General features: G+C 26.9%; 52 protein-coding genes, 1 tRNA gene and 2 pseudogenes (1 of these 55 running past the window's edge). 31 read left to right on the forward strand and 24 right to left on the reverse strand.

Annotated features, from left to right (window positions below):
• The first annotated feature begins 85 nt into the window (after positions 1 to 85).
• A complete protein-coding gene (locus tag R4K56_RS02840) occupies positions 86 to 907 on the forward strand; it encodes a gamma-glutamyl-gamma-aminobutyrate hydrolase family protein (protein WP_335772991.1) in 822 nt (273 codons plus the stop codon).
• 87 nt (positions 908 to 994) lie between these two features.
• On the opposite strand, the gene gatB is transcribed toward R4K56_RS02840, so the two are convergent.
• Positions 995 to 2,446 carry an Asp-tRNA(Asn)/Glu-tRNA(Gln) amidotransferase subunit GatB gene (gene gatB, locus R4K56_RS02845; protein WP_335772990.1) on the reverse strand — a complete coding sequence of 484 codons (1,452 nt, stop codon included), beginning with the start codon at positions 2,444 to 2,446 and terminating at the stop codon, positions 995 to 997.
• Between the two features lie 569 nt (positions 2,447 to 3,015).
• Between gatB and hisF the strand changes: the two genes are divergently transcribed.
• A complete protein-coding gene (hisF, locus tag R4K56_RS02850; protein WP_335758011.1) occupies positions 3,016 to 3,771 on the forward strand; it encodes an imidazole glycerol phosphate synthase subunit HisF in 756 nt (251 codons plus the stop codon).
• A 27-nt stretch (positions 3,772 to 3,798) separates the two neighbouring features.
• Entirely contained in the window at positions 3,799 to 4,680 is an 882-nt protein-coding gene (locus R4K56_RS02855) for a VIT1/CCC1 transporter family protein (protein ID WP_335758012.1), read from the forward strand.
• 7 nt (positions 4,681 to 4,687) lie between these two features.
• On the opposite strand, the gene R4K56_RS02860 is transcribed toward R4K56_RS02855, so the two are convergent.
• Complete coding sequence (locus R4K56_RS02860) at positions 4,688 to 5,113, reverse strand: hypothetical protein (protein ID WP_335760029.1); 426 nt, start codon at positions 5,111 to 5,113, stop codon at positions 4,688 to 4,690.
• A 7-nt stretch (positions 5,114 to 5,120) separates the two neighbouring features.
• Entirely contained in the window at positions 5,121 to 5,663 is a 543-nt protein-coding gene (locus tag R4K56_RS02865; protein WP_335772989.1) for a hypothetical protein, read from the reverse strand.
• A gap of 184 nt (positions 5,664 to 5,847) precedes the next feature.
• On the opposite strand from R4K56_RS02865, the pseudogene R4K56_RS02870 reads away from it, so the two are divergent.
• The 4 genes and pseudogenes from R4K56_RS02870 to R4K56_RS02885 all read left to right on the forward strand — a co-directional run bounded on the left by R4K56_RS02870 (position 5,848) and on the right by R4K56_RS02885 (position 7,809).
• Positions 5,848 to 6,282: pseudogene (locus R4K56_RS02870) on the forward strand (EamA family transporter).
• Between the two features lie 25 nt (positions 6,283 to 6,307).
• Complete coding sequence (locus tag R4K56_RS02875) at positions 6,308 to 6,763, forward strand: tetratricopeptide repeat protein (RefSeq protein WP_335772988.1); 456 nt, start codon at positions 6,308 to 6,310, stop codon at positions 6,761 to 6,763.
• A gap of 76 nt (positions 6,764 to 6,839) precedes the next feature.
• The gene (locus R4K56_RS02880; protein WP_335772987.1) at positions 6,840 to 7,280 is read left to right on the forward strand and encodes a tetratricopeptide repeat protein; all 441 of its coding nucleotides are present in this window, start codon (positions 6,840 to 6,842) and stop codon (positions 7,278 to 7,280) included.
• A 455-nt stretch (positions 7,281 to 7,735) separates the two neighbouring features.
• A tRNA-Ile gene (locus R4K56_RS02885) sits at positions 7,736 to 7,809 on the forward strand.
• A 129-nt stretch (positions 7,810 to 7,938) separates the two neighbouring features.
• Here the strand turns inward: R4K56_RS02885 and R4K56_RS02890 are convergent.
• Positions 7,939 to 8,256: a hypothetical protein gene (locus R4K56_RS02890; RefSeq protein WP_335758018.1), complete on the reverse strand. Its 318-nt coding sequence runs from the start codon at positions 8,254 to 8,256 to the stop codon at positions 7,939 to 7,941.
• Positions 8,257 to 8,444: 188 nt separating this feature from the next.
• Positions 8,445 to 10,058, reverse strand: coding sequence for a peptide ABC transporter substrate-binding protein (locus R4K56_RS02895; RefSeq protein WP_335758019.1), 1,614 nt, complete (start codon positions 10,056 to 10,058; stop codon positions 8,445 to 8,447).
• Between the two features lie 229 nt (positions 10,059 to 10,287).
• On the opposite strand from R4K56_RS02895, the gene R4K56_RS02900 reads away from it, so the two are divergent.
• A complete protein-coding gene (locus R4K56_RS02900) occupies positions 10,288 to 10,707 on the forward strand; it encodes a hypothetical protein (protein ID WP_335772986.1) in 420 nt (139 codons plus the stop codon).
• 552 nt (positions 10,708 to 11,259) lie between these two features.
• Here R4K56_RS02900 and R4K56_RS02905 read toward each other — a convergent pair.
• Complete coding sequence (locus R4K56_RS02905) at positions 11,260 to 11,838, reverse strand: chromate transporter (RefSeq protein ID WP_335773015.1); 579 nt, start codon at positions 11,836 to 11,838, stop codon at positions 11,260 to 11,262.
• Positions 11,839 to 11,851: 13 nt separating this feature from the next.
• Positions 11,852 to 12,451 (reverse strand): chromate transporter, encoded by a 600-nt coding sequence (locus tag R4K56_RS02910; RefSeq protein WP_335769448.1) that lies wholly within the window; start codon positions 12,449 to 12,451, stop codon positions 11,852 to 11,854.
• A gap of 163 nt (positions 12,452 to 12,614) precedes the next feature.
• On the opposite strand from R4K56_RS02910, the gene R4K56_RS02915 reads away from it, so the two are divergent.
• From R4K56_RS02915 to R4K56_RS02930, 4 genes are read left to right on the forward strand one after another with little or no spacing between them, the layout of a single operon-like run.
• Entirely contained in the window at positions 12,615 to 12,854 is a 240-nt protein-coding gene (locus R4K56_RS02915; protein ID WP_297296729.1) for a (2Fe-2S)-binding protein, read from the forward strand.
• 25 nt (positions 12,855 to 12,879) lie between these two features.
• Positions 12,880 to 13,338: a YbaK/EbsC family protein gene (locus R4K56_RS02920; protein ID WP_335758028.1), complete on the forward strand. Its 459-nt coding sequence runs from the start codon at positions 12,880 to 12,882 to the stop codon at positions 13,336 to 13,338.
• 16 nt (positions 13,339 to 13,354) lie between these two features.
• On the forward strand, positions 13,355 to 14,509 hold the full coding sequence (locus R4K56_RS02925) for an ATP-binding protein (RefSeq protein WP_335773014.1): 1,155 nt from the start codon (positions 13,355 to 13,357) through the stop codon (positions 14,507 to 14,509).
• 12 nt (positions 14,510 to 14,521) lie between these two features.
• Positions 14,522 to 15,088 carry a DNA-binding protein gene (locus R4K56_RS02930; RefSeq protein ID WP_335773013.1) on the forward strand — a complete coding sequence of 189 codons (567 nt, stop codon included), beginning with the start codon at positions 14,522 to 14,524 and terminating at the stop codon, positions 15,086 to 15,088.
• 91 nt (positions 15,089 to 15,179) lie between these two features.
• Here R4K56_RS02930 and R4K56_RS02935 read toward each other — a convergent pair whose 3' ends face one another.
• From R4K56_RS02935 to R4K56_RS02945, 3 genes are all read right to left on the reverse strand, one after another.
• Positions 15,180 to 16,352: a peptidase M30, hyicolysin gene (locus tag R4K56_RS02935; protein WP_335758025.1), complete on the reverse strand. Its 1,173-nt coding sequence runs from the start codon at positions 16,350 to 16,352 to the stop codon at positions 15,180 to 15,182.
• A gap of 167 nt (positions 16,353 to 16,519) precedes the next feature.
• Entirely contained in the window at positions 16,520 to 16,918 is a 399-nt protein-coding gene (locus R4K56_RS02940; protein ID WP_335773012.1) for a DUF4234 domain-containing protein, read from the reverse strand.
• 219 nt (positions 16,919 to 17,137) lie between these two features.
• Positions 17,138 to 18,499 carry an aspartate kinase gene (locus tag R4K56_RS02945; RefSeq protein WP_335760021.1) on the reverse strand — a complete coding sequence of 454 codons (1,362 nt, stop codon included), beginning with the start codon at positions 18,497 to 18,499 and terminating at the stop codon, positions 17,138 to 17,140.
• Positions 18,500 to 18,828: 329 nt separating this feature from the next.
• Here R4K56_RS02945 and R4K56_RS02950 point away from each other — a divergent pair, with 329 nt between their 5' ends.
• The 3 genes from R4K56_RS02950 (at position 18,829) to R4K56_RS02960 (ending at position 22,430) form a co-directional block, all read left to right on the forward strand.
• On the forward strand, positions 18,829 to 19,851 hold the full coding sequence (locus tag R4K56_RS02950) for a GGDEF domain-containing response regulator (RefSeq protein WP_297296719.1): 1,023 nt from the start codon (positions 18,829 to 18,831) through the stop codon (positions 19,849 to 19,851).
• 4 nt (positions 19,852 to 19,855) lie between these two features.
• Positions 19,856 to 20,452: an L-threonylcarbamoyladenylate synthase gene (locus R4K56_RS02955; RefSeq protein WP_335773011.1), complete on the forward strand. Its 597-nt coding sequence runs from the start codon at positions 19,856 to 19,858 to the stop codon at positions 20,450 to 20,452.
• Positions 20,453 to 21,428: 976 nt separating this feature from the next.
• The gene (locus R4K56_RS02960) at positions 21,429 to 22,430 is read left to right on the forward strand and encodes a CobW family GTP-binding protein (RefSeq protein WP_335757548.1); all 1,002 of its coding nucleotides are present in this window, start codon (positions 21,429 to 21,431) and stop codon (positions 22,428 to 22,430) included.
• Between the two features lie 84 nt (positions 22,431 to 22,514).
• Here the strand turns inward: R4K56_RS02960 and R4K56_RS02965 are convergent, their stop codons facing one another.
• Entirely contained in the window at positions 22,515 to 22,910 is a 396-nt protein-coding gene (locus tag R4K56_RS02965; protein WP_335772029.1) for a hypothetical protein, read from the reverse strand.
• Between the two features lie 266 nt (positions 22,911 to 23,176).
• On the opposite strand from R4K56_RS02965, the gene R4K56_RS02970 reads away from it, so the two are divergent.
• The 10 genes and pseudogenes from R4K56_RS02970 to R4K56_RS03015 all read left to right on the forward strand — a co-directional run bounded on the left by R4K56_RS02970 (position 23,177) and on the right by R4K56_RS03015 (position 34,364).
• A complete protein-coding gene (locus R4K56_RS02970; RefSeq protein ID WP_335772030.1) occupies positions 23,177 to 25,453 on the forward strand; it encodes a heavy metal translocating P-type ATPase in 2,277 nt (758 codons plus the stop codon).
• Between the two features lie 413 nt (positions 25,454 to 25,866).
• Positions 25,867 to 27,621 (forward strand): tetratricopeptide repeat protein, encoded by a 1,755-nt coding sequence (locus R4K56_RS02975; protein WP_335772031.1) that lies wholly within the window; start codon positions 25,867 to 25,869, stop codon positions 27,619 to 27,621.
• Between the two features lie 2 nt (positions 27,622 to 27,623).
• Positions 27,624 to 28,679, forward strand: a complete 1,056-nt coding sequence (locus tag R4K56_RS02980) for a patatin-like phospholipase family protein (protein WP_335772032.1) — start codon at positions 27,624 to 27,626, stop codon at positions 28,677 to 28,679.
• 427 nt (positions 28,680 to 29,106) lie between these two features.
• Positions 29,107 to 29,765 (forward strand): annotated as a pseudogene (locus R4K56_RS02985) (DUF4405 domain-containing protein).
• A gap of 521 nt (positions 29,766 to 30,286) precedes the next feature.
• Positions 30,287 to 31,363 carry a hypothetical protein gene (locus R4K56_RS02990; protein WP_335772033.1) on the forward strand — a complete coding sequence of 359 codons (1,077 nt, stop codon included), beginning with the start codon at positions 30,287 to 30,289 and terminating at the stop codon, positions 31,361 to 31,363.
• The gene (locus R4K56_RS02995) at positions 31,356 to 31,622 is read left to right on the forward strand and encodes an EscU/YscU/HrcU family type III secretion system export apparatus switch protein (RefSeq protein ID WP_297296702.1); all 267 of its coding nucleotides are present in this window, start codon (positions 31,356 to 31,358) and stop codon (positions 31,620 to 31,622) included. Before R4K56_RS02990 ends, R4K56_RS02995 begins: the two co-directional genes overlap by 8 nt.
• 4 nt (positions 31,623 to 31,626) lie before the next feature.
• On the forward strand, positions 31,627 to 32,862 hold the full coding sequence (locus R4K56_RS03000) for an HD-GYP domain-containing protein (protein WP_335757542.1): 1,236 nt from the start codon (positions 31,627 to 31,629) through the stop codon (positions 32,860 to 32,862).
• Positions 32,863 to 32,870: 8 nt separating this feature from the next.
• Entirely contained in the window at positions 32,871 to 33,236 is a 366-nt protein-coding gene (locus R4K56_RS03005; protein ID WP_335772034.1) for a YraN family protein, read from the forward strand.
• Positions 33,237 to 33,245: 9 nt separating this feature from the next.
• Entirely contained in the window at positions 33,246 to 33,374 is a 129-nt protein-coding gene (locus R4K56_RS03010) for a hypothetical protein (RefSeq protein ID WP_297296696.1), read from the forward strand.
• 24 nt (positions 33,375 to 33,398) lie between these two features.
• Positions 33,399 to 34,364, forward strand: a complete 966-nt coding sequence (locus R4K56_RS03015) for a KpsF/GutQ family sugar-phosphate isomerase (RefSeq protein ID WP_335772035.1) — start codon at positions 33,399 to 33,401, stop codon at positions 34,362 to 34,364.
• A 390-nt stretch (positions 34,365 to 34,754) separates the two neighbouring features.
• Here R4K56_RS03015 and R4K56_RS03020 read toward each other — a convergent pair whose 3' ends face one another.
• From R4K56_RS03020 to R4K56_RS03030, 3 genes are all read right to left on the reverse strand, one after another.
• Positions 34,755 to 35,816: an NAD(P)-dependent alcohol dehydrogenase gene (locus R4K56_RS03020; protein ID WP_297296692.1), complete on the reverse strand. Its 1,062-nt coding sequence runs from the start codon at positions 35,814 to 35,816 to the stop codon at positions 34,755 to 34,757.
• A gap of 176 nt (positions 35,817 to 35,992) precedes the next feature.
• Positions 35,993 to 36,892 carry a nicotinamidase gene (locus R4K56_RS03025; protein WP_335757539.1) on the reverse strand — a complete coding sequence of 300 codons (900 nt, stop codon included), beginning with the start codon at positions 36,890 to 36,892 and terminating at the stop codon, positions 35,993 to 35,995.
• A gap of 27 nt (positions 36,893 to 36,919) precedes the next feature.
• Positions 36,920 to 38,494, reverse strand: coding sequence for an aryl-sulfate sulfotransferase (locus R4K56_RS03030; RefSeq protein WP_335772036.1), 1,575 nt, complete (start codon positions 38,492 to 38,494; stop codon positions 36,920 to 36,922).
• 608 nt (positions 38,495 to 39,102) lie between these two features.
• Between R4K56_RS03030 and R4K56_RS03035 the strand changes: the two genes are divergently transcribed.
• A complete protein-coding gene (locus R4K56_RS03035; RefSeq protein WP_335772037.1) occupies positions 39,103 to 39,930 on the forward strand; it encodes an EFR1 family ferrodoxin in 828 nt (275 codons plus the stop codon).
• Between the two features lie 97 nt (positions 39,931 to 40,027).
• On the opposite strand, the gene R4K56_RS03040 is transcribed toward R4K56_RS03035, so the two are convergent.
• The 4 genes from R4K56_RS03040 to ruvB form a co-directional block, all read right to left on the reverse strand.
• The gene (locus tag R4K56_RS03040; protein WP_335772038.1) at positions 40,028 to 40,681 is read right to left on the reverse strand and encodes an Fpg/Nei family DNA glycosylase; all 654 of its coding nucleotides are present in this window, start codon (positions 40,679 to 40,681) and stop codon (positions 40,028 to 40,030) included.
• A 136-nt stretch (positions 40,682 to 40,817) separates the two neighbouring features.
• Positions 40,818 to 41,756 (reverse strand): UDP-glucuronic acid decarboxylase family protein, encoded by a 939-nt coding sequence (locus R4K56_RS03045; RefSeq protein WP_335772039.1) that lies wholly within the window; start codon positions 41,754 to 41,756, stop codon positions 40,818 to 40,820.
• 54 nt (positions 41,757 to 41,810) lie between these two features.
• Positions 41,811 to 42,923: a M23 family metallopeptidase gene (locus tag R4K56_RS03050; protein WP_335772040.1), complete on the reverse strand. Its 1,113-nt coding sequence runs from the start codon at positions 42,921 to 42,923 to the stop codon at positions 41,811 to 41,813.
• A 59-nt stretch (positions 42,924 to 42,982) separates the two neighbouring features.
• A complete protein-coding gene (gene ruvB / locus R4K56_RS03055) occupies positions 42,983 to 44,029 on the reverse strand; it encodes a Holliday junction branch migration DNA helicase RuvB (RefSeq protein ID WP_335757148.1) in 1,047 nt (348 codons plus the stop codon).
• Between the two features lie 254 nt (positions 44,030 to 44,283).
• Here ruvB and R4K56_RS03060 point away from each other — a divergent pair, with 254 nt between their 5' ends.
• From R4K56_RS03060 to fsa, 3 genes are all read left to right on the forward strand, one after another.
• Entirely contained in the window at positions 44,284 to 46,239 is a 1,956-nt protein-coding gene (locus R4K56_RS03060) for a methyl-accepting chemotaxis protein (RefSeq protein ID WP_335772041.1), read from the forward strand.
• 516 nt (positions 46,240 to 46,755) lie between these two features.
• Entirely contained in the window at positions 46,756 to 49,155 is a 2,400-nt protein-coding gene (locus tag R4K56_RS03065; RefSeq protein ID WP_335772042.1) for an alkaline phosphatase family protein, read from the forward strand.
• Between the two features lie 114 nt (positions 49,156 to 49,269).
• Positions 49,270 to 49,923, forward strand: coding sequence for a fructose-6-phosphate aldolase (gene fsa, locus R4K56_RS03070; RefSeq protein ID WP_297296671.1), 654 nt, complete (start codon positions 49,270 to 49,272; stop codon positions 49,921 to 49,923).
• A 232-nt stretch (positions 49,924 to 50,155) separates the two neighbouring features.
• Here fsa and R4K56_RS03075 read toward each other — a convergent pair whose 3' ends face one another.
• Positions 50,156 to 50,290, reverse strand: a complete 135-nt coding sequence (locus R4K56_RS03075; protein WP_335757144.1) for a hypothetical protein — start codon at positions 50,288 to 50,290, stop codon at positions 50,156 to 50,158.
• A gap of 295 nt (positions 50,291 to 50,585) precedes the next feature.
• On the opposite strand from R4K56_RS03075, the gene R4K56_RS03080 reads away from it, so the two are divergent.
• The gene (locus tag R4K56_RS03080) at positions 50,586 to 50,873 is read left to right on the forward strand and encodes a hypothetical protein (RefSeq protein ID WP_335772043.1); all 288 of its coding nucleotides are present in this window, start codon (positions 50,586 to 50,588) and stop codon (positions 50,871 to 50,873) included.
• 12 nt (positions 50,874 to 50,885) lie between these two features.
• Positions 50,886 to 51,461, forward strand: coding sequence for a hypothetical protein (locus tag R4K56_RS03085; protein ID WP_335772044.1), 576 nt, complete (start codon positions 50,886 to 50,888; stop codon positions 51,459 to 51,461).
• Between the two features lie 478 nt (positions 51,462 to 51,939).
• Here R4K56_RS03085 and R4K56_RS03090 read toward each other — a convergent pair whose 3' ends face one another.
• The 5 genes from R4K56_RS03090 to R4K56_RS03110 all read right to left on the reverse strand — a co-directional run.
• The gene (locus R4K56_RS03090; RefSeq protein ID WP_335760004.1) at positions 51,940 to 52,209 is read right to left on the reverse strand and encodes a hypothetical protein; all 270 of its coding nucleotides are present in this window, start codon (positions 52,207 to 52,209) and stop codon (positions 51,940 to 51,942) included.
• Between the two features lie 21 nt (positions 52,210 to 52,230).
• Complete coding sequence (locus R4K56_RS03095; protein ID WP_335772045.1) at positions 52,231 to 53,304, reverse strand: hypothetical protein; 1,074 nt, start codon at positions 53,302 to 53,304, stop codon at positions 52,231 to 52,233.
• Positions 53,305 to 53,483: 179 nt separating this feature from the next.
• Complete coding sequence (locus R4K56_RS03100; protein WP_335772046.1) at positions 53,484 to 53,888, reverse strand: hypothetical protein; 405 nt, start codon at positions 53,886 to 53,888, stop codon at positions 53,484 to 53,486.
• 160 nt (positions 53,889 to 54,048) lie between these two features.
• The gene (ligA, locus tag R4K56_RS03105; protein ID WP_335772047.1) at positions 54,049 to 56,040 is read right to left on the reverse strand and encodes an NAD-dependent DNA ligase LigA; all 1,992 of its coding nucleotides are present in this window, start codon (positions 56,038 to 56,040) and stop codon (positions 54,049 to 54,051) included.
• 59 nt (positions 56,041 to 56,099) lie between these two features.
• A protein-coding gene (locus tag R4K56_RS03110; protein ID WP_335772048.1) for a DUF262 domain-containing protein crosses the window boundary here: on the reverse strand, positions 56,100 to 57,671 show its 3' portion. 474 nt of this gene lie beyond the right edge of the window; 1,572 of the gene's 2,046 nt are visible here — the last part of the coding sequence; its start codon lies off the right edge, out of view; the stop codon is at positions 56,100 to 56,102.

Consider the following 57,671-nt stretch of genomic DNA (forward strand, 5'->3'; position numbering starts at 1 on the left):
TTTTTAATTATAAAATATCTTGCATTAAAAACAAAAATAAATATAATTCTTAAACTTTTATTTTAATAAATTGGAGAGTTATAAAATGAAAAAGAACTTTATTTTTTGTTTATTATCTATTTTTATTGTAGCATGCAGCAATGCCAATAATAAACAAACACAATCAGCAGAAACTGATACAAATGTTATCAAAATAGGAATATCATGGGAAAGAGAATTCCCTCTTACAGATATTCCTGAAGATACACAAGTATATATAGACTCAATAAAGAAAGTTGGAGCTGAGCCTGTATTGCTTCCTCGAGTTAAAAACGAAGAAGATGCTTCAAATGCTATAAATATGGTTGATGCTTTAGTAATGACCGGCGGTGAAGATATTAATCCTAAATATTATAATGAAGAGCCTCATGAAAAATTAGAAACTCCTAAAGATGACAGAGATTTATCAGATTACATACTGTTAAAAACAGCTATAGCAAAAGATTTCCCTGTTTTAGCTACATGCAGAGGTATGCAAATGCTTAATACTGTACAAGGCGGTACTTTGTATCAGGATATAAATAGCGAATATAAAACTGATATTTCACATAGAGATCCTGAACTTATAGATTTTGCATATCATGCCTGCTATATAGATAAAGATTCAAAGTTATACAGTATGCTAAACACTAATGAAATAGAAGTTAATTCTTGGCATCATCAATCTATAGAAAAAGTAGGAGAAGGTTTAAAAATAACAGCTAAAGCATCTGATAATACTATTGAAGGTTTAGAACTTACAAATGCAGTATTTGTAGTAGGCGTTCAATTCCACCCAGAATGGCATTTAGCAGAAAATGATAATGAATTTTTACCTATATTTGAAACTTTAAAAGAATATGGTAAAAAATACAGAGAAAGCAAATAATAATTAATCAATATTTGATTTTAATAAAATAAAAAAGCCTAACTATTATTTAATAGCTAGGCTTTATTTATAAATATTAAATTTTAATTATTCGCTTAAAATTTTTCTCAATACTTCATTAACAAGTTTAGGGTTACCTTGACCTTTAGTAGCTTTCATTGTCTGACCTACTAAGAAGCCGAATGATTTTTCTTTACCTGCTTTGAAGTCTGCTACTGATTTAGGATTTTCTTCTAAAACTTTTCTTATGATTGTTTCAAGCTCACCAGTATCGCTAACTTGTTTGATACCTTTTTTCTCAACTATAGCAGAAGGAGCTTCTCCTGTTTCGCACATATCTTCAAAAATCTCTTTAGCTATTTTACCGCTTATAACGCCTTCATCTATAAGCTTGAAAATCTCTCCTATATGCTCTGCTTTAGGTTTGAAATCTTTTATAGTTTGAAGTTTTTTATTTAAGTAAGCATTAACTTCAACCATTATCCAGTTACTTATTTTCTTAGGCTGTTTAGGATAAGCTTTTACTGCTGCCTCATAATAATCAGCTAATGCAGCATCTTCTGTTAATACAACTATATCCTGATCAGGTAAGTCATAATCTTTTTTAAGTCTTTCACGTTTTTGCTGAGGAAGTTCTGGAAGCTCTTTTTTAGCCTGCTCAATCTCTTCATCTTTAAGAACTAAAAGAGGTATGTCTGGGTCTGGGAAATATCTGTAATCTGCAGCACCCTCTTTAGAACGCATACCTTTTGTAGTGTTTTCTTTGGCATCGTAAAGTCTAGTTTCTTGTAAGATTTTCTCGCCATTGTTTAAAGCTTTTATTTGTCTTTTTATTTCATAGTCAATAGCAAGTCTTACATTTCTAAAACTGTTCATGTTTTTTACTTCAGTTTTAGTACCTAATTCTTTGCTTCCTTTAGGACGTATAGAAACGTTAGCATCGCATCTTAAAGAACCTTCTTCCATGTTACAGTCAGAAACATCAATATATTTAAATATTTTTTTAAGTTCAGTTAAATATTGATAAGCTTCTTCACCGCTAGAAATATCCGGTTCACTTACACATTCAATCAAACAGCAGCCTGCACGGTTTAAATCTACATAACTTAAAGGTCTTCCTGTATCATCATGCACAAGTTTACCTGCATCTTCTTCCATGTGTATTCTGTTTATTCTTATACTCTTATTGTAAGAAGTACCATCATCATTAATTACTGTTATATCAAGATGACCTTCTGTACAAATAGGCTCGTCCATTTGAGTAATCTGATAGTAAGAAGGCAAATCTGGATAAAAATAGTGTTTTCTAGCAAATCTGCTTTTCTTTTGTATAGTACAATTAGTAGCAAGTCCTGCTTTAATAGTTTTATGTACCATTTCTTTATTAACTATAGGCAAAGTACCTGGGTGAGCCTGACATCTTGGACAAGTAAGAGTGTTTGCAGGAGCACCGAAAGTATTTGGGCATGAACAGAATGCTTTAGTTTTAGTATTAAGCTGAACATGCACTTCTAATCCTATGACTGCTTCATATTCCATATTTATTAATCCTAATTATTAAAGTAATTTTTTAAAATATTATGTTTATTTTATATGAATTTCAATTTTTTTTCAAGTTACTATAATATGAAAAAAGTATTTAAATTGGGCTATTTTTATTTACATTACTGCTAATAAAAAATCTCTCTAAACCCCGCCCTCAAGATTTTAAAATCATATTTTAATTTTTTGTTATATTATTCCTCATTGCCTAAAACAAAAAAGCACCCCCACCCTAGTTTTAATTATATAAGCATGCTTTTCAACGCACGGTTAATGCATACTTATTTATAATAATAATTAGAATATTAATTAATTTATATTTATAGCTTCGTTCACCGTGCGGTAAGAAAGCATCAAAGCAAATTCCCACTTGGGGGGCATGCTTTTTCTTATTTAAGTTAATAAGAAGTTTAAAATAAAAATATTCAATTTGAAATAATAAAGAAGAAAGGGCGGGATTTAAAGAAAAATCATATAACTAAATTTCTTTACTTGTTTTAATTTTTGCTTTACGAAATAAAAGTTTTACTATATAATTTCATAAAAGTAAAATTAGGTGTTTTTATATGATAACAAAAAGAATTATACCATGCTTAGATGTAAGAGACGGCAGAGTTGTAAAAGGAACTAACTTTGAAGGATTAAAAGATGTTGATGACCCTGTAGAACTTGCTAAATATTATAATAATTCATTGGCTGATGAACTTGTATTTTATGATATAACAGCTTCTTATGAGGATAGAAGTTTATTTGTTAATGTATTAGAGAAAGTTGCTAAGGAAATATTCATACCACTTACAGTAGGCGGCGGTATAAACAGTATAAAAGACTTTGATATAGTTTTAAAATCTGGAGCAGATAAGGTTAGTATCAATTCCGGAGCTATAAAGAACCCTAGTTTGATAAGAGAAGCTGCTGAAAAATACGGCAATCAATGCGTAGTGCTTTCTATAGATATAAAAAGAGTAAATGGTAAATATTCTGTATTCGCTAAAGGCGGCAGAGAAGATACAGGAATGGACGCTATAGAATGGGCAATAAACGGAGAAAAAAACGGTGCCGGAGAACTTGTTATAAATAGCATTGATACTGACGGAGTAAAAAACGGATTTGATATAGAGCTTCTTACTGAAATTGGAAAGAATGTATCTATACCTTTAATAGCATCAGGCGGTGCCGGTAATATGGAGCATTTCAAAGATGTATTTCAAGTTAAAGGTGTTGATGCCGGACTTGCTGCCTCAATATTCCACTTCAAAGAAATAGATATAAAAGAATTAAAAGAGTATCTGCATAAAAATAATATCAATGTAAGACTATAAATATAATTGAATATATGGGAATAAAAAATGGATAATAATATATCAAAAGAAACTTTAAAAATTTTAATAAGTATGCAGCAAAATGAAGTAACAGAACATGCAGTATATTTAAATCTTGCCAAGTTTGTAAAAAAAGAAGATGATAAAAATATACTTATAAAAATAGCAAGAGAAGAATATGCTCATGCCAAAGTTTTAGAAAAATATACAGGTAAAAAATTAAAACCTCAAAAATTAAAAGTATTAAAATTTTTCATATTAAGTTTCATATTCGGATATACTTTTGTCATTAAAATAATGGAAGGCGGAGAAAAAGACGCCGAATACATATATTCAAAAATATTTAAAGAAGTACCAGACGCAAAAAAAATAGCATTTGAAGAAGAAGAACATGAAAATAAACTTATATCCATATTAGATGAGGACAGGCTTAAATATGTAGGTTCTATGGTTTTAGGATTAAGCGATGCTTTAGTAGAAATAAGCGGTACATTAGCTGGACTTAGTTTTGCCTTACAAAATAATAAACTTGTAGCATTGTCTGGAATTATTACAGGAATATCAGCTACCCTTTCTATGGCATCATCAGAGTATTTATCTGCTAAAGCTGAAGGCGATAAAAATGCTTTGAAGTCTTGTGCTTATACAGGAATAATGTATTTAATAACTGTTACTTTATTAATACTGCCTTATTTGATATATCCTAATAATCATTATCTTTATGCTTTAATTACTATGCTTTGTGTTGTAGTATTTATAATATTTTTCTTCACTTACTATGTATCAGTTGCTAAGAGTTTGCCTTTTAAAAAGAGATTCTTGGAAATGGCTGGTATTAGTTTAACAGTTGCTGGAATAAGTTTCTTGGTTGGACTTCTAGTTAAACAATTTTTAGGTATAGATATTTAAATAATATTTAAGCAGAATTAACTATATATTCAAGTTCTTCTATTATTGAACTTATTGTTTCATTATATTCTTTAAACCAACCGCTATTGGTTAAAGTAGACCAAGTACTGAATTTTAAATCTTTAGTTTCTCCTGTAGTATTATTCAACAATTTTGTATTAGAGAAATCAACTATAAACTTATCATATTCCAAATGAAACCTTATATCAAAACATAGAGATTGATTTTTCTTTATATTATTAGAAACAAAAAATAAATAAACAAGGCCATTATCATAACTGCTGAATTTATTATCATTAGCTTTGTTTTTTACCCATTTGAGTATTTCTTTACGAAGCTCATTGCCTTTTAGTTTAGTTGATACAAATATCTTTTGCTCCGCTGATAATGCAGCATTAATAATTAATAACAATATTAATATAAATTTATTCATTTATAAATTATATCTCTTTTATAGTAGATAAAATATTATTAATATCTTTACATTGTTTCTTATAATTATTTTTATTATTGTTATTTATTAAAGCAACCATTACTTGATGATGATAATTCTCTGTCTCTAATGTGTATAATAAATAATGTACTAACATATTCTCATAATAAGAATCAAATTCTGTTAGATAAAATTCTTTATTATTTACTGATATTTTTCTACTAGATATTATATTTTCACCTTTTATGCTATTTAAAATATTTTCATTATAATCATCTAATGAAATATTATTCAATGAATCTTTAGTTTTTGAAAACATTATAAAGCATACACCATTTCTGCTATTAACTGCTTCTAAATTTGAGTTTTCATTAAGTTCATTTTTTTCTTTACTTAATTTCCATTCATTTGTAAATGCTATATCAAATTTTCCATCATAGCTTTTTATATGTAAAAAACCTCTGTCATTTCTTTTCTTTATTACTAAAAGTGCTGCTGATGCTGTTACTATTGCTGAAGTTAATATTATTAATGGAAGTTTTTTGCTCATAAGAATGTCCTATATTTTATTACTACTAATAGGCTATAACATTTTAATTAAAAAATCAAGAAAATTTATTAAAAATTATGAAAAGTTAGTATTTTTATGCTGTTTTTTAACATATTCATATTTTTACATTTATTCATATCACTCACTTTTATATATGTACACTTATTATTAAAAGGACTTTCTTATGTATATTTTCTATGCTCTGCTATCATCAATATTTGCCGCATTAACTGCAATATTAATAAAAATAGGTCTTGCCAATATCAACTCCAATTTAGCCACTGCTATTAGAACTATTATAATATTAATAATGTCTTGGATAATAGTTTTTTATACTAATTCTGTAAATCATCAAAATACTATAGAAACTATAAAAAATCTTAATACCAAAACAATAGTATTTATCATGCTTTCTGGAATAGCCACTGGATTATCATGGCTTTTCTATTTCAAAGCCTTACAAATATGAAACGTTAATAAAGTTATAGTAATAGATAAACTTTCTATAGTATTTACGATAATATTAGCAGCTATATTTTTGCAGGAAGCTCTCACTATAAAAACTATAATAGGAGCTTTACTTATAGTGGCTGGAACTTTAGTTATAAGTTTAGGCTAAATATTAATTTTTTATGGGGACAAAAATGGATAGTATAAAAGAAGTTTTTAATAAAGCGGATATTCTCTTTCAAAAAGAAAATTACAGTAAATCCAAAGATGTTTATTTATCGATATTAGATATTACTAAAGATAAATATGATTTAATAAAATGTTATACACAATTAGGGGAATGTTATTTTCATGAAAATGATTTTGATAATGCCAAAAAATATTATGAAATGAGTTTTGAATTAGAACCTGTAGCTGATAATATTCTTAGATTCATTAATATATGCTTTATATCTAAAGACCTTGATAATGTTTACAAGTATACTACTTTTTTAATAGAAACTATAAAGAATTTAGAAAAGAAATATAATAATTACTCCAGTTTTATATCTTATTATGAAGAAACTATTAATATTTTAGAATATTTATCAGATAGTTTTAATTATAAAGAAGCAAAAGAATATTTGAATGGATTATCTAAAACTAAATAAACTATAGACATTCATTTATTAAGTGATATAATAAAAACAATTATTTTTAATATCATTAAAAAATAGAGGTTTAATTATGTATACAACAAAAGAAATGTTTGATAAAGCGGATGAGCTTTTTAAAGAAAAAAATTATGAAGACTCTAAAACTATATACTTTTCTATTTTGGATAAATCTAAAAATGATATTATAAAATGTTATTGTCAAATAGCTGAATGCTATTTTTATGAAAAGAACTTAGATAAAGTTATAGAATATTATGAAATGAGTTTTAATTTAGATCCTATTCCAGATAATATTTTAAGATTAGTTAATATTTGTTTTACATTCAAAAACTATGATTTAGTATATAAATATAGCAAGCTATTAATAGAAACAATAAAAGAATTAGAAAAGAAGCATAATCATAACTATTATATAGGACATTATGATCATGCTGTTTCTTTCCTTGAAATATTAGCTTATAATTTTGATAATAAGGAAGCTAGAAAATATTTAAAAGAATTAAATAAATAATCTTTTTAATTTTTTTCTAATCCCCGCCCTATATTCTTTATTATTTAAACTTGAACATTTTATTTTAAATTTCTTTTTTACTTAATAAAGAAAAAGCATGCCCGCCCAAGTGGGAATTTACCTTGTTGCTTTCATACCGCACGGTGAACGAAGCTATAAATATAAATTAATAATAATTCTAATTACTATTATATAAAGATGCATTAACCGTGCGTTGAAATGCATGCTTATATAATTTAAACCTGGGTGGGAAGTCCTTTTTAGTGTAAGTAATAAAGTTAATGAAAATAAAAGTGAAAAATAAAACAATATAGAATAAGGGCGGGATTTAAAATAAATCATTTATCTTAATAATTGATGAGAAAAAATTATCTTTTTTTATTATTGGGTATTGACATTTTTAAACATTTATAGTATTATACTTAAATCTAAAGATAAATTCAGTTAGATTTTAGGGGCCAGTAGCTCAGTCGGTTAGAGCAGATGACTCATAATCATCGGGTCCGGGGTTCAAGTCCCTGCTGGCCCAATACCCCCCTATTTTTCCTTGTTGTAATATGTTTTATTATTATCTCCTTTAATTTAATTATAAGGTTAATGTCGGGGTTCAAAAAAGACACTATTAATTTTAGTGTCTTTTTTATTTTTCCTAAAAATATTATACTCTTTCCAATGTTACATTTCTAGTTACTATAAAACTGCCGTTAATTTTCTCAGGAAGTTCTATATTTATGGAAGTATTAGAATTAAACTTTATATGAAAAACATCATTGCCAAATTCCATATCATAATCATCTTTATCATAATCTGCACCTAATGCTATACTATGGCTTATCTTTCCTACTATTGGTGCTACAGTTGTAGTAGTAATGTTTCCTTCGTCAGTAATGATAACATCAATGTCTATATCCAATGTTAGAAAAGTTTTAATAGTAATCTTTCCTTTATAGACACCTGCTCTCTCTTTTAATAACATAATATAATCTCCAATATTTTTATTAGCTATAATGATAACATATTTTCAAAAAAAGACAAATTTAAAAAAACGTCTATTTTTAATATTTTATAAATTATATCATAAAAAATTATGAATATAAAAAAAGGAGTTCCTAAAATTATTAGAAACTCCACTTATTATATTTTCAATAGAATAAATTTATATAATTACTTAGCTAATTTAGCATAGTAGAATTTATGAGCTCCAAGAGGGTCAAAAATCACATCAGATAATTTCTTACTAATCATAATAGGATCAGTATAGAAATAAAGAGGTATTAAACCCATATCGTTCATAAGTATATCTTCAGCTTCATGCATAGCCTTCATTCTAACATTTTGATCTATTGTAGACATAGCAAGTTTTAATTTATCATCATAAGCCTTATTAGAATATCCACCATTATTCTGTACGCTATAACTTAAAAATACACCTAAGAAACTCATAGGATCATTGTAATCAGCAATCCAACCATGACGAGCTACAACAAAGTTTTTATGCTGTCTTGTATCTTGGAAAGTAGCCCATTCTTCCTGAGCTATAGTAGAGTCTATATTTAAACCTTCTTTCCACATCTGCTGTACTGCCTCAAATATCTGTATATGCTCTCCAGAATTTGATTTAAACTCTATAACTGGGAAACCAGCACCATCAGCATATCCTGCTTCTGCTAAAAGTTTCTTAGCTTCTTCAAGATTCTTTTGATAATCTTCTGCTTTTACACTATAATAGTCGCCGCCTACTTTTCTGAAATCTCCGTCAGCACCATCTACATCGCTTACTCCGCTAGGAACCCAAGCACTAGCAGGAAGCTGTCCGCCTCTTGTAACCTGTTCTACTAAATAATTTCTATCTATAGCTAAAGTTAAAGCTTTTCTTACTTTAGGGTCTTTTAATACTTCATTAGTATAGTTTAAACAATAATAGTATGTACCTAAGTATGGTGAGATATACATTAAACCTTCGCTTTTTAAATTTTCAATATCCTGAAGCGGAGGATTATTACCAAAATGTATAGAACCTTCTTTTATACCAGCAACAGCGGCAGTACCATTTTGCATAAGTATAAATACTAATTTTTCAGGTATTATATTAGAAGCATTCCAATAATTAGTGTTTTTTGTCATTATAAGTCTGTCATCAGTTCTTCTTTCAACCATAACAAAAGGACCATTTCCTATATAAGTTTCAGGAGATAAAGTCCAATTATCACCATTTTCTTCTACAACATCTTTTCTAATAGGGTAAAAAGTAGGGAAAGCAGCAAGCTCCAAGAAATAAGCTGTAGGAGCTGCTAATTTTACTTCAAAAGTTTTTTCATCTATTGCCTTAACACCTAAATCAGTAACAGGTTTCTTTCCTGAATTGATATCCATAGCATTTAATACTGGTTCAAATTGATAAGCATATTCACAAGCTGTTATAGGGTCTACTGCTCTTTGCCAAGCATAAACAAAATCTTCAGCTGTTACTTTTTGTCCGTCAGACCATTTAGCATTATCTCTTATATGGAAAGTATAAGTTAAACCATCTTCGCTTATATCCCAGCTTTCAGCAACACCAGGTATTATATGATTGTTTTTATCTCTTGTTGCTAAACCTTCAAAAGCATGCTGAATATAAATACTGCCGTCTACTGTTGAATTTAAAGCAGGGTCTATTGTTTTTGGTTCAGGGCCAACATTTATATATATTGCTCCCTCATCTGTTTTACTGCCGCCGCATGATATAGCAAATATCATTAAAGCCAATGACAGTATTAATAATAATACACGTTTCATAATGAGTTTCCTATTAATTATATTTTTTTGTTGTAAAAGATTATATTTTATATTTCTTATTAGTCAATTATTTTTTATGCGAAATATGACTATTTTAAATAACATCTTTAAGACTAATATCTTACTTCCTAAAACGATATATGTATTTATAAGTATATTACAATTTTTTATATATTTACATTTTGACAAAGAATGATTTTATAATATAATAAAATCGTAGGGTTAAAAAATGAAAACTATATTTAGAATAATATCAATAATACCAATATTATTTTTATGCGGCTGTTTAAATTTCTTCACAAGTTCTTCATCTTCAGGAAGCAATGAAATAGACAGTAAATATTTTGGAACTTATGAAGGCACAATAACTACAATACATAATGATCAAACAAGCTATCAAAGTACAGCTACTGTAACCGTTTCTTCTGGAAGTGTTATATCAGTAAATATATATGGATACATTTCATTTTATAATAATATATATAAAGATAATCTAGTAAAAGTATCTGATACTCTATACACTGCTTCTTTCTTGTCAAGCGGATATATATATAATTTTACTTTTGCTTTTTCACAATCTGCTATGAACTTACAATTCACAAGAAGTGATAATACTGTAAGCAGCGGTACTTTAACAAAAGTAAGATAATATATACCTAAACAACTATATTTTGTCAAAAATAATTTTTTTAAATTTTAAATATCTGCAGGGCTTTGCCCCGCACCCCACTTCTTTTGGTGACCCAAAGAAGCAAAAGGACTATAATTTAGCTTAAATTAATAACCTATCTTACATGTAAAACAATTTTAGTATGATTTAGTACTAATTTCATAATTGCACTTTCGCAAAGCGTATCCGAGCCTGTCAAGGATATAGCAACTTTTTGCGGCGGGAAAAAGTTGAATAAAAAAATGACAAACTTAAAAATTTTTAGTATATACCTAAACAACTATATTTTGTCAATTTTAGTTTTTTCAATTTTATTGCTTGTGGTGGCTTTGCCCCCACACCCCCAGTTCTTTTGTTGGCACAAAGAACCAAAAAGACTGCATTTTTAGGATATATCCTATATTTAATAGGCATGTTTTTAATATAAAGTTCTAGCAATTGCGTTTTTTGCTACTTTTTTGTGCGACAAAAAAGTAGAGAAAATTTACATAAAGTGCATCGGTTGACAAACTTAAAAATTTTCAGTATATATTAATATAAAACTATACCCAAAACAGCTGATATTATTATTATAACGAGTATTGGTACTTTTTTTATTTTCAAAAATATAGATAAAGCAAATATAAATATTCCTATAGGACTTATATATTTAAAAATAGATTGTATAAAATCTATATTTCTAAGTATTGATGTTTCAGTAAGCTGAACAAAAAAAGCATCTTTAGTGAATGTAACAACGGCAGATGCAATCAAAGCAACAGCACATACACGCAAAGCATTCATTATACTATTGAACTGTTCATTATCCTTCAAAGTATAAAAGAATTTAGAAACTATCATAGTAATAACAAAAGCAGGTAAAAATATTCCAAATGTTGCCACAGCAGAACCTAATACACCGGCAACTTTATAACCAACAAATGTTGCAGAGTTGATAGCAATAGGGCCCGGAGTTATTTGAGATATTGCCACAAGATTAGAAAATTCAGCAGAACTTACCCAACCATACTCCTCCAATATGCCAAGAAGCAAAGCTATAATAGCATATCCTCCGCCGTAAGTGAAAAGTCCTAATTTAGCAAATATATAAAAAAGTCTTACATATATCATATAGAAGTCCAATTTAATTATTATTTTTATTTATTACATATTTATTTAAAAGATAGTATATCCAACCTATAAATGCAGAAAGAAGCAAAGCATATATAACATTGAAATTCAAAAATACAACCAATATGAAACTTAATATAAACAAAGCTATTGTAAATTTATCCTTCATAACCTGCTTTCCCATACCATAAGCAGATAAAAGTATAAGTCCAGCAATAGCACCTCTAATACCTAAAAAAGCTTTATTAACATATTCAGTATCTTGGAATCTTTCAAATATAGGAGCTATCATTAGTATTATTATAAATGAAGGAGTCATCACTCCAATACCAGCCATTATACCTCCGAAAATACCTGCTATTTTAAAACCAGTAAGCAATGAAGTATTAACGGCAATAACACCCGGAATACTTTGAGCAAGAGCAAATACATCTATAATCTCATCTTTGGTTAAAAATTTCTTCTTATTTACAAACTCATCTTCCATAATAGGAAGCATGGCAAGTCCTCCGCCTATTGTAACAAGACCTATATAAAAGAAAGAAAAAAACATAGTATACCAACTAGGCTTTTTATTAGTAGTAGAAATATCTTGATTTTCTTTATTATCCATTATGATTTCCAGTATAGAATTTATTACTATATAAACTACATTAAATTTGATTATTGTCAACTAAAAATTACTATTTAACAAATATACAAAAAATATATTTTACATATTTGTAATTTATGTATTTATAATATAATATATAAATATAAACGGGGGATAATTAACTATGGAATATGATGTAGAATATTTAAAAAATCAAACTTCAATCAATTATGATAAAACATTATGTTACTGTAAGAACGTATCTTACAAACAGGCTTATAAAGCTATATGCGATGGTAAATTAACAACTCTTGAGGAAGTTGTAGAAAAAACACAAGCTTCTACTGGATGCGGCGGATGTAAAGACCGTATAGCAAGCCTACTTGAATATGCTAAAAAAAATAATTATGAACCTGCAAATTAAAAATATATAATAGGCTATTATTATGATGAACGAAAAAGTACTTAATGCTTTAAAAAAATTAAATATAGAATATAAGGAATTTGAAGAAGCAGGAGCTACAAAAACCGTTGATGATGCTGCTAAAACTCTCAATATAGAAAGAGGTCAGGTGGCAAAATCAATATTAGTAAAGCCTTCAAAAAAGAACTTTGCTATGATTATAGCTTCAGGAGATAAAAAAATATCTTCAAAAAAAATGCGTGCTTATTTTGAATGTAAAACCAGTTTCGCCAATGCAGAAGATACTTTCAATTTGACAGGCTTCACATTTGGTGGAGTTTGTCCTTTTGGAGTTGAAAATATAGATATTTTAGTTGATAAAAGTATGAAGCGTTTTGATGACCTTTATATAGCCTGCGGAAGTGATAGTTCTTTGGCTAAAATGAGCTATGATGAAATATTAGAGAAAATATCTAATGTAGAAGTTGATCTCACAGAAGATTAATTTTGGATATGAATTAATGAATAAAGAAGTATCATCAGAAAATAATTTAATAGAAAATATTAAAATATCTAATTTTACAGTTTTTAAAAATGCTGAAATAAATTTTTCAAAAGGTTTAAATGTTTTTATAGGTAAAAATGGAACAGGAAAAACACATTTACTAAAACTTATAAATTGTTTGGATTACAATTTTTATGATGATAAATTAAAAATAAAAATAGAATATAAAAAATCATATCCTATATCATTTAATTTAAATAAAATATTTTCAAAATATTCATGCAAAAATATAAATGAAGAAATATATAAAATTTCAGAAATCATTGGTATAAAAGAAAAGAAAGATTTTAATCTAAATAAAAATGTATTTTTATCTTTTAATGAACCAAATATGTTTATAGAATTTAATAATAATATAAAATTAAATAACACTATGACAGATTTTGAAGGCTCTGGATATGATAATATATATAATATAACATACTATTTAGATGAAAATTCAAACAAACACTTAAATAAAAAATGTACATTTATACCATGCAAGGATATTCTCACTTCCTCAAATGGATTTGCAGCACTTTATGATAAAAGAGATATTAATTTTGAAGCTGTATACTATAATATTATTAAAAAAACAGAACTTCCAAAATTAAGAGAATTAGATGATGATTTACTTGAAATAGCTAAAAAAATAGAAAATGCTATAGGCGGAAAAACTATTTATAAAAATAATAATTTCTTTATAGACTATAAAAATATAGGTGAAGTTTCTTTTGATATGGTAGCTGAAGGGCATAAAAAATTAGCTCTTATATATATTTTAATTATGAATGGTGAAATTGATAAAAATACTATACTTCTTTTAGATGAACCTGAATCAAATTTAAATCCAAGTCTTACAGATTTACTTGTTAATATACTTCTTAGTTTATCTCAATTAGGACTTCAAATATTTATAGCCACACATAATAGTTTTATACTTGATGATATAGAATTACAAAGAACCGATGAAGATTCCGTTATGTATCATTCCTTTTATTTTGATGAAAATGATTTTAATAGCGGAGTTCAAATAGAAAGTAAAGAAATTTTATTAGACTTAGAAAATAATCCTATTAATGAAAAAATAATAAAACAGCATAATGAATATATTGAAGAGATGATTAAATAATCGGATATCTATATGAATATTATCGAAAAAGACAATTTTAAAATACATTATAGTGATGATTTTGAAATTATAGATATTGAAGAAAGAGATATTAACGACAAAGAAAAAAGAAATCAATATTCTCATTGTATGAGTAATGTTGATTTGATGATAAAAGCAAATGGTAAAATAATATTTATAGAATTAAAAAATTTCCAAATAGAAGACAAAAATAAATTAGAAGATAAAATAAAAAGTTTAAAAATAGAAAAGCCTTTAAGTAGAGATTCAATTATTTATGAATTGATAGAAAAAGGAAGATGCTCATTTATTAAAGAATATAGTTCAGAGTATATTAATAATAATATAGATATTTATTATTTTATAATATTTTATTTTCCATTCAAAATAAGAAATATGCAATTTAAATCAAATATAAATAAGTATTTGAAAACTAATTTACCAATAATAAAAACTGACTCAATATATAAAAAACCATTTATAAAAAGTATCTTATTTATAACAACAGATGAATGGAAAGAAATATCCAAAAATATAAATGCAGAGAAAATAATATTTGAACCAATAAGTAAAAGCTAATGCATACCTAAGCCATAGATATGCATTAGCTTTTTCCCATATACTCATTTTTAGGAGTTATAAAAATAGCTAAAAAGTACTAATAATTTCATCAATAACCATAAAATGAGGAATTAACTATTAAGTATCTATCCTTCCCCTTTGTATTTACATCTGGATTATAAACCACATATATATTATCGCCTAAATCTACATATCTTAAAAGTTTATCATCTGACATAAAATCGCCCTGTACATAAATAGCAGAACCCGGAGCCATAGGACAATTATATTGAGTAGTGATAATCTTTGGCTTTGTGGTTATTTTCCCATTATATCCATAAATACCATTTAAATCATTTTTATAATTGGCTTCTAACCAAGTGGCATAAAGCTCACTCCAGTCTTGAAACTCTCTAATATTCTTATTTGCCGCATAAAGTATAGCTTTATAAGTACCTCTATATTCTGCCGGAGCATTTGCTATATCTTTATATATTTCAAAACCATTTTTAGAATGAAGTCCAAGCCAATACATAAATAAAGAAACTGTAGCATATTTATGAACTGTATAACCTTGATTCCAATTTACAAAATAATCGCCTTTTGTTATTAAATACATAGAATCTGCATTGTAATAATCAAGTCTATTTTTTGGAACTTTTCCTCTATATGCAATTACTGCTGCCTCAGATAATGCCTCATCTACCCATATATCAAATGAATCAGTGCTTTTATTTTCCAAACTGTTATAATGTATAACATGATGAAGCTCATGTGCTATTGTGTTTATTACTGAATCTATATTTTCCCAGCCATTTATATAATCTAAAAATATTATATTTGAGGTATCATTTTTTATTTCATCAAGTCCGTCTAATATGGAATAGCCTTGCATATATGGCTTATCTCCAGTATAGCCGCCGTTAATATCCATTATTAAAAGAGTTAATCTTCCATTACCTAGCTTGCCATATAGATATTCTTCCATCTCATATATTTTTGAAGTTTCTAATATTATCTCCTGCAAATTTCTATCATTAACTTCTAATCCATTCTCTAAATATATATCTATCTTTGATGTGGAATATATATTTCTTGCTTTGAAATTTTCTTTGGAATAATTATTATTTATGTATCTCACAGCATTAAATGTTTTTTCTGTATTCTTGCCTTTATAAATATTATAACTTACAGGAGTTTGCAATACTTCATTTAAACTATCATAAGCATTTAAAACAAGCACATTGCTAAGTATTATAAGCAATACTAAAAATTTTCTCATAAACTCACCCTCCTCCTTTTATAAAATTCATAAAACTATAACATTTTTTATTAATATCGGAAAAATGTATCAAAAAGAAAAATTAAAATGATTTATTTATGCAAAAATAAAAGGACTAGCCTAATTAAAGACTGAGTCCCTTTATTACAAAATCAATAAGTTAAAAATTATTGATTTGAAGATTCATTACTATTTACTGTTTCATCATCTGGTATACTATTCCATATAGCATTCAATTTATCTTGAAGTATAGCAGAAGATACTACATACATAAATAAATTCAAAATTACCAATAATATAGTGCTGTCTTCTGTACTGTCCAATCCAGCTTTTTTAGTCATTTCTAAATAAACTATCTTACCATATTTATAATACCAATAATAAGTATATATACCGCAAGTTACTATAGATAATATCAATTCTAATGTTGTATTAATATCATCACGCTCCATAAAATTTTTGATTTCATCAGTAGTTTTGTAAATCCAATAAAAATAATAAATTCCGCATGTTACAATGCTCAATACTACCAACATTGGTATACTTCTAACAGTACCTTTTTGCATTGTTTTTACCTCCTATACATATGCTTTACAAAAAGATTAATTTTTTCACAATAATACTATATTTCACAAAATAATCAATTGAATAATTTACAAAAATAATTCATTTTGTATAAAAATTATATAAATGCAAATAATAAAAAGAAGTGCCAGTATAAACTGACACTCCTTTAATGAATAATTTATATTTTATTATAATAATTATTTTTTATATAATAATTACTACAATAATTGTTCTTCAAAGAATGATTTATATATACTTTTTATAGCTCTATTCAAATCATCATCTTTTACGCCTATCATAATACTTACTTCACTTATACCTTGGTTAAGCATTTCAATATTGATATTACATTTTTCCATAGCATGCATAGCTCTTGCTGAAACACCTATACACTGCTGCATACCTTCACCAACAAGCATAATCAAAGCAAGACCATGTTCAAAATATATATTATCAACATGAAGCTCATCACGTACTCTTTCATAAATACGTTTTTCTTTTTCTTCTGTGATAGCAGAATTTCTAACTATTACAGATATATTATCTATTCCTGAAGGAGCGTGCTGATAAGGAATATTTTCATCTTCTATTATTTCTAATAATTTTCTTCCGAAACCGACCTCTCTGTTCATCAAATATTTACTTACATAAAGACAAGAGAAATCACCCTCTCCAGATACACCTACAACAGGATTAACATTTTTATTTCTTGAAGCTACGATTCTAGTACCTTTTGCAGAAGGATTATTAGTATTAAGTATATGCACTGGAATATTTGCTTCATATACTGGCTGTAAAGCTTCAGCATGAAGAACATTGAAACCGCCGTAACTTAATTCTCTCATTTCTCTGTATGTAAATTCATCTATAAGTTTTGGATTATCTACTATATTAGGAGCTGCTGCAAATACTCCGTCAACATCAGTAAAGTTTTCATAAACTTCTGCCTGAACTGCTTTTGCTAGTATAGCACCTGTAATATCACTTCCGCCTCTAGGGAAAGTTACTACATCGCCTTTTTCAGTATATCCAAAAAATCCCGGAAATATTACTATAGCTTCTTCATTTTTTAATTTAGCTAAATTATCATAAGATTTTTCTAATACAGTAGCGTTTCCAAATTCTTCAGAAAGTAAAAGTCCTGCATCTTTAGGATTAACATATTTAGCTTCTACTCCAAGAGAATTAATATAAGCTGCTATAACTTTAGCACTCAAATCTTCCCCTAATGCTTTAACTCCATCTATAAATTTTGTAGGAAGTGATTTATCACTAGATATTCTCTCTTGTATATCTGATTGTATCTCTTTTAATAAATCATGTGAGAGTGAAAGTTCATCTATAATATTTTTAAATCTTTCTATAATAATTTTTAACTCTAATTTTCCATCTTTACCAGAAATAATAGTTTCAGCTAGAGTAATAAGCAAATCGGTTACCTTGGTGTCTTCTTTAAGTCTCTTTCCTGGAGCAGATACTACAACTATTCTTCTATCTTTATCAGCTAGAATTAAATCTACTACCTTTTTTATTTGACTTGCATTCGCAACAGAAGAGCCGCCAAATTTTGCTACTTTCATTTTACTTATCCTCCATATTAGTAAAATTATGTTAATAAAAATTACTGTCAATAATAACATAAAGCAATTTTTATTTCAATTATATATATCTGCAATATTACTATTTTTTACATTATTAATAAATAAAATATAATTAATATAAAAATTTCGATATATATTTAAATATATTAACCAAAAAAAGACTGCTAAAATAAAAAATATAAACTTATCAAAACAATATTTTCTTAATTTCATAGCAAATATTTTGAAGTCTATTTTTTATTCAATATATTCAGTAAATTTACGATACTACTTTATAAGAACTATAAACTTTAGAAGATTAAGTAATTATGAATGAAAACATTTTAGTAGTAGAGCATAGAACAGACCTTTTAGACAGGTTCGTTGACCTCTTAAGAGAAAGACATTATAATCCTATAGCAACTAAATCACGTTCTCAAGCTGTTAATATATCTAATGAAAGTACATTAGACCTAATATTATTGGATGCAGATATAGGAGACTCTCAGGGTTTGCAGCTCCTTGATACTTTTAAAAATCAAGAATCTACTAAAGGTACTCCTATAATACTTTTAAGTACTCCTTATAGAAAAATGGAGTTTATAGAAGAAGCTCTAAGTTTAGGGATAGACGGACTTATATTCATACCTTTCGATGAAATGGAGCTTATTGTAAGAGTAAACAGCTGTCTTAAATACAGAAAATTATACGTAGAACATCAGAAATTACTTAAACAGGCTGATTATCTTCAAAATTCTTTAGCTGACATGACAGAAGTTTCCAATAGAAATTATCAGTCATATAAAGAAGCACAAAAAAAATATGATGATATATTGAATGTAGATTTAGAAACTGGTCTTTGGAATAAAAAAGAGTTCTATTCTCAATTCAGCAGATTACTTTATGAAACTGTAAGACATGAAGAAACTATAGTTTTAGCTTGTTTTTCAATAGACGGACTAGATAGTATTATTAATGAATTTGGTATTATAGCAGCAGAAGAAATAATGCTGAAATTCACTGAAGTTTTAAGAAAATCAACTAGAAAAGAAGATATTATTGCACGTTTTGACAATAATCAATTTATGGTTGCTTTTAACAGAATGAATATAAGACTATATGATAAAAAGGTTGATGAAATAAGAGATTTTGTTGATAAAAACGAATTAGAATATAATGGTATGATTATCAAATATACAATATCCGCAGGTATAGCATACACAGCATACAAAAAAAATTATCATATTGAAAATATGGAAAAAGAAGTAGCCCCTGTACTTTTAGCTTTGCATAATGCTAAAAGAAGAGGCTTTGCAAGTCTTTTTATACACCCTACAATTATTAAGAGGTAATATTATGGTAATTCATCTTGATAGAAATAATAAAGAAAGTATGGAATATGTAGCTAATGAAGTTACAAAAGTTATTAATGACGGAGGAGTAGTAATTTCACCTACTGATACTGTTTATGGAATGCTTGCAGATGCTTTGAATGTAGAAGCTATAGATAGAATATATGAAATTAAAGAAAGAGAAAGAAATAAACCTCTTTTAATATTATTAAAAGACATAAAATATTCTGAAAAATTCTGTGATGAAAAAGTACCTGATATAGTTAAAAATAATGTACCAGGTGAATTAACTTTTATAATGCCATTATCTAATTCATTAAAAAAGCATTTTATTTATCTTAAATCAACAGTTGCTTTAAGAGTTCCAAATGATGAATATATGCAATTAATATTACAAAACACTCCGCCTCTTGTAGCTCCTTCTGCCAATCCAAGCGGTGCTGGTGTTATACTTGATGGAAATAAACTTGAAGAACTTTATAAAGACAAAGTTGATTTAATAGTTAATGCCGGAATATTAGAAAATAAACTTCCTTCTACTTTATATGATTGTATAGAAAATAAAGTACTTAGACAAGGAAGTGTTAAACTTGATATTTAATTAAATTGTATCTTAAATCAAAATCTAATTATATTTACAAACTTAATATTATTCTGTAACTGATTCCTAAAATATATAGTACTTAATTCGTACATTTATGAAATTTATATAAATAGCAAAATTAAAAAGAAATATAATATCACAAAAGGAATACAATTTGCATTCCTTTTGTTTTTAGATATTTGGTTTATTTATGTATGAGAATTAATTGAGTTTTCAAAATAAAAATATTTTTTGATAATCAAATCTTGATATAGAAATATATTAATATGATTCAAAATATTTGAATAAATACTTATATATAATCAGTGCTCTCGACTTGATTATTAATTTTAGGTAATCCGACTTTGTTAATTATTCAAAATTAAACTTTACGGTTGCGTGCCAGCGTAAGATTCTCACCCACATTTCCCTATTGAATGGCTTATATTATAAATGAAATTACACTTTATATCAATACTATTTAATTTAAATAAATAAAAAAATTTACAATTATTATTTTTACAATCTATTATTTTTTATATACCTTAAATAAAATTTGATTAAACTAATTAAAAGCTTTATTTTGAACCCCACCCTTTAAACTTTAAAAACTTATTTTGAATTTCTGTTTTCATTATCCATATTGCTAAACTCTAAAAAGCACACCCACCCAAGTTTAAATTAAATTTTTAATCTATTCTACGCACGGTTAATAAAATATTCTTTATAAATAACATTATATTATTAATCTAACTATATTTTTAATTTTGTTCAGCGTGCGTGAAGTTAAATTCAAAATCTAAATTCCACTAGGGCGGGCATGCTTTTTCTTTATTAACTAAAAAGAAAATTAAAATATAATTTTTCAAATTATATAATAAAAAATAGAGGGCGGGGAATGATAATAAAGTTATAAAGAAATAAAATCATGGAAAATATAGATTTAATAAATAAACTATTATATAATTGAAATAATTTTTAAGGAGAGATGATAATGAAAATATTAATAGTTTCAGGTTTTTTAGGTGCTGGAAAAACAACACTCATAAAAGAAATGGCTAACAAAACAAAAAGAGATTTTGTAGTTATGGAAAATGAATATGGTGATGTTGATATAGATTCTAATATGCTTAAAGATGAAGGCATGAATATCTGGGAATTAACTGAAGGCTGTGTTTGCTGCAGTATGAAGCAAGACTTTGCAACTTCAATTCTTACTATAGCCAATTCACTAGACCCAGAATATTTAATAGTAGAACCTACCGGAGTTGCTAAACTTAGCAATATTATAAATAATATAAAACAAATTGAATATGACAGAATAGTACTTCTTAAACCAATAACTATTATAGATGGAAATGCATTTGATAGTTTCGTTAATTCTTATGATGATATTTATGTTGATCAGATTTTAAATACTTCAAAAATAATCATTTCAAAAATGGAATCTAAAGAACAGTATGAAACAGATGAACTTATAAAAAAAATAAAAGCATTAATGTCAAAAAATGAAGTGTCTTATGATAATGTAGAAATTCTTAATGAACATTACTCTAATAAAAGTAAAGATTGGTGGGAAAGTATTTTAAAATCATTTTTAGATGATAAATATAAAACAAAAGAATTGGAAAATTCCCAAAATGAAGAAATGCCGGATTCTATAAGTATGAAAGGCTGCAGCGTAGTTAATGAAAATAAATTTATGACATTGTTGGAAGATATAATACATGGAAGGTTTGGATACATTGCAAGATCAAAAGGCTTCATAAAATGCGGAAATAATTATTTAAGATATGATGTTGTAGGCGACAGATACGCCGTTACGGGTGCCACTGAAAATGATGAACTTGAAATAGTATTTATAGGAAAAGATTTAAATAGGAAACTTTTACGCGAGGAGTTCCAGCCTATTTATAGAGAAAATATCAAATATAAAGAAGATGATTGTCATGAGCATCATTGTCATGAAAACCATTGCCATGAACATCATGATTAATAATAGTTTGTACAAAAATCTAAATAGTAAGAAATGGTACTAATTTTTTACTATTTAGCTGTACATAAAAAGTGTATACTTAAATTAGTTCTTTTTTAATAATGAACCTGATGTTGTGGTATTATCAGTATTTTCTATTGTTAAATTCATATAATCCGAATAAAAAGCAAATGTATAATTCTTTGAATTTTTACTTGCATGATATATATTATCTTCAGTTTTTGTTAATTCTGATTTTAATATAGTTAATTGATCATCGTATTCATTTCCGCCTGTTATAGTAATATCAATGGAATTATCATCATTAACTATTAAAGTACATTTATTAGGAATAATCTGCCTTGTATTTTCTCTGGTATTCAAAGCACCTTCATACCTTCCATTATATTTTTCAATTTTTTCTATTGGGTCATTAGAAAAACAACCTATCATAAAATAGGCAAAACAAAACAATATTAAAACTTTTAAAATCTTATTCATAATCATAATCCATAATATTAATATTTAAAAATTTTTATTTATTATATATTTAATTTTTATTTTATCAATTTCTATAGAACAATAAATTGAAATTTGATATATGAAAATAACTATTTTTTTAAAATTATTATAAAATCACATATTTACATATACCTATATACCCTACTTGAAATTTATTAAAAAAAATGATATACTTTTTATTGTTAGACTGTTTTAACATTTTAGTGTATAATATAATGCATTATTTTTAAAAGGGGTTTGTATTTATGAAAATGACTTTAAGAATAGGCGGTATGCATTGTGCTGCTTGTTCAAGAGCAGTAGAAAGAGCATTGAAAAAAACTGAAGGCATAGAAGAAGCCAATGTTAATATAGCTACAGAAAAAGCTGTTCTAAATTTCGATGATAAAAAATTAAAATATAATGATATAGTAAATGTCATTGTAAAGGCTGGATATCAAGTTCTTGGAAAAGAGGAAGATCCTGCAGAAAGAAAAGCAAAAGAAATAAAAGAACAGAAGATAAGATTAATAGTTTCTGCAATATTTTCTATACCGCTATTTTATATATCTATGGCACCAATGGTAAGTGTTGTAAAATTCCCGATACCTAGTTTTTTGGTGCATCATATAAATCCTCAAGTATTTTCTATAGCAGCAATACTTTTATGCGTACCAGTAATGATATCAGGATATAAATTTTATACATTAGGTTTTCCTGCACTTTTTAGAGGTGCTCCTAATATGGATTCACTTGTAGCTATAGGCACTACAGCAGCATTTGTATATAGTGTATACTCTACAATTTTAGCATTTATGGGACTTAATCCTCATGGAGAAAATCTATATTATGAATCAGCTGCAGTTATAATAACATTAGTTCAATTCGGAAAATATTTAGAGGCTAGAAGTAAAGGCAAAACAGGTGAAGCAATAAAAAGACTTATGGGACTTCAGCCAAAAACTGCAACTGTAATAAAAAATGGTGAAGAAAAAGAAATTAAAATTTCAGAAGTAAAAGTTAATGATATAGTATTGGTTCGTCCCGGAGAAAAGATTCCAGTAGACGGTGAAATCATAGAAGGCTACAGTAGTGTTGATGAATCAATGCTTACAGGGGAAAGCATACCAGTTGAAAAAACTGTAGGTGATAAAGTTGTTGGTGCTTCAATAAATAAAACAGGAAGTTTCAAGTTCAAAGCTACAAAAGTAGGAGCAGACACAGCATTAGCACAGATTATAAAATTAGTTGAAGATGCTCAAGGTTCAAAAGCACCTATTGCACATATTGCCGATGTTGTATCTTCTTATTTTGTACCTGCAGTTATTACAATAGCTTTAATATCAGGAATTATATGGTTTATAGCTATTCATAATTTTGTATTTTCTTTAACAGTATTTGTGTCAGTACTTGTTATAGCTTGTCCTTGTGCATTGGGGCTTGCTACACCTACTGCAATAATGGTTGGTACAGGAAAAGGAGCTGAACTTGGAATACTTTTTAAAAATGCTGAGGCTTTAGAAATATCACAAAAAATAAATACTGTAATGTTCGATAAAACAGGAACTCTTACAGAGGGTAAGCCTTATGTTACAGATATTATTTCTGATGATAAAGATAAATTACTTTTAATATCTGCAAGTGCTGAAAACGGAAGCGAACACCCATTAGGAGAGGCTATAGTAAGAGAGGCAAAAGAAAAAAATATCACTCTTTTACCTATAGAAAATTTCAAAGCCATTGCTGGTTTTGGTATAGAAACATTTATTGAAGGCAAAAGAGTTTTAATGGGAAATGACAAGCTTATGTTCAAAGAAAACATTGACATAGAAAAATATAATTCTGATATGGATAAACTTTCAAAAGAAGGCAAAACTCCTATGTATGTTTCTTATGATAATAAACTTCTTGGAATAATAGCATGTGCTGATAGATTAAAACAAGAAAGTATTGATGCCGTTAAAAGGCTTCATAAACTTGGAATAAAAACTGCGATGATTACAGGCGACAACAAAAACACAGCTAATTCAGTAGCAAAAGAGGCCGGCATTGATATAGTATTTTCAGAAGTGCTTCCAGAGGATAAATCAAAGGAAGTGAAAAAACTTCAAGATGAAGGATTTATAGTTGCTATGGTTGGCGACGGTATAAATGATGCCCCTGCCCTAACTCAAGCGAATGTTGGCATAGCAATCGGAAGCGGAACCGATGTTGCTATTGAAAGTGCTGATATAGTATTAGTAAAATCAAATACTAATGATGTTGTTACTGCAATAGAATTAAGCAAAGCAACTATGAGGGATATAAAACAAAATCTATTCTGGGCTTTTTGTTATAATGTGCTTGGTATTCCTGTAGCTGCTGGTGTTTTACATATATTTAGAGAACCTTTAATAGCTTCAGCAATTGGAGATTTTTTAGTTTCTATTATGGGTAAAGATTTACTATTAAATCCAATATTTGCTGCTTTAGCTATGAGTTTAAGTTCTGTATGTGTTGTTAGTAATGCATTAAGGCTCAATTTTTTCAAACCTAGTAAGTGATATTCTCCTACAAATTAGTTTTTTTAATCATACTTACTCCAAAGCCATAGGGACTAATAATCCCTATGGCGATTTTTTTAACGCACGTTAAATAAATCCTATTATATAACAAAAATTATATTATTAATCAGTTTATATTTTTAATGTCATTCACCGTGCGGTATATGCATCACAAATTTAAAAAAAATCTGGGCGGGCAGCTAAAATAACAGTAAAAACTAAAAAGAAAAATAATTTAAAAGTTACAGAATAAATCAAAAAGCCTAAAGGGCGGGCAAGTGTAATTAAATTTTAAAAATTATAAAAAACTATGCTTAAACAAAATCATTGATTAGAGTGTGTAATAAATAAAACTTGAATTTTAAGCAAAAAGACATATAATAAGCTATATTTATAATTCTGGAGATCAATTTATGACTTTCCCGCTTCCTTATGAAAACGATTTATCAAATGAAGAAAAACAAGATATAGACAGTTTTATTGACAGTGTATATGAACAATGTAAAGATGATTCTAAAGAAATTACCCAATTAGCTATGGAGGCAAGTTTTGGAATTAATGCTGGAAAAAATAGAGCTAGAGAATTATGCAGACAGGGATTTTTTAAAAATTTATTATGCAATGTAACAGGAAAAAATAGAAAAATAAGAGGAGAAATAGACAGAGATTTTGCTGTTTCACAAATAGCCTGCATAAAAATGATACAGAAATTGGCAGAGCATAATAAACTCACATTTGAAATGATAAAAAATATTAACTTAAAATTAAATTGCCTTGTAAATGCAATAGATGAAGAGATTAATCAAATATATTTACAAATGAATGAATTTATGAAGCAGGTTATGGACAAATTTATTGAAATGTCCAAGAGCATGAAGAGACTAGAAAGTAAAGTTAATATACATGATTTAGTTATTTTCATAAAACATCATGATATAAACGGAGTGAAATTTACAGATTTAAATATCAATGAGAAGTTTTTATATTTTATATCCGAATTCTTTTTAACAAATAAATCTCTATATATAGAATCAGATTTAATGAATTTAAGATATGTTATGAAAGAAATAGGAATAGAGTCTGATGATAAAATCTCTCTTTTAAGTATTTATGATACATTGATATCAAACTCAAGCATTGCAGATAAATTTTTTAAAGCATTCGATAAAGAAAAATTAAACTATATTGAAGATTTTACAATGCCAATATTAGGCAATATAAAGAAAATAGAAAAATTGGAGAATGAAGAAAAATATATTACAGATAGCATTGTTGAAATGTCATCAAAAGACAGAAAAGAAGTTATATTAAACTTATTAAAAAACTATTCTTATAATAATTTGAATATGGATTTGGAAAAAGAAAATTCATACTTTGATTTATCCATATCAATATTAGGAGAGATGAAAAATATTGATAATTTAATCATAGATATAATGGATGAAGATTATAATATTGAAGAAGATATAAAAGTAATTGAGCCTCCTAAATATACAAGATATGAAATAGCCTTAGAGTTATTAAAAGGAAATAAAAATATTGATGCGGTTCTTTATTTATTAAATAAGGCAAAAGATGAAGGATTAGATACAGCAGAATTATATCAATTAATGGGAAAAGTAAATTTATCATTAAAAAAATATGATGAAGCTGCCAATAATTATAAACTTTCTATAGAAAAAGGCTTAAATGATTACAATAATAATTACTATACTGCAATGAGCTTATTCTTTGCTAAAAAATATAAAGAAGCTAAAGATTATATGATTAAGGCTTTAGAAATAGAACCTGATAACTTTGAGGCTAATTTAAATTTAGGTGTAATATATAGAGTATTAGAAAATTATAATGAAGCTATAAAGTATTATGATGAAGCCATAAAAATCAATGATAAAAGCGACATAGCATATATAAATAAAGCTGAAGTAGCAGCAAAAAATAATGCCAATAAAGAGCTAATAGAAAGTCTTTTAAATATGGCAATATATTTAAATCCAGAACATAAAGATCGTTTTAAAATAGAAAATCAATTTAGAACTGATTTATATTACTACTTATATTATATAATCATATTTGACGGCAAAAAAATTGAATATGGTAAGAAAACTATACTTGTTGGTGTAGCTAATGTAATGGCTCAAGTAAATAAACTATTTAAAGGTAAGTAAAAATGGAAAAATTAGGGCTTGTTTTGGACGGCGGCGGCGGTAAGGGTGCTTATCAAATCGGCGTTTGGAAGTATTTAAAAGAGGTTGGGCTTGATAATAATATAAAGGCTATTTCCGGTACTTCGGTAGGAGGGCTTAATGCTTGTCTTTTTGCTCTAAATGATTATGAGCTGGCTGAAACTTTATGGACGCAGAAAATACAGGATAAAATTTTAAGTCTTGATGTTGAAAAAGAAGATATAAAAGTTATATTCTCTCAAATAATGAATATTCTTTCAATACCGCATAATACTGCTATTGCTATATTTAACTTTTTAAAAACTTTGGTATTTAAAGGTGTTTTTTCAAGAAAAGGGCTTTCTGATTTAATAGATGAATATATTGATTTAGATGCTATATCAAAAATGTATTTTCCTATATATGCCACTTGCACAGAATTTCCTACATTTAAAACTCAATATTTCCAATTAAATGGTAAAGATAAAGAAACTATCAAAAAAATACTTCTTTCCACTTCAGCAATACCTATTATTTTTCCTATGCAGGAAATAAATAATATACAAGATAATATATACAAAGAAGGCAAAAAATCATATTGGGACGGAGGTATAAAAGACAACTCGCCTATTAAACCTTTACTCAATATAGGATGCACAGATATTATAGTAATACATTTTGATGGAAAAGAAATATTAAAATACAGAAAAGAGAATGTTAACATTTATGAAATATGCCCGAAAGAAGATTTAGGAAATATGATAACAGGAGTACTTGATTTTTCTCCAGAAGGTGCATACAGAAGAATTGCACAAGGCTATAATGATGCTAAAGAAATTTTACAAGTAGTTGTTGATATTGCTAGGGCTCAGGCTGGTATAGTGAAAGATTTAGACATCATAAGAAATCATGAAAAAGCATTCAAGCAAAATAGAAAACAGGCTCTTGAAAAAAGGCAAAAATTAAAGTCAAATCTAAACAGTACTATGGAATCATTTATGAATATTGATGAAAATAAAAAAAATTATTTGGAAGAACAAAACAAAAAAAATCTTGAATAACAAATTTTAAATTTATTTAACGCACGTTAAATGAATCCATATATATAACAAAAATTATATTATTGGTTAGTTTATATTTTTAATGTCATTCACCGTGCGGTATATGCATCACAAATTTAAAAAAATTCTGGGCGGGTAGCTAAAATAACAATAAAAGCTAAAAAGAAAAATAATTTAAAAGTTACAGAATAATTCAAAAAGCCTAAAGGGCGGGCAAGTGTAATTAAATTTTTAAACTTATTTCGTATTATATCGCATACAAAAATATGCTTATAGTCTAATCAAAATAATTTTTTCTGTACAAAATTATTAAAAAAATAAATTATATAAGAAACTTTTAATCGTATAATTCGTCTAATAAAGTAAATAGCATACTATATATTTTAATAAAAATTAACTAATATCGTAAGCAGGAGGAGAATTATAGATGAGAAATACGATTAAAATACTTGTAGATATAATAATGACTATTCTATTTTTTGTTTTAATGAACTATTATTTTACAGGACGTACCATACATGAATATTAGGATATTTGATTTTTATATTTTTTGTACTTCATCATATACTCAATTTTAATTGGTATAAAAATCTGACCAAAGGAAAATATAGTTTTAACAGATCACTTAATACATTTATAAATACTATGCTTTTTATATGTATGCTTGGATTAATTATAAGCGGAATATTATTTAATAAAGATGTAGTTAATTTTTTTAATCTTACAAACATCAAAGTATTTAATAAAAAACTGCATATAGTTTGCAGCCATTGGGGATTTATATTGATGTCTATACATCTTGGAATGCATTGGGGTATGTTTATAAATATGAGTAAAAAATTTATAAATATAAAAAAACAAATATACATAATAATCGCTTTATTAATAGCTATATATGGAATAGTTTCATTTATAAAAAGAGGTTTTTATATTCAAATGTTTGTAATTACAAGAGTGCCTAAAGTTGAAGAACCAGCAATATTTTTCTTTATGGACCATGTCGCCATAATGGGACTATTTATATTTATAACATATTATTTGCATATATTAAGTAATAAATTAAACAAAAGGGATATGATAAAATAGTACTAATAATATAGATAAATTATTTAACGCACGGTTAATAAATTCCTATAATATAACAAAAATTATATTATAAATCAATTTATATTTTTAATTTCATTCATCGTGCGGTATATGCATTATAAACTTAAAAAAATTTTGGGTGGGCAGTTAAAATAACAACAAAAGTTTAAAAGAAATACAACATGAAAATTACAAAATAAAATTTTAAATATAAAGGGCGGGCAAGTGTAATTAAATTTTAAAACTTTATTTACACACCCCACCCTCTAAATTTTTTATTCCGATTTAAAATTTCTATTTTTCATATACTTATTATTTAAATTAAAAAAGCATGCCCACCCAAGCTGAGTTTAAATTTGATATGCCATCACCGCACGCCAAATGCATTTTGCTTATATGAAATATTTATATTATTAATGAAATTATACTTTTTATACCATTAACCGTGCGTTCATAAATTTTATATAATTTAATTTTAAAATAACTATTAACAAATAAATAAAAAAATATATAATAGGTATATGATTAATATAAATAATAAATATTTTAATCTGATTCAAAATAAAGCCCCATCACAAATAAAAGAGGGCGATATTGTACGATATTCTGTAATGCGTAAATTAGATTCTAATAAAGCATTAATAAATATTATGGGCAATAAAGTCATAGCACTTTTTAAAAACGGCATGACTGATAAAGGCTTTGCATTAGTAAGTAAGAAAAACGGCGAAGTAACTTTAACGCTCTTAAAAGATGCTGCCAGCCTAAAAGAAGCCAGAGAAAATATGCATTCCAATAAAGCTAATGTATTGGTAAATATAGCTGAAAATAACTCAGAAATATCAACTTTACTTTCACAGAAAGGAATAAAACCTAGTTATGAAAATATCAAATATCTTGAAACGGTATTGAAATATCTTCCTGACTTAGACAGCAATAAAAAAAAGTTCATACTAAATGCCATGTCTAATGGCATATATTTAACGGTAGAAGAAATAAACTCTTTAGGAAATATTTTCAGCAAATTTAACGACCTACTGGGTATTATAAAAAACTCTAACAAAAACGATGAAACAACCGAAATATTACTAATGCTTTTTAATAGTGTTGCAGCAAATGGTAATAATGATGATCTAGCAGAAAATTTAAATAAATATATACATGCAAATGCTAATTTTAATGCATGGTTTATGCTCTTTGACATGCTTCATAATGAATTGCCTTCTGATAATTCTAATATGCTTATGCTTCTATTAAAAGTATTATCTTCTAATAGAAAAAATAGGAATTTTAAAGAAACTACTTTTATGATCCCTATACCATTTATAATAGATGGGGAAGTAAAAGAACTATTGCTTTATGTAAATAAAGATGAAAATACAAACAGTAATAAATTTACATTTACTGCTTATGATGATAATAAAGAGTTATGTGAAATAAAAATTTCAAAGTATAATGAAGAAAAATATTTGCTTAGTATTATATTATTTGACAAAAAGTTATATAATAGATGTAATAAAGAAGAGATTAATGAATTGCTGAGAAGTTTTGAAAATATAGAAACAGAAATTAATTATGCGGGGAAGAATAATGAATAATAAGCAAGATATAGAAAACGCTGTTGCCCTTTTATATGATAGGGAAATACATAATGCCCCAGTTGTTATATCTAAGGGAAGCCACTATTTAGCGAAAAGAATGGTTGAAATAGCACATAAGAATAAAGTTCCTATAGTTTCTGATGAGGATACTGCTAAGCATTTAATGCAATTAGAAATAGGAGAAGAAATACCATATTCACTATATGAGGCTGTAAGTATAATACTAAAATATATATATAAATTAAAGGCAGAATAAAGCAATGGCAAAATTAACTAAAATAAATATTAACGATATAAAAACTAAAGCAGAAAAAAAAGATATATATCTTCATAATAATTTTCTTGCTTCTACTGGGTTTATAGAATTAAAAGATGCTGATATAGCCCGTTTCCAAAAATGGGATATAGATGAAGTATTTGTTGAGGATACTAATAGCTCTGATATTCCAGAAGTAAATGCTGATTTTGACAAATTTATAAGAGAGTATAAAGTCTTTAAGAAAATTTATTTAAATATAATAAAGAAAGTAAAAACAAGTTTAGGTAATTATAAAAATAATAATATAGTAAACATTAATGAACTTAATGAAATAATAGATGAAATATTGGATATAGTAAATAGAAATCTTAATAGTGTACTTCAATTATTTAACATAGCTAATTTACCAAGAGCAGATGAATATTATATAAGATCTTTAAATGTATCAATGATATCTATGATTATTGGCCGTGCAATGAAGTTCTCTGAAAATAGAGTGAAAAAACTTGGTGTAGGTGCTATGCTTTATGATATAGGGTTAGTTAAAGTACCTGACAAAATATTAAATAAAATAGGCAGGTTCACTACAGAAGAATATAATGAAGTAAAAAAACATACAGTTTACGGATATAAAATCATGAAAACCAGTTTTAGATTTGATGATGAATTAGCAATGATATCATTAGCCCATCATGAATTCTTTAATGGTAAAGGATATCCTAGAGGACTTGTCGGCAATCAAATACATTTATATGCCAAAATAGTCAGCATTGCTCATACAGTAGAGAAAATGCTAAAATACAGAAGAATATCTCTTGCTAAAAACAAAATAAATGAACAAAAATCTACTTTCAATTTAATGTTAGATAAAAACACAGATAATTCAAAAAAGAATATATTTTTATCAGATGCTGTAAGAGAAATCATACATGGAGCTAATACAAAATATGATCCAAATATATCAAAAACTTTTGTAAGCATATTTACTGTATATCCTATAGGCTGTATTGTACTTTTAAATGATAAGAGAAAAGGCTTTGTTTTTGCTACTAACCCTAATTTTCCAATAAGACCTATAATCAAAATAGTGTCTAATGAAAATGGTGAATTTATAGAGGACGGTGAAACTATTAATTTACTAGAAACAAACCAATTGTTTATAGCTGGTGTTGATAAAGATACTGACTTTTTAGAGGAGGTAAAAACAAAGATATTAGATTCAGAAGAAGAAAAGTAATATAAAAAATGACTAACAAAAAAGAGATAGGCAATCTAGGAGAGGACATTGCCTTGAAATATCTCGAGAATCTTGGTTTTACGCTTTTAGAAAGGAATTTTATAGCTAAAAAGACAAGAGGCGAGATAGATTTAGTAATGACAAAAGGAGTTGTTATTGTGTTTATAGAAGTTAAATATCGAAGACAGGGAAGTTTTGGATATGCAGCTTACTCAATATCAGAGCGTAAGAAAAAAAGGCTCTATGAGGCGGCTGAGGAATACTTAATTACAAAAGGATTAAGTTTAAATCAAAAATGTTTCTTTGGGGCAGTTTTAATAGACGATACCCATTACAAACGTGAAATATCTTTCATTGAAGATATATTTATTTAGAGGTATCGTATGAAGACAGCAGTAAAAATTAATCCTGAGAAAATTGACTTATACAAAAAAAAGCTGAAAGATAAAAAATATATTGATAAAGCAATAGAAAGATTAGCAGGTCACTTGATAAGTGCAGTAATAGATTAATTTAAAGGTTATTAATAGATTTGTATGAATATAATAGAACGCGGCAAAAATACTCTTTTATTAGAGAGTGAGAATCTTAAATATTTATCTGACAAGCTAGATAGTAATTTTGAAAATGCTGTAAAAGAGCTTTTTCAAATTAGAGGAAGAGTAATAACATCTGGAGTAGGTAAAAGCGGGCATATAGCTAGAAAAGCAGCTGCCACTTTTGCCTCTACAGGTACGCCTAGTTTCTTTGTAGACCCAAATGAATGTATGCATGGCGATTTTGGTATGATAACTAAAGATGATTGCTGCGTACTTTATTCTAAAGGTGGAGAATCGCGTGAAATCATAGAGCTTGTTAATTGGTTATGCAGACAAAATATTCCATACATAGCTATTACAAATGATCCTAAATCTACACTTTCTAAAAATGCTAAAATCACAATATTAACTTATGTTAAAGAGGAGGCTTGTCCTCTAAAATTAGCTCCTACTGTTAGTACTACAGCGTCTTTAGCTTTATCCGATGCATTAGCCACTGCATTAATGGAATTAAGAGGTTTTAAAGCTGAAGATTTTGCTATATTCCACCCAGGCGGAAGTTTGGGCAGACAATTGGCTAAAGTAAAATCTATAATGCATACTGATAACCTCCCTATCATAAATCTCACTACTACATTAAAAGAAGCATTATTCAAAATCATAGAATGTAAACTTGGTATTGCTATTGTTGTAGATGATAATGATACTCTAAAAGGTGTTATTGTTGACGGCGATTTAAAAAGATTACTCGTTAAAGATGATAATATAGCAAATATCTTAAATAAAGAAGTTAAAGATATAATGAATACTTCTCCTAAAGTCATTTATGAAGATACATTAATTGGTGAAGCCCTCCATACAATGGAAGGTAAAATCACAAATCTTATTGTTGTTGATAAAGAAAGTAGCAAACCTATTGGAATAGTTCATATCCATGATATTCTAAAAATCAAAGCATTTTAATAAATCAATAAAATTAATTGTAATTCCTATTTTTACAAAAATATATTGTAACGCACGTTTAATGCCTCTAAATATATAGCCTAAATTATATTTTTATATTACTCACATCTTTAATTTCGTTCACCGTGCGGTAAAAACATTAAAAATATAAATAATTCTAGGGCGGGCTTTCTATTTTCTAATAATCGCAATAAATGAACTCAAATATAAAGTAAGAAAATACTCAATAAAACTAATGGGCGGGATATGTAAAATAAGCAAAAAATATAATAGAATATTTTACTGCCGCAAAAAAAATAATTTAATTTTTTAATTATTTTAGAACTATATAAAAAAACTGACAGACATTAAAAAATATCTGCCAGTTATGATATCAAGAATTATAAAAAATTATTTTTCAATTCTAACTACAGGTTTGATTAAATCAGCAGGTTTATCTCTCATCATAAATAAAGCTTTTTCAAGATTTTCCCAACCATCAAATACATGAGAAACTAAGTGATGAACATTCAATTTTCCAGAAGAAACTAATGCACCAAGTTTTTCCATTCTGAGTCTTCCGCCAGGCATAAGTCCGCCAAGTATAGCTTTATGACCCATACCAACACCCCATTCAACTCTAGGAATTTGTATATAATCACCTTTACCTAAATAGTTAACGTTTCCGATTTTACCGCCAGCTTTTAAAGAACGAACTGCCTCAGCAAAAGTTTCAACTCCGCCGCCAGCAATAATAACTTTATCAACACCTTTTCCATTAGTCATTTTCAAAACTTGTTCATCTATAGGGCCATTTTTATAGCTTATAAATTCTTCAGCACCATATTTTTTAGCAGCTTCAACACAATTAGGTCTAGTACCAACAGCAATAATTCTAGCAGCTCCTCTTAAAGCAGCTCCAGCAACACCCATAAGTCCAACAGGTCCAATACCTATAACAAGTACGCTATCACCATATTGTACATCAGCTAATTCTGCTCCATGGAATCCAGTAGGAACCATATCAGAAAGCATACAAGCATCTACAGGATCAATATTGCTAGGTAAAAGAGCTAAGTTACCATCAGCATCATTTACATGGAATACTTCACCAAATACACCGTCTTTAAAGTTAGAGAATTTCCAACCAGCAAGCATACCGCCAGAGTGCATAGAATATCCAGCTTGAGCTTCTACACTGTTCCAATCAGGAGTAATAGCTGGTATTAAAACTTTATCACCAGGTTTAAAATCTTTAACTAAACTTCCTACTTCTACTACTTCTCCGCAAGCTTCATGACCTAAAATCATGTTATGTCTTTCACCTATAGCACCTTCCCATAATGTATGTACGTCAGAAGTACATATAGCAACAGCCAAAGGTTTTACAATGGCATCAGCAGGGCCGCAAACTGGTCTGTCTTTTTCTATCCAGCCTGATTCCCCTATTTTTAGCATAGCATATCCTTTCATATTTACACTCCTTTTGAGTTTTTATTTTTTATATAATATATAGTATATAATTATAATTGAAAAAGTCAAAAAAAGTAAAAATATTATAAAAAATAAATTTAAAATATTACTATATTTTATTATATATGCATAATTTAATGAATAAAATTATTTTTATTAATGTGACACAAAAGATATTACACTTCTATTAATTTAATGCCGTAAGTTTTTGATAATTCTTCATATTTTTTATTGGCTTTGGTATTATCACCAACAGCACTGCAGCAATTCATCATAACATTAATTTTTTTAGTAATATTCTTATCACCGGAATACATATCGCAAAGCTGATATACTGTTTCATAAAGACCCCAATCTTTAGATTCACCGCATATATATATTTCTTTGTAGTTTTTTAATTCATATATCCAAGCCATATCAAAAAATCTTGTTTCTGATGTTGTTACTTCAGGCCTTATAGCACCAACCATCTCTGTAAACCTTTCTGTACCTTTAATTATTTTATTGATATTGGTTCCTTTGGCACGCTCAAAAAATAGAAGCATATTATTAAGCTGTTTTTCTATAAGCCAGCCGTCAGTACCATGCAAACAATGATAAGGCCAAATTGTTAATTTATTCCCAGTTTCTTCTTCAAGTCTTTTAACGTATTCTATTTGCTCTTTTTTGAATAATGGTATTATTTCATGTTTATTGATTTTTTCTAAAGTAATTTCTGTAAAAGGTTCTACATCTTCACCATTAGGCTTTTTCCACATATATGGGTGAAATATAGAATCATAATAATGAGTATCCATACTTATATAAATACCGTATATATCCTCTAAATTCTCATATATAAAACGTATTATTTTTTGCACATCCTTTACAGCTCCCTTAACTGGCAAAGCCCCGCGTTTAGGATCTACAAAATCCCTTTGAATATCTATTATTACCAAACCTATTCCATTACTTTTATTATTGGAATTATTTCTCGCATAATTGCTTGCTAAAGAAAATATATCATATTGATTTATTGGATTTGCTTCCTTACCTATATGTTTTTCGCTTACTATTTTTTCGTATATATCTTGCATGCATCAATCCCCATTTTTTATACTGCTTCATTTTATTAAAGAACTGTCTTCATTAAAAATATATTCCGGAGAATAATAGAATGGCATCTTATCTATTCTATAAATTCCCCAAGTTTTCAAGCCAAATTTCAATTGATAAAGTACTTCTTTAGTTTCTTTGTTAACCTCCATTATTTGAGAATTATTCCCAAAATCAAGTAAAATATTTCCATTAGTTAAATAATCCACATCGGATATATAATGAGAATACAATTTGTCTGCTGTTTTGTATTCATAAATCTTTTCAGCCTTCCAATTACCATGAGAGCCTGTGATTTTATATTCTACATATCTTGAACCATTAGGATTTTCATCTTCATCACCTTGATTGTCAAACATAGCTATAACATTAGTTGATATTAAAAATAAAGCATGCTGACTTTTAGGGCCGTCTGTATTGCCGTCTCCTAATACTTTATAAGGATCAAATGATTTTAAGTCTTTTAAATATCTTCCATAAGGATTGTATGATTCCATAGTATCTAATGTATCATCAGCCATATACCAAATAAGTTCCCATTCACTGTAATCTACTGCCATAATAGCTAAACTTCTTACTGATAAATAAAGTATATCATTAGCTTCATCATAAACTAATGAATTACAATGTGCCCAATCCATAGGGAAATCTTTTTTTCTGCCTATACTGTAATATTTATTGTCCTTATCAAATATAAGTTTCTTTAAATACTCTTTTTCTGCCTCATCGCCACTTTCATTAACTATCTTCTTTATCAAATCGCCTACATATAAATCTCTTATCATATTGCTGTTGCTGTCTACTTCACAAATTCTATCCTCTACACCCCAAGCAGAATTGGCAAGCATTATATAATTACTATCTGATTTCTTTCTTATAACATCATGATGAACACCTATATACAATTTAGTAACATCAAGTTTGGCATTTCCAAGTAAATCACTTACTCCCATAGTATCATAAATTACTATATCATTATCTTCATCTATAACTTTTGCTATTTCATTAGTAAGATAAAAGTTAGAATAATTCACATATCTTAAATTTCCATTTCTGCTTACACCCATTAAAAAAAGACCTTTCCAGCTTTTATTTATAACTGGGCTTGCAAAATATATTTCTTCATTATTATCTTTTAAATTAGTAAAAACTCTCTCACCATTATCATTATAAAAATATACATTTTTCTCCTCTTCTAAATTTCTTATAACTCTGTTTGTAGCAGGAACATAAAGTCCGTCTATAAAAAGTTTATCAACTACTATATTAGTAGATATTCTATTAGTCCCATTAATTATATGAATGGTATTTGTATTTTCTGAATACATTCCATGAATTGCAAAATTTGATCCGTAATTTTTAGGATAAGTAAAAATTATATCATTATCCCCTAATCTGCCCTCTGTAATAACTGTAACAGGATAATTATTATTAGTATCCATTTTATATACCAATGATAATGGAGTCTGTCCATTTGGATTTAATACAAGCTCCCCTATTTTATCATCAGGCAATGGAACTTCAGTTTTGGAACATGAAAACAATATAATTAATATGCTTATAAACAAAACAACTTTTCTCATATATAAATACCATATAAATATAGAATTATGTTTATTCTAAATAATAATAGATTTTTATGCAACATCAAATTCAAATATAATACAAATTTTATATATTAAAAAATAATTTTATTTACACTCCCCACCCTATATCATTTTTGTTTTATTTTGAATTTCTATTTTTTATATACTTATTATTTAAATATAAAAAGTATGCCCCACCCAAGATTTTTTTAATTTATTATCTACACAACGCACGGTTAATAAAATTATATACTTAATTTTAATTATATTATTAATCAGTTCATATTTTAAATTTGTTCACCGTGCGGTAAATACACCATAAATCTAAACACCGCTTGGGCGGGCTTGCTTTTTCTTAAAAAATAAAAAACTTAATTAAACAAAAATTCTAAATAAAACTATATAGAATAAAGGGCGGGACTTATAAAAAAATATTAAATATAGTAATTTTATTTTTCTAATTGTATTATTATCTGTTTTAATAAAGCAAGTATTTGTAACATAAATGTAAATTTTATTATTTTTTTCTAATTTTGTATTGACATATTAAAATAAAGATACATAATATTAGCATGTGTTTTAAATACTTTAAGGGGGTATACAATATGACTATAAATAAAGTTTATTCAATATATTATAGCGGCACTGGAACTACTCAGAAAATAGTTTCCTTTGTAGGTGAACATATAGCTAAAGTATTAAATGTACCCTTTGAAAAATATAATTTCTCGCTTCCAAAAAATAGAGAAAAAGTATTGGAGTTTAAAGAAAATGAACTTGTAATATGCGGAAGCCCTACTTATGCAGGAAGAATACCAAATGTTATGCTTCCTTTCTATAAGAATAATATTAAAGCTTCAGGAGCATTAGCTGTACCTATTGTTTTATTTGGAAATAGAAATTTTGATGATTCTTTAATAGAGTTAAGAAACACTTTAGAAGAAAACGGATTTAGAACTATAGCAGGTGCTGCTTTTATTGGAGAGCATGCTTTCTCATATACACTTGCTGCTAAAAGACCAGATGAAAGCGATATGCAAAAAGCTCTATTATTTGCTGATAAAGTTGCAGAAAAAATAAAAAATAATAATGATATTCCTTCAGAACCAATACAAGTAAAAGGAAATGATCCTATAAGACCTTATTATATACCTAGAGATGAACATGAGCATGCTATTGATATATTAAAAGTAAAACCAAAAGTAGATACATCTAAATGTACTAATTGTAAAACATGTGCACATGTATGTCCTCTTGCCTCAATAGACTTTGATGATATAACTAAATATGTAGGCAAATGTATAAAATGCGGAGCTTGTATAAAGAAATGCCCTGAACATTGCAGATATTATGATGATGAAGGTTTCTTATACCATCAGCATGATCTTGAAAAACAATTTGAAAGAAGGGCTGAACCTGAGCTATTTTACTAATATTCAATAAATATAAAACTTACTATGATTATAATATATTAATGAAAAAAACCCAATGAATAGCATTTCATTGGGCTTTTTTATTATTATCATTTTATCATTCTTCTGATGAATCGCTATCTTCTTCTTCTATATTTCCGGAAGCCTCTCTAAGAACCTGCTTTATGGCATCAAATATTTCTCTTGCTTTAGCCTTACTAATTTCTGAAGTTTTTGTCTTTTTAGTTATAGATGCTCTTTTTAATATCATATCACCATATACATTACCTATACCGCTTAATATTAGAGGATTTTTTATTAATTTCTCTACTGTAGTGTCATTATCTGCTAAAAGCTGACAAAATAGATTATAATTAAATTGTTTTGTAAGAGGGTCATAACCTATTTGAGGCATTGTAGTGGAGTCTTTCCATATAGGAATTATTTTTGTTATTTCTTCATTATCTTTACTGTCATCTACTACAAAGAAGTTGCCATGATCAGTTTCTAATTTTAATATGCTGTTTTCATAGGTATCATCTTCAGTAAGTACAAAAGAACCATTAGGACCTAAATCTACAAGCATAGCATCTTGTGAGAATTGGAAATGCATATATCCGCCATATCTTAATACATCTATAATCTTTTGCCCTTCAACATCTTCCATTTCTTTATATTGTTTATCTATAGCTACTATTTTATTTATGTAAGAATAGCAAATTTCACCTTTAATAGAATTTATTAAATTAATTAAATTGGGTAATTCTTTCATCTACGATTGTCCTATTATAATATTATGTTTACTTGCTATTTTAGCATGAAAGAAAAAAAAATCAAATTTATAATTACTATGTATAATTACAAATTTGATTTTTACACATTTAAAATATTATAATAAAACTATATTTTTATCTTGTTTTTAAATAATTATCAAAATACTCTATAGTTTTCTTTAAGCCTTCTTCCAATTTATAATTAGGCTGCCAATTAAGTTTTTCTTTAGCTAAAGTTATATTAGGCTGTCTTTTTACTGGGTCATCTTTAGGAAGTTCTTTGAATATAATTTCAGATTTAGAATTAGTCATATTTATAATTTTTTGAGCGAACTCTAAAACAGTCATTTCTGCAGGATTACCTAAATTAACAGGCCCTATAAAATTTTCACTATTCATCATTCTTATAGCACCATCAATTAAATCATCGCAATAACAGAAACTTCTAGTCTGACTTCCATCTCCATAAACAGTTATAGGTAAATTCTGCAAAGCTTGAACAATAAAATTAGAAACCACTCTTCCATCATTTTCATTCATTCTAGGACCATAAGTATTAAATATTCTTATAATTTTTATATCTGTTTTATATTGTCTATGATAATCCATCATTAAAGTTTCAGCACTTCTTTTGCCTTCATCATAACAGCTTCTCACACCATTAGGATTAACATGTCCCCAATAGCTCTCATCTTGAGGGTGCTCTAAAGGATCTCCATAAACTTCACTTGTAGAAGCTTGAAGTATTCTTGCATTGCAATCTCTAGCTAAATCAAGCATATTAATAATACCTAAAACATTTGTTTTTAAAGTTGCTACAGGATTTTTTTGATAATGTATAGGTGATGCCGGACAAGCAAAATTATATATTTCATCACATTCTATATGTATTGGTTCTGTAATATCATGTCTAATACTTTCAAAGTTCCTATAGTCAATTAAATGTTTGATATTATCTTTTGAAGCGGTATAAAAGTTATCAACAGAAATTACATAGTTTCCTTCTTTTAACAATCTTTCACATAAATGAGAGCCTAAAAATCCAGCTCCTCCTGTTACAATAATTCTTTTCATAAAATTATCCTTTTAGTTATATTGTTTATATATATTTTATATAATAAATATTTATTAGAATCTAGCACTTAAATAAGGCATAGGATTTTTATGATCTCCCGCAACCCTTATTTCAAAATGGCAGTGTATTCCTGTAGTACGTCCGGTATTTCCAATCAATGCTATTCTTTCGCCTCTCTTAACTTTCTCCCCATAATCAACTAAAAGTTTAGAATTATGTCCGTAAGCAGTTTGAAAGCCATTGGCATGAGTAATTAATAAAAACCAACCATATCCATTTCTCCAGCCTGAAAAAGTAACTACTCCGTCAGCAACAGCAAGTATAGGAGTTCCATAAGGGCCCGCAATATCTACACCATAGTGATAGCTTTTCTCCTCTTGATTGAATGGAGAAACTCTAGCACCAAAACCGCTTGATATTCTTCCGCCTCCTGCAACCGGCCAGCCTAAAGGTATTTCTTTATGTATTTTTGGAGATACTTCCATAAATGCTAAAACATTTTTTTGATATGAATCTACTTCATTAAGCATTTTATTAATGTTAGTAGCTTCCACATAATTTACATTATTATTAAATGTACCATTATCATTATAATCTATTGTATAAGATATACTTTTCATAGCATTATTATAGTTTACTAATGCTTTTGAAAATCTATTCAATGAATTTTTATAATCTTCTATTAAGGTATAAGTTTTAGCTTCTCTTGCTGATAATGTATTATAAAATATTCTAGCCTGTTTTTGTCTGTCATAAGCATCATATCCAGTATAAACTAAAGATGCAAATACTAAAACTAAAAACATTATCATGAAATTATTTATAGGAAGTCTTACAGCATGTTCCTCATCATTATAAAATATTAATATACTTCTTTCATGATTTCCTTTTCTCATTACAGCATCTACAATAGATTTAAAGAAATGTCTTATACCATAAGTGGCATTATATATTTTCTGAAAGAATCTTTTAGTTCTATTGAATTTTATTTTTGCCTTAGGGGCTTTATATCTTGAAGGCTTTATTTTAACAGCTTTTTTATAACTAATATCAAAATGAGAAGGAGAAGAAGCAGTAGGAGCAGATGTATTTTTAAAATTACTTACAAACTGTTTAGCAAGGCCTTTAACATCTTTAGAAGTTTCTTCTAAATAATACTTATCCAATTGAGTATTGGATTTCTTTTCTGTTGTACTATCATCTGTAATTAAAATAATATACCTCCTTAAAAATCAAAAAGCCCTTTTTCTTCATTATTATAATTATCGTCATACCTAGAAGAAAGATTTAAATATGAATAGGCCTTATTAGTTGCCACCCTTCCCTTTGGTGTTCTCTTCACAAATCCGCATTGTATTAAATATGGCTCTATAACATCTTCTATAGTTTCTATCTGTTCGGATAAAGATACAGATAAAGTATCTACTCCGACAGGCCCGCCATTATAATGCTTAATGATTGTATTTAAATAAAGTTTATCTAATGCCTCAAATCCATTCTTATCTATACCTAATTTTTCCAAAGAATCGGAGGCAAATTTATCGTCTATTTTTAAAACATCATGCACTGTAGCAAAGTCAAAAACACGTCTTAAAAGCCTATTAACTATTCTAGGAGTTCCCCTTGATCTTGAAGCTATAGAAATTGCCGCATCATCTGTGATATCAATATTTAAAAATTTAGAACTTCTTTTCACAATATTAGCTAAATCTTCATTAGTATAGAATTCAAGTCTTTCTACTATTCCAAATCTGTCATAAAGAGGAGTACTTAATAAACCGCTTCTAGTTGTTGCCCCTATCAAAGTAAAATGAGGAAGTTTCACTCTAAAACTTTTAGCAGATGTTCCCTCTCCTACTTTTATATCAACAAAGAAATCTTCCATTGCTGAATAAAGTACTTCTTCAACTACGGTTCTTAATCTGTGAATCTCATCTATAAATAATATATCTTTTTCACCTAATGTTGTTAATATAGAAGCCAAATCACCGGGACGCTCTATTATAGGTGCTGATGTTGCTTTTATATTACTGCCCATTTCATTTGCTATTATTTGTGCCAATGTAGTTTTTCCAAGTCCGGGAGGGCCGTAAAATAATATATGATCCAAAGAAACATCTCTTTTCTTAGCACTGCTTATAAAAACCTTTAATTTTGATTTTATATTGCTTTGCCCTAAAAAATCATCAAAACCTTTTGGTCTTATAGAATTATTATTTTCTTCCTTATCAAAAGAGTTTTCTTCAGCATTTACTATACTTTCTTTATCCATAAATTTTTTATATATAATTTTTTGTTATCTTAAAATAGGACACTATTATATACTAAAAAATATTAAATACAATTATTACAATAAAGTAATTTTTTTATTATATTTTTATCATCTGAAAAATTCGTTTAACAGATTATATTATGGACAATTTTTAACAACAATACTAATTAAACATTGTATATTAACACATACTATTGTATAATACGAAAATATACCATTATAAAAATTTTATAATCAATATTTGGAGAAATCTTATGAATATGCTAAATAGTTTACAATTTAAAATAAGTATGATAATACTTGTTCCATTTTTTATCATGCTTATGATATCAGGAACTATCAATATTTTATCTGTTAGTAATGTTACAAAAAAGCTATCATATAAAGTACTTGAAGAAAGTGCCAAAGGAGAAGCAGCAAAAGTTGAATCTCTTGTTCAGGAGGCTCTTGATAGTTTAAATACATTTAAATATACTGTAGATAATTTATATAGATCAGGCAATAGAAACAGAGATACATACAAAGCTACAACAATGGATTTCTTCAGCACATTACCAGAAGGTACAGGAGCTTTATTCTTAGTATTTGAACCAAATATTATGGGAAATGATTATGATTATACTAATGACCCTAATTATTCAGAGGCTGGAGGTATGTTTTCCGATTATGTATATAGAAATGGAGCTTCTATTGAGGCTAGAGGCATGACTTCAACAGAATTAAAAAGTGATTATTATACTGCTCCTATAAGTTCCGGAAATACACATATTACATCTATTTATGATTTTGAAGTTGCAGGAAAAATGGTAAAAATGAATACTTGGTCTATACCATTAAAATATAATGGAAAAACTATAGGTGTTGCAGGAGTAGATATTTTTATCAGTTCATTGGCTCCAATAATGGATAATATAAAACCTTTTGAAAATACTTTAACATCTTTATTCGATCATAATGGATCTTTACTATATAATGCAGAAAATGAATCTTATGTAGGTAAAAATGTTTATGATGCTTATCCATATTATAAAGACAATGATCTATTAAATAAAATTAAAGCAGGTCAAACAGTAATATTTGAAGATTACAGTGCCACATTAAAAACTATGTCTACATATATATTTGTACCTATAAAACTTCAAACTGGTCAAAATTGGGGAATGAAAATATTTGTTCCTAATTATATAATACTTAAAGACAGCAATAATATAAGAAATATGATGATTATAGTATCAATAGCTATATTATTAATAGTATTTATAATCACACCTTTCATCATAAAAACTAGAGTTGTTATTATAATAAAATTATTGGCTCAAGATTTAACAAAATTATCACAAGGAGATATATCTTGGTCAACACCTCCAGGATTTACAAGCAGAAAAGATGAATGGGGTATCATAGCCAATGCTGTTCAAAATACTTTAGATAATTTAAATAATGTAATGAATACTGTAAAACAATCTTCAATATCAGTTGAAAATGCTGCTAATGAGGTACTTGCCGGAAATAATGATTTATCAAATAGAACAGAAATGCAGGCCTCAAGTTTGGAAGAAACAGCATCTACTATGGCTGAAATGGCTAATAATGTAAAACTTGCCGTTGCTGATATAGATAATGGTACCGAAATAGTTATGAAGTCAAAAGAATATACTGAAAAAGCAAGCCAGATAATAGAAGAAAGTGTTTCAAAAATGGACGATGTATATGAAGCAAGTTCTAAAATTATGGATATTACTAAATTAATAGAATCTATTGCTTTTCAAACTAATATACTTGCTCTTAATGCCTCTGTAGAAGCAGCAAGAGCAGGAGATCAAGGCAGAGGATTTGCTGTTGTTGCTTCTGAAGTTAGAAACCTAGCACAGAATACTCAGGAATCTGTAAAAAATATTACTGCATTAATTGCTGACAGTAATGATAAAATTAATATAGCAGCTGCAAGTGTTAAAGAATCAAAAGATACATTCTTAAAAATATCTGAAAGTATGGATCACGCCGCTACTCTAATGCAAAAAATTAATTCGGTTGCAAAAGACGAAGAAATTGGAATAGGACAAATTAATATAACTATAAATCAAATGGATACTTCTGTTCAGCAGAATGCCAGCTTAGTTGAAGAAGCTACTTCTTCTTCTCAATTACTTCTTAATGAAGCTAAAAATTTAAATAAATTGATAGAGTTCTTTAAATTAAAAGATAATTAAAAAATAAAAAAATTATATTTATAAATAGTATTTTACTTTTTGTATTATATTATTTATAAATATAGTATTTGAAATATTTTTATTGCAATTGTCTAGGTATATACTAAGAATTTTTAAGTTTGTCAATTTTTTATTCAACTTTTTCCCGCCGCACACGCTCTGCGGACTTCGTCAAAGTTGCAAAAAGTGCAAGTATAAAATTAGTACTAAATCATACTAAAAACGTCTTACATGTAAGATATTTTATTAAATTAAAGACCAAATGTAGCCTTTCGCGAAGCGTATCCGAGCCTGTCGAGGATATAGCTTCTTTGGGGCACCAAAAGAAGTGGGGTCTGGGGCAAAGCCCCAGATATCAAAAAAAATATAAATTTATTTTTGACAAAATATAGTTGTTTAGGTATATACTATTTATTAAAATATTTATATTATGCCCAATGTACATCGCAAAATTTAATTTAACTTTCAATAAACATTACTGTTATAATATTAAAATCAAAAAGTAAAATTATCAAAATGAAGCAAAATAAAAAAACTTTTATAATATCATATTTAATATTTATAAGTTTAATAATTATCTTTTTCATTACTTTCACAATACTTGGAAATATTGAAAGGAAAGGATATTTATCAAATTTCAATCATATATTAGAAAACAAATACTATTTCCAATTAAAATTTGAAAGCAACATATTTAAAAATAATCAAATATATAGAGTAACTCCAAATACGAATGAAATGCCGAACCATGTTACTAATATAAGATGGAGCGGAAGTTTCTATGGTAATTTAGTGATTGATGATAACAACATACAATTAAAAGAAAATGATAAAATAGAAAATATAAAATACAAATTAAAAATAAAAAAAGAAGTGCTGTTATTCTTATTATTTTTGATAATACTTTTCCCTATACTTTATCATTATATAATACCAAATATAATATCAAACTATAAAGCATATATATTATTTTTTATATTAAATAGCTTGCTTTATATTCTAGTAACAAAATTAATAATGCCTTCCTGTTCTATGATGAAGCTTCAATTTAATATATATGACTTCTTGTATACTTATATGTTTACAATGATAGCATATAATTTACTTGAGTATTATCCTATTATAAAGAATAAAAATTTTAAAATAATATTAACTGCCTCATTTTGTGTTATATCAATATTTTCATTTTTTGTAATAGAATCAATAAGTTTAACCGTTCTTAATATGGTTATACTATTTTCTGATATTCCAAATCTTTATGCCTCGCTTATTACAGTACTTCCTATGTATTTGAAAATAATAACTATAACTGTAAGTATAATATATTTTGCTGTTATAATATTATTGATAGTACTATTTATATACAATATATATAAGATGTTTAAAGAGAAAAGCAAAATAGCAGCTTTAGTTATGAGTGCTTCTATTATATTCATAGCATTTTATTTATTTTTCAATCCAAAAAATATAGATATATGGAGCATTGATTTTGTAAGAAACGCCAACAGGAAAGGTATAATAAATACTATCAACTATAGAATAAATTATGATAGGCTAAATGAAATAAAACCAAGTAAAGAACTCGTTTCAAATTCTATTGATTTATTAAAAGACTATCAATCAAAAAGAGATGTATCAGTACTCTATTTAAAATCAACAAAAAATATTTTTAATGAAATTGAAAAACTTGAAAAATTAAATACTTCAATTTTAAGCAATCAATCGGATACAAACTTTATATATAACAATGAAAAAATAGATTATGATTATATAAACATATTAAAAAATAATTATCCTAATATAGCAAGCAATGTTGAAAACACTATAACAAACAATCTAGTAAAAATTGAAGAACTTAAAAATAGTTTTAAAAGAGATGTATATTTAATATTCTTAGAATCCTTCTATGATTATTCACATTTTTCAAAACTATTTCAAAAAGATCCATTCACTAAAGAATATAGAAAATGGGCTAATAATTCAAGGAAAATAGCACCTAATGTTAACAATGGAAGCTTCTATGCAAGACTTGCAGGACTTACTGCCTCAAGTCCTCTTTATCCAAAAACTCAATCAGATAAAATAGGAGACACACTCCCGGATTTACTTTCAAGAAACGGATATTATACTATAGCATTGGAAGAAGCATTGAACACTTATAATTTAAAAACATTCTATCCTTCTATAGGATTTAAATCTCAAATATTCGGACTTGGCACTACTAATATCAATACTTATTTAAGCACAAATATTTCAAATTTAGAAACTCCTGTATTTGCTGCAGGATTTACAATATTAGGACATACTGATTCGCATTTATCGAATGATTTAAATATAGCTGATAATAATAAAAAGTTTTTAGATAATTTTGAAGGAAATGATAAACTGCATATAATAGAAACTCTTGATAACTCTGCAATGACTGCTTTAAATATTATAGAAATAAGAGATACAATATTAAAACATTCTCCAAATGCCATTATAATATTTAAACATGATCATTTATACCCTTATTTAAAAGCTATAATAGAACGTTCAAAATTAGATGAAAAAATAAAACAGAACTTTTTAAATGATTATAAGCCTTCACCTATTTTAATTTGGGACGGAACTAACGGAGCATACAAAGCAAATGAAAATTTCACTCCGGAAAATATACCATTATTTATAGCAGTGAACTTAAATATCGATTATACCAATAGTGTTATATCATTGTTATATAAAGAAAAAATAGAAGATACAATAAGCACTTATAATAAATTCTACTATACTACAAATGATTCTCCTATAGATCAAAGCGAAGTATCAAATCTCACAATATTTAAATACGAAAATGCTCAAAGAATATTATCTCAGGATATTTTCCAAGGTAAAAAGCATTATTATGATTTGATAAAAGATATTACCAATAAATGATATTTAAGTATTTATTTGATTTAATCATATAAAAAGACAATAATTTTTTATTGATAAAATATACTCTAAGATATATAATAGCATTCAAAATAAATTATTTAAGGAGACTTTTAAATGAAGTTTTTTATAGATACAGCTAATGTTGATGAAATTAGAAAAGCTAATGATATGGGAGTTATTTGCGGTGTTACTACTAACCCATCTTTAATAGCTAAAGAAGGAAGAGATTTCAAAAAAACTATAGAAGAAATTACTACTATTGTTGACGGCCCTATATCTGGTGAAGTAAAAGCTACTACTGTAAAAGCTGAAGATATGATAGCAGAAGCTAGAGAAATAGCTAAAATACATAAAAACATGGTAGTTAAAATCCCTATGACTGATGAAGGATTAAAAGCTGTAAAAGTTCTTTCTAAAGAAGGAATTAAAACTAATGTTACTTTGATATTCTCTGCTAATCAGGCATTACTTGCTGCAAGAGCTGGTGCTACTTATGTTTCTCCTTTCATAGGAAGACTTGATGATATATCAATGGACGGACTTGAACTTATAAGAACTATTTCAGAAATATTTGCTACTCATGCTATAGAAACTGAAATTATTTCTGCAAGTGTACGTCACCCAATACATGTTACTGAATGTGCTTTAGCTGGTGCTGATATTGCTACTGTTCCATACAGTGTTATACTTCAAATGACTAAACACCCATTAACTGATCAAGGTATTGAAAAATTCAAAAAAGATTATGAAGCAGTATTTGGTAAATAATTTAATACATATCTGATTTTCAATAATTTTTTTCGTTTATAAAAGAGAAGTATTTTTATAATATTTCTCTTTTTTTATGAAACAAAACCAATGAAATATGATTAAAACTTACAAATATACTGTCTTTCAAGAAATGCTATGAGTTGTAATACAGATAATAAGAAACTCAATTGGAAATTTAAATACTAAACTATAAATATCATATCATTGATTTTGTTTCATATAAAAACTATTATGAAGTACTAATATTTTTATTACCTGCCTCTGATTTAAAACTTTTCTGAATGATTTCATTATACTCTTTAAGTAACAATGCATAGTCTTTATCTGTGAAAAAATAAAAATTATAATTTACAAAATTTGCCATAATTTACCTCCATTATAAAAAATTATATTGGATTATATGTGATATAATTACTTTTTATTGTAACTGTTTATCACATATCTATATTAAAAATATAATAATTTTATAAAAATATGCAATCAATTTTTACAAAATTATTAACTAATTTTTTATTAAGATTATTTACTAATAAGCAAACTGAACAAATTAGTATTAATGTTTTATTTTTAGTGTTTTTCATTGACAAACATACTTATTATGTTAAACTGAACAATGTTCACTATATAAGTGAAAATCCATAATATTTAAGAAGCTTTTTATGATGAAATTTATAATTTTACTGTTGGCTGTTTCAATATTTGCCTTATCCTGTGCTCAGCATAGGCATTTAATTGGAAATGGACCGCAAACAGGAGTTACTGTAACAAGAAAACAGTGGTACGCACTTTGTGGAGCTGTACCTATGAATGATGTTGATGTTGAAAGACTAGCAGGCAATGCTGAAAATTATGAAATATACACTAGAAGTAATGCCGGAGATTTCTTTATTAACTTACTTACTGGAATACTTGGTTTTACAAGCAGAACTGTAACTGTAAGAAAATAAGAAAATACAAAAATGAAAACACTATATTTTATATTAACACTATTTTTAATTTCATGCTCTAATCATTTTAATAATGATATATTTTCTGATAAAAATATAAATTTCAAGAAATTAAGTTTTGGTAATAATGTATCATATAATAATAAGCATGATATACAGTCAATAAAAGCTAAACTTATGCCTTTGAATAATGCTGTTAAATTATCAGCAAAAGAAAAAAATTATATAATAGAAAATACAGGATATGCTAAAGATTTATATAATATAGAAAGTATATTTTTAGAAGAAAATACTAGAACTACATGTTTAGTAGGTTATATGAAAGCTGAAAAAGATTCTTTAAAAAAACTCATAAACTACATAAACAGTATGGAGCATCAAAACAATATATTAAAAGACTATTTTTATATCAATGGAAACAAGAATATACAATATAAAATAAAATTAGATGATACAATTTTATTTTATGTAATATTTGAATCAAAGAATTCAAATTATCTTGTATTAAATTATACATTTCCATTAGACAATGAGTATGACTCTTTGTATAACATTGCCAATTCAATAAATTCCGTAGAGTTTTATTAACATTCGGGGAGGGATTTTTTTAAAAGTTCCTCCCTATTTATATTCTTAACCGCACGCAGAACAAAATTATAAATATAAATCAATCAATAATACAATTCTCATTATAAATAAAAATACATTAACCGTGCGTTAAATAAATTCTAAATATAATAAAAACTTGGGCGGGCATGCTTTTTTACTGTAACTATAAATAAAATTAGAACAAAAAATTTTTAAATTTATTATAAAGAATAAAGGGCGGGCAAATGTAAATAAAGTTTTAAAACTTACTTTCACTCCCCACCCTCTTTCTTATTAATCTAATTTTGAATATTATCTTTATTTCCTTTTTATTTAAAAAGATTTTCTAACACCCACCCTAATTTATTTTAAATTTAAAATCTACACACCGCACGTAAAACATAATTATAAATATAAAGTTATTTAGAATTCAAATTTTATTATATTATAAATTTAGCTTACCGTGCGTTTAAAAAATTTAAATCCAAGTTACAAACTGTACAGCATTTAAAAGTTTTAACTGTTCCTCTCGCCTTTTAATCTCTTTTTCCACTTCGGCAATACATTCATCTATTTTATATTTCTTCTTTTGATATTTGAAAAGTTTACTTTGCTTTTGTTTGTCTGTCATTTTATTAACTTTTGAAGATAATGATTTTAAGAATATTTTATCCCTAATTAATTTTCTTCTCACATTTAATTTGAATATAGATAGTTCAATAGGTGATCTTAAAGGATTAATAATCATAAAAAATACCTCCTAGTTAGTTTAAATTCCAATATCATTTATATATAAATTATTTTTGAATATCAAATATTTAATATCATTTATCTCTAAAATATATATTTCCTCGCTCATTATATTTTTAATATCTCTTAATAATTCTATATAAGAGCAGAAATTATTTTTTAAATATGCATCCGCTTTTATCCTAATTTTAGCCTGTTCTCTATGAAAGTCAAAATATGCTGGTCCGTATGTAAACTCCCACCTCTGCCCTACAAAACCTCTAGGCTCCTCTGATTTTATTTTCTGCATATCTTTTACTTTTTTTACATTATTATTAAATAAACTATTAGAATCAAACATTTCATTGATAATACTGTCTGCTTCTTTAAAGTTTGAAGTCTTTATATAATAATTACATAAAGCTATATTAATATAAATTAAAGTTTCTAATGAAAGTTCATATAGATTATTGATTAAATAAAACTCTTTAAATAACTTCTCAAAAAGTTTTATTCTTCTTATATATTGTATCAAGTTTATAGGAGGAAAATAATAAAAATAACAAAGAGGAAAATAAAAATGTATTTCATTAGGAAATTGTTCAAAAATATTTTCATATTTTTTGATATAATAATTATTAAAATCTTGAGCTTGTTCTTTTAATGTATTTAATTCTTCTAAATCATCATTTATTCTGCTTGAGTTTATTGCTGATTTTAATCGACATACCATACTTATTATATCTCTAACCTTCTGTTTTTTTTCTTTTTCAGTTTGTATTAATATTTCATCTGTTTCAAGTTTATTGATGATACACTCTAATTTTTCATTCATTTTTAAGATGAGATATTCAAATACATTAGCATATATATAATTATTTGTTTTTTCACTATCAATTAAAGGACATTTTGATTTAAATAATTTAGATGATTCACTTGACAATATGGCAGCTTTTAATAATTCTGAAGCTCCTTTAACAATATAATTATCTTCATCTGATAAATTATTTAAATTTAGAATACTAAAATTATTTAAATTTTCAGCTAAATATTTTCTTTCTTCTTTGCTGTTTATTAAATCAAATTGTGTGTTATTAATTATATTTTCTTCCATATTTTACCTTATTTTATTGATATTTAATATTATATACAAATAAAATTAAATATCAATAATAAATAGAATATTTTTATATAAAAAGCAAAAAATAAAGACTGCAAATATTTTTTATCTACAGTCTTTTATTTATAGTTATTTTAGTTTTATGTATTCTAATTTATTATAAAAATAGATAATTATTTTCTTTTTAAGACAATTTTTTTATCTGTTTCTTCTTTTATCTCATACTTTTTTAAAGAATTAAGCATAGATGCTCCAACAGACCCTATTCCTAAAGCACTGATTAATCCTCCTAGGCTTCCTCCGCCAGCCGCTGCAGCAGCTGGTGGTAATAGAGCAGCTTTCGCTATCGCCATACCAGGAATAGTGGCAGGAGCTGCAGATCCCCCGCTAAGAATGGTTGCTGCCCCGCCAATTAATATTAAACCTATACCAACTATCAAACCTACTTTACCTTTAGCCTTAATTTTTATAATTTTATTTTTTAAATCACCTGTTATTTCTATTGTATCTACTTCATCTTTAATGGCTTTTTTTAACTCTTCTTCTGTTTTTACTTTTGTTTTTCCTATTCCAAACATAAAAACTCCTTTTTAATTATATTTATATAATATAATATAATTAAAAAACCGATACTTGTCAAGCCATTTTATATTTATTAATATGGATTTTTTATATATAATTTATAATATTATATTTTTTATATTATTAAATTATATTACAAATATAATTTAGTAAAAATTAGCCATTAGCAAGCTTTATAAACTCATCAGCTTCCATGATCTCTACACCTAAATCCTGAGCTTTTTTAAGTTTGCTTCCTGCTTTCTCACCTACAATCAAAATATTTGTGTTCTTTGATACAGCAGATTGAACAGTTGCTCCTAATCTTTCAGCAGCTTCTTTTGCAGAATTCCTTGTAAAGCCTTCTATTGAACCTGTTATTACAACATTCTTACCAGTAAGAGGAGATTCCACTGTTACAACTTTTTCAAATACCGGATTAACCCCTACAGCAAGTAAATCATCTATTAGTTTTAATGTCTTTTCATTATGAAGGAAATCGTAAATACTTTTAGCACTGATCTCGCCTATTCCTTCAATATTTTGTAAATCATCAATAGTAGCCTTTTTGAAATTCTCTATTGATGTGAAATATTTAGCTAGTAAGTCAGCAGTAGTTTCACCAACCTGACGAATACCTAATGCATATATAAATCTTTTTAAAGTAGTGTTTTTACTGTTCTCAATAGATTCAAGCATGTATCCTGCTAATTTTTCGCCCATTCTTTCAAACTTAAATAAATCATCTCTTGTTATCTTGTAAAGGTCAGCTGGAGTTTTAACAAGTCCGCTTTTTGTAAATACTGCAATCCACTCTTTTCCTATTCTCTCCATATTCATAGCAGGTTTTGAAACAAAATATTCTATATATCTTGTAATCTTACTTGGACATTCTTCATTAATACATCTTACAATTACATCGCCGTCAGTTACTGCAGTATCGCCTCCGCATACAGGACATTTTTTAGGGAACTCGAAAGGCTTACTGTCAGCAGGACGTTTTTCTAATACTACTCTTGTGATCTTTGGTATAACATCTCCAGAACGAATAACTACAATAGTATCACCGATTCTTATATCTTTTGATTTTATCTCGTTAGGATTATGAAGTGTAACATTTGAAACAGTAACGCCTCCAACCTGAACAGGCTCCAATTTAGCAACTGGTGTTAATGCTCCGGTACGTCCGACTTGAACCTCAATATTTTTTAATACTGTTTCTTTTTCTTCAGGCTTGAATTTGAATGCTACTGCAAATCTTGGAGCACGTGACAAGAATCCTAATTTCTCCTGATGCTTAACATCATCAACTTTTATTACGAGTCCGTCAATCTCATAATCCATTTTGCTTCTTTTTTCTTGTATATCATAATAAGTTTCTAATACTTTTTTAGCATCAATATTTGGGTGAACGCCTTCAACTGTGAATCCTAATTCTGATAAGAACTCCATTGATTTATATTCATTAGTTAAATCAAAATCTTTATAATTGGCAATCTGATAAGCAAAGAATTTTAATCTTCTCTTTTTACTTTCAGCACTATCTAATTGTCTTAATCCGCCGGAAGCTGCATTTCTGGCATTAGCAAAAGGGATTTCTTCAAGTTCTTCTCTTTCTTTATTTAATGCCTCAAAATCTTTTTTTGTTATTAATGCCTCACCTCTTACAATTAATCTGTTTTTCTCTTTTATGCTTTTAGGAACATTATTCATCATCTTAACATTATTAGTAACATTCTCTCCAACTTGTCCGTCACCTCTTGTGCTTGCTACTATAAGTTTTCCTTTCTCATAAATAAGTTCTAAAGCAAGACCGTCAAATTTATTTTCAACTGTGTATTTAATCTTACTTTGATTAAGTTCCTTTTGCATTCTATTATCAAATTCCAAGAATTCTTCTTCATTCATAACATTAGAAAGTGAGTACATAGCAATAGGGTGTTCAAATTTCTCGAACTTTTCTAATATAGTACCTCCCACTTTATTAGTAGGGCTGTCATCTTTTTTTAATTCTGGGAACTCTCTTTCAAGATTTTCTAATTCCCTGAAAAGTTTATCATATTCATAGTCTTCTATTTCAGGGTTATCATCTGTATAATAAAGTTTATTATGGTAATTAATAGTTTCTGTTAATTGTTCAATTTTTTGTTTAGCTTCTTCGATGTTCATGTTTTTTTCCTTATTTAATTGTTAAAATATTATACTTTAATTTTATAAAAATAAAATAACTATATTTCATAAGTATTCTTTAATTCTTTAATTGCTTTTGCATTATCGAATGACACATAAGGCTGTCCTCCTCTCCATTGATAACGATAGCTTTGAAATAATAATTTTTTATTAAATGGAGATTTTTCAGCTTTGTATTTTTCCTCTTCTGGTATTTCAAATTCATTTCCATATACACCAAAATTTTTATTATCTTTTTTTATTTCATCGAAAATAAAATATTCTCTATCATAAGATAATACATATATAATATATAATTGATGTATAGGGTTATCTATATATTTTATATCCCTTATATTTTTATTAATTTCTTTCAATTTATTTTTTCTTCTCTTAAATAAAAAATCATTAATATCTTTATATTTCTTTTCATTATATAAATAATTCAAAACTAAACTTCCGCAAATTTCATCAGTTTCTATCCATATATAATTATTATCACTTTTATATACGTTATTTTCAAACAACAATTCACCCCATATATTAATCTTTAGTTTATCAATTTCTTCATACCTTGCAAATAGTTTTTGAAAAATATCAGAATCATTAGCTTTTAAATGATTAAATAAAGATTCAATATTTTCATTCGTAAAAATTGTATTTTTATTATAAAGTTCTATTATATCATATGTACTATTAGAAAGCATTAATATAAATATATTTTTTATTTTTCCATTGAATAATTTTGATTTCTCAATATCCAATATAATATTTTTATAATTAGGATATTCATCAAATATTTTAAGTTTTAATAGTTCTTCTTTTCTCTGCTCATTATTTATCGCCGTTAATGATTTAGATAATAATTCTTTTAGCTTTTCAATAGAATCAGCTTTAGATAATTTTTTTAAAGATGATATAGCATTATATATGTTAGAACTGTCTATATTTGTATTTAATACTAGATTTCTAAATATTCTTATTTTTTCTAAATCCAATTCTGAAATATTTTCTTCTTTTTGTTCTTTGAATAAGAATAAAACACTATATATCATAACTTTATAGCTATGTTCTAAACTATATTTGCTATCTATTTTACCTTTTAATATCCATTCCAAATCATTATAGTTTTCTGTTTCATAAACTTTTTTTATATCTTCTATATTTTTATTAATATAATTTAATGTTGGAATAACCCAATCCAATATATCTAAAACATATTTTTTATTCTCATTTCCTGATATGCTAATCAAATCATATTCAAAATCTAAATTATTCAAATCTTTTTTTATATTTTCTTTTTTACAAATTGTTTTTTCTATTACAAAAATATCTCTAACCCAGTAAAGTACTGCATTCCATATGTATTTATTATCATAAATATTATCATATCTGCATTCCCATAAAATATCCTGCCAATCTTTATCCCATTTTTCAAGCCACTCATTTTTTGTTTGTATGTCTATTATATCTTCTATTAATATTGGTTTTAATTGTTCTTCTAAAGTTAAAGTGGCGCCTCTGCTATTTAAAAGTATATATTTAGTTTCTATATCTCTATTATTATGTTCCAGACATGTAAAAGTAATATTATTAATATTGTTTTTAATATCATATTCTTTATTTTCTTC

Origin of the sequence: Brachyspira pulli (assembly GCF_036997785.1) — a bacterium.
GTDB lineage: Bacteria > Spirochaetota > Brachyspiria > Brachyspirales > Brachyspiraceae > Brachyspira > Brachyspira pulli.

Excerpts from the sequence above, each read along its gene's own strand:
- R4K56_RS03010 (WP_297296696.1), top strand. The coding sequence starts at position 33,246 with ATGAAGACAGCAGTAAAAATTAATCCTGAGAAAATTGACTTATACAAA.
- R4K56_RS02980 (WP_335772032.1), top strand. The coding sequence starts at position 27,624 with ATGGAAAAATTAGGGCTTGTTTTGGACGGCGGCGGCGGTAAGGGTGCT.
- hisF (WP_335758011.1), top strand. The coding sequence starts at position 3,016 with ATGATAACAAAAAGAATTATACCATGCTTAGATGTAAGAGACGGCAGA.
- R4K56_RS02875 (WP_335772988.1), top strand. The coding sequence starts at position 6,308 with ATGGATAGTATAAAAGAAGTTTTTAATAAAGCGGATATTCTCTTTCAA.
- R4K56_RS02945 (WP_335760021.1), bottom strand. The coding sequence starts at position 18,499 with ATGAAAGTAGCAAAATTTGGCGGCTCTTCTGTTGCGAATGCAAGTCAA.
- R4K56_RS03045 (WP_335772039.1), bottom strand. The coding sequence starts at position 41,756 with ATGAAAAGAATTATTGTAACAGGAGGAGCTGGATTTTTAGGCTCTCAT.
- R4K56_RS02915 (WP_297296729.1), top strand. The coding sequence starts at position 12,615 with ATGGAATATGATGTAGAATATTTAAAAAATCAAACTTCAATCAATTAT.
- gatB (WP_335772990.1), bottom strand. The coding sequence starts at position 2,446 with ATGGAATATGAAGCAGTCATAGGATTAGAAGTGCATGTTCAGCTTAAT.
- R4K56_RS03040 (WP_335772038.1), bottom strand. The coding sequence starts at position 40,681 with ATGAAAGAATTACCCAATTTAATTAATTTAATAAATTCTATTAAAGGT.
- R4K56_RS03065 (WP_335772042.1), top strand. The coding sequence starts at position 46,756 with ATGAAGCAAAATAAAAAAACTTTTATAATATCATATTTAATATTTATA.
- R4K56_RS02900 (WP_335772986.1), top strand. The coding sequence starts at position 10,288 with ATGAAAACTATATTTAGAATAATATCAATAATACCAATATTATTTTTA.
- R4K56_RS02990 (WP_335772033.1), top strand. The coding sequence starts at position 30,287 with ATGATTAATATAAATAATAAATATTTTAATCTGATTCAAAATAAAGCC.
- R4K56_RS03035 (WP_335772037.1), top strand. The coding sequence starts at position 39,103 with ATGACTATAAATAAAGTTTATTCAATATATTATAGCGGCACTGGAACT.
- R4K56_RS03100 (WP_335772046.1), bottom strand. The coding sequence starts at position 53,888 with ATGTTTGGAATAGGAAAAACAAAAGTAAAAACAGAAGAAGAGTTAAAA.
- R4K56_RS02905 (WP_335773015.1), bottom strand. The coding sequence starts at position 11,838 with ATGATATATGTAAGACTTTTTTATATATTTGCTAAATTAGGACTTTTC.
- R4K56_RS02855 (WP_335758012.1), top strand. The coding sequence starts at position 3,799 with ATGGATAATAATATATCAAAAGAAACTTTAAAAATTTTAATAAGTATG.
- R4K56_RS03075 (WP_335757144.1), bottom strand. The coding sequence starts at position 50,290 with ATGGCAAATTTTGTAAATTATAATTTTTATTTTTTCACAGATAAAGAC.
- R4K56_RS02865 (WP_335772989.1), bottom strand. The coding sequence starts at position 5,663 with ATGAGCAAAAAACTTCCATTAATAATATTAACTTCAGCAATAGTAACA.
- R4K56_RS02970 (WP_335772030.1), top strand. The coding sequence starts at position 23,177 with ATGAAAATGACTTTAAGAATAGGCGGTATGCATTGTGCTGCTTGTTCA.
- R4K56_RS03095 (WP_335772045.1), bottom strand. The coding sequence starts at position 53,304 with ATGGAAGAAAATATAATTAATAACACACAATTTGATTTAATAAACAGC.
- R4K56_RS02895 (WP_335758019.1), bottom strand. The coding sequence starts at position 10,058 with ATGAAACGTGTATTATTATTAATACTGTCATTGGCTTTAATGATATTT.
- R4K56_RS03030 (WP_335772036.1), bottom strand. The coding sequence starts at position 38,494 with ATGAGAAAAGTTGTTTTGTTTATAAGCATATTAATTATATTGTTTTCA.
- R4K56_RS02950 (WP_297296719.1), top strand. The coding sequence starts at position 18,829 with ATGAATGAAAACATTTTAGTAGTAGAGCATAGAACAGACCTTTTAGAC.
- R4K56_RS02955 (WP_335773011.1), top strand. The coding sequence starts at position 19,856 with ATGGTAATTCATCTTGATAGAAATAATAAAGAAAGTATGGAATATGTA.
- R4K56_RS02995 (WP_297296702.1), top strand. The coding sequence starts at position 31,356 with ATGAATAATAAGCAAGATATAGAAAACGCTGTTGCCCTTTTATATGAT.
- R4K56_RS02930 (WP_335773013.1), top strand. The coding sequence starts at position 14,522 with ATGAATATTATCGAAAAAGACAATTTTAAAATACATTATAGTGATGAT.
- R4K56_RS03020 (WP_297296692.1), bottom strand. The coding sequence starts at position 35,816 with ATGAAAGGATATGCTATGCTAAAAATAGGGGAATCAGGCTGGATAGAA.
- fsa (WP_297296671.1), top strand. The coding sequence starts at position 49,270 with ATGAAGTTTTTTATAGATACAGCTAATGTTGATGAAATTAGAAAAGCT.
- R4K56_RS02960 (WP_335757548.1), top strand. The coding sequence starts at position 21,429 with ATGAAAATATTAATAGTTTCAGGTTTTTTAGGTGCTGGAAAAACAACA.
- R4K56_RS03005 (WP_335772034.1), top strand. The coding sequence starts at position 32,871 with ATGACTAACAAAAAAGAGATAGGCAATCTAGGAGAGGACATTGCCTTG.
- ligA (WP_335772047.1), bottom strand. The coding sequence starts at position 56,040 with ATGAACATCGAAGAAGCTAAACAAAAAATTGAACAATTAACAGAAACT.
- R4K56_RS03025 (WP_335757539.1), bottom strand. The coding sequence starts at position 36,892 with ATGCAAGATATATACGAAAAAATAGTAAGCGAAAAACATATAGGTAAG.
- R4K56_RS02880 (WP_335772987.1), top strand. The coding sequence starts at position 6,840 with ATGTATACAACAAAAGAAATGTTTGATAAAGCGGATGAGCTTTTTAAA.
- R4K56_RS02840 (WP_335772991.1), top strand. The coding sequence starts at position 86 with ATGAAAAAGAACTTTATTTTTTGTTTATTATCTATTTTTATTGTAGCA.
- R4K56_RS03000 (WP_335757542.1), top strand. The coding sequence starts at position 31,627 with ATGGCAAAATTAACTAAAATAAATATTAACGATATAAAAACTAAAGCA.
- R4K56_RS02935 (WP_335758025.1), bottom strand. The coding sequence starts at position 16,352 with ATGAGAAAATTTTTAGTATTGCTTATAATACTTAGCAATGTGCTTGTT.
- R4K56_RS02940 (WP_335773012.1), bottom strand. The coding sequence starts at position 16,918 with ATGCAAAAAGGTACTGTTAGAAGTATACCAATGTTGGTAGTATTGAGC.
- R4K56_RS02860 (WP_335760029.1), bottom strand. The coding sequence starts at position 5,113 with ATGAATAAATTTATATTAATATTGTTATTAATTATTAATGCTGCATTA.
- R4K56_RS03080 (WP_335772043.1), top strand. The coding sequence starts at position 50,586 with ATGATGAAATTTATAATTTTACTGTTGGCTGTTTCAATATTTGCCTTA.
- R4K56_RS02925 (WP_335773014.1), top strand. The coding sequence starts at position 13,355 with ATGAATAAAGAAGTATCATCAGAAAATAATTTAATAGAAAATATTAAA.
- R4K56_RS03015 (WP_335772035.1), top strand. The coding sequence starts at position 33,399 with ATGAATATAATAGAACGCGGCAAAAATACTCTTTTATTAGAGAGTGAG.
- R4K56_RS03085 (WP_335772044.1), top strand. The coding sequence starts at position 50,886 with ATGAAAACACTATATTTTATATTAACACTATTTTTAATTTCATGCTCT.
- R4K56_RS03060 (WP_335772041.1), top strand. The coding sequence starts at position 44,284 with ATGAATATGCTAAATAGTTTACAATTTAAAATAAGTATGATAATACTT.
- R4K56_RS03090 (WP_335760004.1), bottom strand. The coding sequence starts at position 52,209 with ATGATTATTAATCCTTTAAGATCACCTATTGAACTATCTATATTCAAA.
- R4K56_RS02965 (WP_335772029.1), bottom strand. The coding sequence starts at position 22,910 with ATGAATAAGATTTTAAAAGTTTTAATATTGTTTTGTTTTGCCTATTTT.
- R4K56_RS02890 (WP_335758018.1), bottom strand. The coding sequence starts at position 8,256 with ATGTTATTAAAAGAGAGAGCAGGTGTCTATAAAGGAAAGATTACTATT.
- R4K56_RS02920 (WP_335758028.1), top strand. The coding sequence starts at position 12,880 with ATGAACGAAAAAGTACTTAATGCTTTAAAAAAATTAAATATAGAATAT.
- ruvB (WP_335757148.1), bottom strand. The coding sequence starts at position 44,029 with ATGGATAAAGAAAGTATAGTAAATGCTGAAGAAAACTCTTTTGATAAG.
- R4K56_RS02910 (WP_335769448.1), bottom strand. The coding sequence starts at position 12,451 with ATGGATAATAAAGAAAATCAAGATATTTCTACTACTAATAAAAAGCCT.
- R4K56_RS02975 (WP_335772031.1), top strand. The coding sequence starts at position 25,867 with ATGACTTTCCCGCTTCCTTATGAAAACGATTTATCAAATGAAGAAAAA.